The following is a 57671-nucleotide window of genomic DNA, read 5'->3' on the forward strand; positions in this document are numbered from 1 at the left end:
TACTCAACTCAACTGCACGTTCTTTAAAGGTGCGATCATATTTTTTACGGATTTTAGTCATCGTTTCAAAATTAAGATATTTATTGTTCTTAACTTACACTGCCGACTAAGTTAGCAACTCCAGATATTTATAAAAATAAACAGCATAACTCTATTTACATGCTTAAGGGAATGGTGTATTACAAAATATACTTTCGTCTTCATCCTTTATTTTTCGTTTTAGTCGGGTCAGGTATTTATTTTCGAAACAGAAGGTTGTATCTTTATAAATAGTACTATTTATTGTTGTACAAAATCAAAAAAATATTGTTAGCAAAATACAGTTCATGGCAGGTCTTATTAATCAGTATCGCTGCCGCAACATTTATTATATACCCGGATATCATCTGGTTACCTTTTGAATTAAGAGGATTAGAAGAAACAAGAAAAATGCAGCATATCATCTTTTTCTTATTTCGCTACCTGTTCTTTGTGTCATTGGTTTTTATTTTGATTAAAAGCAATCTGACTTATCTTCGATCTTCAACCTTAAAAAAACGGATCGCTTACAATCTTTTGATATCAGCTAGCGGCTACGTTGTATATGGCGGTATTTCATTTTTACTATTTACCAAAGTAAGGCATTTTGGAAGTCTTGTACTCTTTCAATTCTTTGTTGTTTCTATCCTGAGTTCGCTCGTGGGGTACATTATACAGCTCTATCGCGATAAGAGAAAAAAAGAACAGCAGATTGAGGAGCTAACCATGAAAAATCTACAGAGCCGCTATGATGCACTTACCAATCAGATCAACCCACATTTCTTTTTTAATTCCCTAAATGGTCTAACTTCTTTAATTCGAAAAAAGAATGATGAAGTCACTTTAACTTATGTTAACAAATTATCTGATGTATTCCGATACATTCTGCAGAGTGACAAAAAAGGTCTGGTTACTTTGAGAGAAGAGCTTGCTTTCGTAGATGCTTTTAAATATATGATGGAAGTTCGCTTTGCCAATAAATTGACCTATAACGTTGATATAAGTGATGAAGTATTGGACTATAAATTACCAGTGTTATCTATCCTCCCTTTATTGGATAACATTGTTGTACATAATATCATTGACAGCGATCATAAAATGATCATTGATATTTACTTCAATGACCGCAATGAACTTGTTGTTTCAAATCCTATTTACCCTAAATTGGTCGCACCCGTCAGTAACGGAACAGGTCTTAAAAATCTAGAAAGTAGATTTATATTATTACTGGAAAAACCGATACATATTGAAGATAATGGCAAAACATTTACAGTTTATTTACCCTTAAAGTAATTATTGATGCAGGTATTAATTGTTGAAGACGAAACTGCAGCTTATGAAAGCTTAGTTGAGATATTAAAAGAAATTGATCCCACTATTCAGGTATCAGGTAATACAGAAAGTGTCAGCCAGACCATTAACTGGTTAACTACAAATCCACCGCCGGATCTCATTTTAATGGATATTCATCTTTCTGATGGTGCGGCATTTCTAATCTTCAATCATGTTGAGGTGGAAGTTCCTATAATCTTTACTACTGCTTATGATGAATATGCTATTGAAGCCTTCAAGGTCAACAGTATTGATTATTTGCTAAAACCAATAAAGAAAAATGATCTTGACCGCGCGTTGCAAAAATTTAAACGTTTTACACAATCAGATCTAGTAGCCTATATCTCAAAGATTACGCAATTAGCTCCTGCCAAACAGTATAAAGATAAAATCTTAATTCCTGTTCAAGACAGATTAATTCCAATTGACCTACAGACTGTTTCTTTTTTTTACACAACAGATAAAAGTACCCATATCTATCTCAAAGATGGCAGTAAATATCCTTATTCAAGAACACTCGAGCAACTCTATATTACTTTAAATCCTAAGAACTTTTATCGTGCTAATAAACAGTTCATTATTGCAAGAAATTCAGTCCAGAGCATCACCATCTGGTTTGATAACCGCTTACTTATTACACTTGATACAGAAACCCCTGAACGCATTTATGTCAGTAAAAATAAAGCTTCAGATTTTAAAGAATGGATGGTAAATATGTAAAACCATCGTCGTTTATGTTTCAGATTTTTCGTATTCAGTAATCAATATTTCGCTTTGTTCCATCCCTACATATAGGCATTAATAAATTTCCACATTTTTGCGACTACCTATTACAAGATAGTTTATGGAACCAGTAGCAAAACAAGCAATTACAAACAATAGAATAACTGTCATAGATGCTATTAGGGGTATTACTCTAATCGGTATTTGTATGACACATGCCTTACAGCATTTCGGTGCATTCACTAGTACTGCCCCACCACCATTGCCCTGGATCGGTACAATGGACTCGATCTTAAGCTGGATATTACAGTATTTCATCATGGGGAAATTCTTTATTATCTTTTCTTTTTTATTCGGCTTGAGTTTCTTTATACAAATGGATAATGCTGCTAAGAAAGGTATTGATTTTCGTGGTCGATTTTTCTGGCGTCTTATTATCCTATTTATCATCGGTCTTATACATAGCGCTCTTTTTCGAAATGATATCTTGATCATCTATGCGCTATTGGGTGTACCGCTGATCTTTATGTATAAATTATCCAACAAATGGTTGATTGCGATCTCGATTTTCTTTTTATTGGGCGGTGCACAGCTATCTAACATTGTTTACAAATCAATTGCTCCAGAGATTCTATCAACTATTACTGAAACGATGACTGAAAGAAGAGGCCGTTGGCAAGAAATATTTTTCAATGGATCGATTTTAACAAACATACAGCACAACCTTAGTGAACAGTTACATTTTAAATTCAACTTCCAATTTGGGGAATATGGACGAGGCTATATGACAATGGGCTTTTTTATTCTTGGATTATTGGCAGGTCGTTTACGTTTATTTGAAAAACTTGAAAAATACAAAAATCAGATTTATCGCTTAGCTTGGATGGCCTTAGGTGCCGTTATATTACTTTATATTATAAAACCGATCTTACCGGCACAACATGGTAATCCAATTGCTGAATGGCTAGTAATTCCCTTAGATAATCTCATTAACCTATTAGCAGCATATTTATGGTTAGCTGTCATCATAGTTATTTACAGTAAAGAAACGATGCAAAAGAAACTTTCAAAACTTGAAAGCTATGGTCGAATGGGGCTGACCAATTATATGGTACAGTCGATCTTAGGTGTATTTATATTCTATGGATATGGCTTTGGTCTATATGATCTTGGTATATTTCTAAGCGTTATGATCTGTTTAGGCTATACTATGCTCCAGATTCAGTTAAGTCATATGTGGCTACAGAAATTTCGTTACGGTCCGATCGAATGGTTATGGAGATCAGGAACCTATCTTAAATGGCAAAAATTGATCAAATCATAAATGTAAGTAATATGAAAAAAATCACTCATCTAAATAGCGTTTATGCATTCAACATTTTCAATCATTTTGAAGTGCGCCATCCGTTAGTTAATATCGTTGACTGGTCTAAAGCAACCTTACGTCCAGATTGCAATGTCCATTTGGATTTATATTGTATTGCACTATCTATACTTGATAATCATGAAGGCAAGCTTTCTTTTATTGCTCCGGGCAACACGATCGGAATCGAAAATACGGCCGATCAGGTTTTTAGAAAAGGGCATGCCTTAGTATTTCATCCGGATCTGATTGCAGGAACAGCACTTACTGAACATTTAAATGTTTATCATTTTTTTCAAAATAACAGTCATCAAGTATTGCTATTAACTCCAAATGAATGTAAGATCGTATCTGACTGTTTCGCAAAAATCGAATATGAATTAAGTCAACCCATAGACAAGCACAGCAAAAAACTATTAATCTCGAATGTCGAGTTGTTTTTAAATTATTGTGAAAGATTCTATGATCGTCAATTCAGCGTTCCAGATCATATTAATCGGGGGATGGTAAAGAATTTTAAACAGCTATTAAATCATTATTTCAAGTGTGATAATTTAATTGAAAACGGTATTCCTTCCGTGGCGTATTTTGCAGATAAACTAAACATATCGCCCAATTATTTTGGAGACCTAATCAAAAAAGAAGCTGGCAAATCAGCACAGGAATATATAAAGGATAAGATCATTGATGAAGCTAAAAATAAAATTTACAACCGAAGTAAATCAATCAATGAAATTGCATATGAATTAGGATTTAAATATCCTCAACATTTTTCAAGGTTTTTCAAGAAGAATGTAGGCCTTAGTCCAAACGAATATCGGCTCTCGGCTTTAACATAAAAAAGCTGTCTTCCTTATAAAAGAAGACAGCTTTCTAATAAAATAATCTTGATCCTGATTAGTGAAGATGTTTACTAAAGAATCCCATCATCGCTTTATAAAACTCGATCTGATTTTCTTCTTTACCAAAACCATGTCCTTCATCATATTTAACCATATAGGGTACATCAACACCCTTATCCCGCAAAGCTTTTACAATCTGATCAGCTTCAGCAATTTTAACGCGTGGGTCATTTGCTCCTTGTACGACAAATAAAGGTGATTTGATTGCATCAATATGAAAAATTGGTGATACTTCTTTCGCGATTGCAGCTTCATCTTCTTTATCCAGATCATACCATATTTCATATAACATTTCTTTATAAGGTTTCCAATACTCAGGAATCGAACTCATAAGTGTAAAAATATTAGAAACACCAACATAATCAACTCCCGCTTTATACAGATCAGGTGTCTTTTCTAAACCTCTTAGTACAGCGTATCCACCATGACTAGCTCCATAGATCGCGACATTACTTTTATCAACCCAACCTTGCTCAATAGCATATTGTACACCATCTTCAACATCATCCATCGCTTTACGACCTATTTGCTTAAAACCGGCACGAAGGAATTCTTTTCCATATCCACCAGATATACGGAAATTCACTTGAAGGGTTGCATATCCTCGGCTTGCGAACAATTGTGTTTCGGGATTAAAGCCCCAGCTATCGCGTATTCCCTGAGGACCACCATGTGGGTTTACGATCAAAGGAACTTTTTTACCATCAAGAGCTACTTTAGGCAATGTGATATATCCATGAATAGTCATTCCATCACGGGATTTAAAAGTAATTGGACGCATCACTGCCATATCCTCTTCTTTCAATTGTGGCATCAAATCCACTAATAGAGTCGCTTTACCACTTTTGGTATCATAATGATAATAACGCCCATAAAGTTTGTCGCTTTGAACAACAACTAACAATTGATCTTCATTGTCTGTTTTACCAGCAATCGAGAACTCATAACCTTTAAATTGGCTTTCCAGATTTTTATAAATTTTCTTAAAAGTCTCGCTGACCGGTTTTATAATTACCTTTTCTCCTTCATATCCCACAAAGTCAATTTCCCAATTGCGCTTTCTTGAAAGAGAAATTAGATTCGCATCATATTCTTCATTGGCGTAGATTTCTCTTAATATCTTTTTATTTTTAAGATCGTACAAAACAATTCGAGATTTGTCGGAATCCAAATTAGTTAAGACATAAGCTTCATCGGAATTCTTAGAAGCATAGTTAAACGATACAACACTAAATGTTTCATCCCACTTAGTCGTATGGAAAAGTTCAAAATTTGTGGCACCTTGAGGCTTATAAAAAAATTGACTATTTATACCATTCTGCATCTTTGCATATCCACGAAGGTTACCATCCTTATCAAATTCATAACCAACTATTGCATTTGCAGGATCTTCATTCGTAAATAGTTTTTCCATTACCCCAGTTTGAATATTAACTTTATAAGGTTCGAATACCTGTTTATTATCTTTATTCATCTGGATAATAATAAAATCCTTTTGTTCCTTCAACATATTCAAAATCGATGCTTGAATATTTTCAAAAGGTGTCAAGTCAATATTATTAGTTCCATCAATATTTATTGCATAAAGATGGTAATTCTCGTTACCACCCTGATCCATGACGTACACTAAACGATCATCATTAATCCAACCCATACCGCGGATCAGCTCATTTTTTTCTTCAATAGCCCGAATAACTTTACCAGTAGCGACTTCTTTTACCATTACATGGCGTTTATTCTTATCATCCTTCTCGCGATATGAGATATATTTACCATTTGGAGATAACTGAAAACCGGATAGCTTTGGTTTCGCAAAATAATCTTCAACCTGATATTTAAAATTACCTTTGTCCAATGCAATAAGTGTTGCTAACTGTTCTTTGGTAGATACCAATGTAGTATCGCCAGGCTTAGTGATTACTTTATTTTCCAAAATTAAAGGTAGCTTGGCTTCACCTTGTGTATATGTACCTGTGATTTTTCCATTTTCCAATTTACCACTATACTTAATTCCTGCTTGCTCAATACTCAAAACAAGTTGCTTGTTTTCGAAAGTGACAACAGACAGGGGAATTCCAACAGCCCCCTGAAGTGGAACATCCATAGTACCCTGAACTTTACCGTCGGTCTCGGTTAAGTGAAAAATAATGGCAATTGCAGTACCTTGGTAATCCAATGTACCGGTCCAATCGCCTTTGATCTGTGCTTGCGTATTTGACATACCCAAAATTACAAATACAATTGCATAAAGAATCTGCTTCATAATTAATAAAGTTATTTTTGTATTAGTCGCATCTTTATCAATTTTGTTACACTTTTTTTATGTCAGAATCAATAATACTAAAACATCCTATCATCTAATGAAAAATACACAGCACGTATGAGCTCTGGCCAGTACCTCTCCAATCGCCCTTCTCGAATCTGCTGTTCCATCTTACATGCTCTTTCTGACACAACATTGCTTAAAATTGTTATGTTCTCTCCTAACTTTTCTGCGGCTATCTGCTGTAAAAGTTTCTCATATATATTTCTAGATTTAATTTGATTTTTTACCTGTTGCAATTGAAAACGACTACCTTTCAGTAGATTCCTCAATAATGAGGATCATACCCTTGCCTTTTTCGATCATAATTAGGTCATCAGCTTTATATCTTCCCTCAACTTGAAAAAGAGGTATTGCTGGAGCATATATGTTTGCTTTCTGTGGATTTACGCCCAATTTACTCCAATCAATCTCCAATTTAACTGCGGTATTTTCCGGAGCCCAGCTCGCTATTGCCAGCATAGTTTTATTTCTTTTTTGAAAAACAGTAGTCAAAACATTCTCTTTATTCGTTTTTATAGGGATATTTGGAGACCAGTAACCGATCATTTTACTTCCTTTGATACCAAAATCATCCCATGCTTTCCACAGTCCGGCAGGTGTTAATTTTTGATAAGGCATACGGTTAGTCATACCATAGATCATGCCTCGCCAAGGATTTCCACCGTCCTGTAACATTTCCCCCATCAATCCAAATGGAATACCGCTCACCTCTGTTAAAAAAAAGTCCGGTTGATTGTTTTCATAATCAAAATATTCACCAAACCACAGTCTATTGAGATAAGGAAAATGTTCCAAATAAAGATTTGCACTGTTATTAAAACCATCACTCTTATTAAACTGATTAGCGGAGTGTAGATCAATTAATCCAGCTTTACCATTTTTAGTTAGTACCCTTTTTATGCGTTTCATCGTGATCCGATCAAATGCAACGTCATCGAGATAAATACCATCAATACCAATACGATCGACCAACCAGTTCATACCTTCAACATAGTAGTTATGCCATCTATTCATTCCACTGTTGATGATTGCAGCATCCTTAAATTGAGGCACATACCAAGCAGCAATATAATCACTTCCCAAATGTTCCTGTAGCCATGAATATCCCTGTCCTTTACCAGACGAGAATACCTCATGCCCTAAGCTTCTTAACGGATACAGTTCATAGACTCTGTTGGAAACTTCCCTAACCGTATTATATATTTTCACTTTCAATCCTGCTTGATGGGCTTCATCTACATAATGCTTCATTTCCTTAGTAGCAATAAAAGGATAATTGATGTAGGGATTTATTTCATTAGCATGATGTATATTAATCACATTAGATCCACTCTGTACAACCGAATCCACAGGTTTATAAGCATGATAATAACGTTCGTTCCATTGGGCTTCGGTATTCAACGGATGAAAAGGGGTAATCAGTAAATTAAAATTATAATAGAGAATATCTCCTTTTTTCAATATTCGTTCACCACTATAATTATTTACTACAACTGAGTTTCCTTCTTCTATAATATTGATTCCACCTTTATTGTCGTTACCCCAAGATTTTGGTAATACCAATGGTTTTTGCAGGTAAAAATTAGTATTGAGCGGTCTTGAATAATGTTCGTCACGAAGTGAAAACTGTATTCCGGCATGAACAGCTCCTATCCAGCCACCATCCTGATTTTTATTGGCCACATCCCATTTCCAAGTCAGTTTATTAGGCCTTTTCCCTCCTTTTTCTCCCAAACCCATAAAATAGGTTGCATATTGGGACTGCATCGGAATATGCATCTGGATATCTTTTAATGAAACATCCTCCTGAGCAGTTAGCTTAACTTCGTAATGTAAGTAACCATCAAATTCCAGACGTCCATTTACTTCCATGTTAAGTTGTGGAGAACTATTCATTGCTGTCCAACAATATTGGCCTTCATTTCTTTCGACAAACTTAATTCCACTATTATTCATTTTTATAGCTCTTCCATCAATGGCTCCATAAAGATTAAACTGCATAGGTCCATCTAGAAGATTATTTGGTTTATCTGAAATTTCCGTTAATTCCGGTGTAAAAAACGTGCTGATCTGTCCGGGTAATCCCGATGCACTCAATTTAACCGCTCTCCCCAATATTTGTAAAGTAGAATCAGCTTTCATCTGCAGTGCTGTATATGGCGCGATAAGTGTATTCTTTTGTGCTAAAATAGAGTTCAACCACGGAAGGCGTGTCATATTCCAAGGTTCATCCACACCATGATCCTGAATCAGATCGGCTGTAACTTCTACAATAACGTTTATCACTTGTTCCTCAGCATTGGCTGGTTTTACTTTTACTGTTCCTTCATACACTCCAGCACCTATATTTTCAGGAACTTGAATACCACACCAAAGCGACTGGATATTATTTATCGGAACAGAAACTTTTAATTTCATCGGTTGTCCAGTATAATCAATACCTTGCGTATTTAGACAGTTCAAGTTCTCTGCAGTGATCAACGATCCATCCTTAGATTTAAAGTCTGAAAATGAAATCTTTACATCCCTTAAATCATGCTTAGAAGACCAAAGAGCAACTTGAAAAGCATAATATTCACCTCGTTTTGCGTGTCCATAAATACGATCACGAGGTCTGTCAATGCCTATCCAGCGCTGGGGTAATTGTTTTTCCATTTTTACAGGAAATTCCCTTAACTCCGGAAATACATAATAGGATTTCTTAGCATTATGGGAAACAAATGCTTCGATCTCTTTCTGAGTTGCAAGAATTTCCATAGGATCATTACTATTATAGTGATCCACCGATTCGAAACGATCAAATGAAACACCTTTCGAATTTTGAATTTCAGGTTTTGCATCCGAAGGTGCTGCAATAGGATTCTTGAGGTAGATGGCATCAGGGTAATTAGCACTGCGTCCCCCCATTTTATAGGGTAAATAATAAATGTAGTATGTTCCATGATTTGCTAAAGGATTAAAGCGAAAAGCCCCCGATTCAGCATTGATCCACAAATAAGTATTGGGAACTAACTTTTTGTTACTTGCACTATCTACCATGATAAGTTGCTGCTTAGGTTCCATCCAACGGTTACGCCAAGGCAAAACGACCTGTACCTCTTTTTCTTGACTATTTACCCTCACTATCGCCCGATGATTTCCCAATGCATCAGCATCCCATTTCTGTACCTCTGGCGGATACGCTAATTGGCCATAAGCAGAAAAGGAAAATAACGTCACTGTGACAATTCCAACTAAAGCATATCTTTTTACTGTATTCATTTAAATATAAATTTAATTAACAACATGGTATTTATTCCAGTTTTTTAGGATACATAAGCCTACACAACCAAGAATCTATTTAACAACATCTTTAAATATTCGCAATGAAAATTCGTAACACAATACCAATAACGGAAAACTCATGTTATGGGCTGGTTGTCTCTATACGATTTCGGTACTGCATAATATCATTTTAGATTATCAGGTTTATACTCATATATCTTCTCTCAAGCAATATTTTCTTTTGATCTTGAACTACTTCCTATATGATTTTTGTTGGTTGTATTATGAAACTAATTTGGTTATTATTTATCAATATTACAAGAAAAACATCTTGATACACACATCATTATAATCTTAAAAAATTATAACAATCCTTTTTAAGAAACACAAGCTTAGAAAGTCTATCCTTATGATCACAAAAAAATATCAAAGTTCATTACTTCCAAAACTTTAAGTTCGGGTATCCCAGTTAAATGATCGTTTATCTATCACTTTCTATAAAATTTTATCGATATTCGTGTAAGTCGGTGCAAACATTGCCTCTTAACACTTGTTTTAATAAAAATTCGACATGCAACAAGGAATCGTCACACTAAAAAACGTTAAAAAAATTTACAAGACAGGCGATTCTGTTATAACTGCATTAGATACTACCAATGTTAGTTTTGAGACAAATAAATTGACTTTAATAATGGGGCCTTCGGGTAGTGGAAAGACAACACTATTATCAATTTTAGGCTTTGTGATCTATCCTACCGCTGGTGATGTTTTTTATAAAGAAACACATGTTAACAACTTAAAGGAATCCGATTTAGCACAATTACGGTTACATGAAATCGGTTTTGTATTTCAACAGTTTAATCTTATAGAACCATTAAATGCTTTAGAAAATGTAATCCAACCACTCATTTTGCAAGGCATTACAAAAAAGGAAGCTATCGTCCGTGCAAGCAGAGCTTTGGATGAAGTAGGATTATCAACTAAAATGAAGACACTTCCGAAAAGATTAAGTGGGGGACAGAAACAACGGGTAGCAATTGCACGTGCTTTGGTGACTAATCCTGCAATGATCCTATGTGACGAACCAACCGCATCGCTTGATGCTAAAAGTGCCACAAGCATTATGCAAGAACTAAAAACACTAGCTTCCAAAAACAAGGCAGTCATTATTGTTACCCATGATTTACGTCTGCGCAAATATGCAGATAAAGTAATATATGTAGAAGAAGGAAAAGTTTCAGATGTGATTAATAATGAACAAGATTACAAATAGAATCGCGATAACTATAGCTATTGTAATGATGACAATGGCCTGCACTTCGGATAAGAAGCCGAAAACATCACATACTAATAAACAAATCTTACAAGATATAACCGAAATAAAAGCGATTGGTAAGATAATTCCTTCAGAAGATTGGGCCATTATTGCTAGCACAACCGCTGCAATTATTAAACAGGTACTGATTAAAGAGGGAGATACAGTTCAGGCAGGAGAGCTTCTTGTCCTACTTGATAAAGGCAATATTACATTAGATATCGAGCAAGAGCAAACAAAGTTAAATGCGGCAGTCACCGAAAACAGAACTACAGTTGAGGATATTGAAAAAGCAAACTTAAATCTAAAAGAATTGCAAGCTAAATACGAAACTTCTAAACGTCTGTTTGCCCAAAATGCAGAGTCAAAAGAGGTAATGGAAACGGATCTTACCAGTTGGCGACAACAAGAATTAACGTTAAAAGGTCTTCAAGAAAAGCGCAGAGCGCAGCAGATAAAAGAACATGAACAATATTTACAGATTCAAAAAATACAGAATCAGGAGAATGATTTCAACATAAAGGCACGTAAATCAGGAATTATTATGGATCTAACTGCCAAAGTTGGTCAAAGTGTCGGCAATGCAAATGAGCTTGGAAAAATAGTAAATGTTTCAAACCCAATTATTGAAGCCGAAGTCGATGAATTATTTGCTCAGGATGTTAAAATTGGTCAATCGGTAACTATCCTGCCAGTAGGCAGAAAAGATAATCCTACTACGGGACAGATCTTCTACATAAGCCCCATCTTATCGAACAAATCGATTCTATATGAAACCGCAAATGAAGGAGAAGACCGCCGTGTTCGAAAAATAAAAATACAGGTAAATAACAATAATCAACTACCTATCAATGCCAAGGTAGAATGTACAATAAAGATGAAATAGCATGTTAGCATTAGCTTTTAAATTCATCAAATATGATCGCGCAAAAAGTGTAGGAATCATTACGGCAATTGTCATCAGTATCTTTCTAATCGGACAACAGCTCGGGCTCCTTTTTTTTCTGATGGGGCTAATGGGAAATCTAGTGGGCAATGCTCCTGTTCAAGAAAATGATCTATGGATTATTGAAGCACAGAGTAACAATATAAATGCTGTAAATAGTATCGATAAGCGACTGGTTCAGCAAATAGGGAGCTTAAACGATATTGAGCATACCTATCCTGTAATATTAGCACCAGCACGAGCAACTTTTTTAGATGGAAAAACGGCTTCAGTAACGCTAATTGGTGCCGATGCTCCAGACTTTGTTATGGGCCCTAAGACCGAAAGGATAAAGGAAGGAAATTTATCTTCATTAACAACTCCAAGTACAGTGTCGGCCGAGTTTTTCAGTTCAAAAACATGGAATACAAATTTATTTGTCGATAAAGCCATAGAAATCAATGGTCAAAGTGCCAAAATTAGTGTAATAACAAAGCAAGCGCAAGCTTTCGGAGCAAGTTTAATGTATACCTCTATGGAAAATGCCATATTTCTGGGAAATGTATCTCCTTTTAAAGTCAACATCATTATTGCAAGATTAAAGCCCGGAACAGATAAGGAAAAGGTACGCAACGATATTCAGCAATTATTTCCACAGCTCCGTGCTTGGGATGCCAAGAAATTGCAACAGTCTACAATCAAAGAAATCTTGATTACCTCCAATATGGGAATGAGCTTTGGAACTCTTGTCCTTTTCGCTATGATTAGTGGCTTTTTCATTATCGGACTTACCTTATATTCATCTGCTTTAGATAGAATTAAAGATTATGGGACGCTAAAAGCGATCGGAGCAAAAAAAAGCTATGTAAATAAACTTATTATTGCTCAAGCATTTTTATATGCTGTCATTGGCTATCTTATTGCCATGTTTTTATTGGCAGGATTTAAATTCGGTGTTGCCGGTGCTGGATTAGTAATTGATATTTCCCCACTTTTTGCCTTGTTTCTACTATTCATTACATTGCTTATTTCAATTGGCGGTTCATTATTTGCAGTTAGAAAAATAACCAAATTAGAACCGGCATCTGTTTTTTAACATGAAGAAGATCCTATTTACTATACTAACAATTTTTCCAATCTTCGTTCAAGCACAAAAATTGAGCATTGCACAACTATGGAAAGAGGTTGATAAAAACCTCATATACCAACAAGATCTTTTAAAAAGAGGAATTAAAATACAGGAATTAAAAGAATTAAGAAATACTCGTATTCCGGTATTTTACATAGATGCTAACCTGCAACGGAATCTTATTATCCCGACCACGCCAGTCCCGGCAATTGCATTTGATCCGAATGCATTGGAAGGTGCTATACTTCCTTTAAAATTTGCCACAAAATGGTCTTCCAAAGCGGGAATACAGATGGAATGGAATTTATTTGATCCAAAACGACAGCTCGATGAGAAACAAAAATCATTTGAAATACAAAAAGAAGATATCAACAAAGAGCAACATATACAAGAGTGGAAAAAAAATGCTACACTAGCTTATGCTTCTGTTGTACTTGCAACACAACAGTATGAGCTCGCATTACAGGATTCTGCTTCTTATAATGAAATTTTGAAAATTAGCAAAGCTCGTTATGAAGCTGGACGTCTCCCATCTAGTCAGTATTTAAATGCGCAACAAGAATATGAACAGCATCTGATCGGACTATACGATGCTTGGTCGGTTCTAGAAGATGCTGACTTAGAGTTAAGAAAGTATACCGATCTCGCTCAAACACAATCCTTAAATTCAAATATCGAGGAAATCTGTTCTTTCGTCAAAAATTTGCAACAGGAAAATTATACCATTAAGTCATTAGAATTAGATCAACAGATCAACAAATTACAGATGCAAGGTGTCAAAAAACAGCTGTTGCCGACCCTATCAACAAACGCCTACCTAGGGAAACAGTATTTTAGTAATGAATTCCGCTTGGATAGAGGCCATTCGTGGTATGGAAATAGTTACATCAATCTAGTGCTTCGCATACCCTTATCCGCTTATTTTACTGCACAGCCAACCTTGAAAAAAGAAATATTAAATTCAGGTGTATTGGAATTACAATTACATCAGGAACAGCAAATCGACCAGATCAATGCGCAACAGCAAATTGTTAAAATTAAGACTGCACAACAAAAACTCTTCCGCTTTCATAATATTGAACAATTGGCAGCACAAGAAAAAAAAGAACAAGAATCACGATATCGAGAGGGACGCTCCATGTTATCAGATTACAATCAATCAATTCTCTCCTATCATAAAGCCAAACAGAATGTATGGCAAGCAGAATTTGATCTGATCAAATTACTCTTAGATAAAATAGGAGTTAATCAATCAAATTGATTGAAAAGCATATTGATTATAACCTTGAGAATTGTTTTTTACTAATGTTGAGATAGGAAAACGTTCATTAAATCACAGAAAACTCATATTAAAGAAAACTAAATTAAATCCTATTCAATTTTCTTTACACAGCTCCCTCTAGGCGCATCACTTTCAAAAAGTACCATTTCTGAATGCAGAAATTTCGCAGCATCTGCAGAATCCTTCACTTTGACAGCACTCCGTGTTATCATTTCTGACTCATACTCCATCAACACGGATTCCCTTATTCCAGTTTTTTTCCAATGAGATGATCCACATCCTTTTGAAATACCCCGCGCTAATGCCAATGCGTCCAGTAAGGCTTGATTTGCCCCTTGTCCTTTAAAGGGACTCATAGGATGGGCCGCATCTCCGAATAATGTTACCTGCTTCCCATTATCCATAAGCCCCGCTTCAAGTAACGCTCGATCATACACAGGATAACCTGAAATAAGATCAACCTCGGTAGCAGCTAGAATCTGAGGAATAGGATCGTGCCATGGCGCCTTGCGGCATGCCTCCTCTTTAAGGGCCTGCGGTCCCTGTAAACTTAAAGCTTTTGCTTCATTTTCAGAGACAGGAAAACTAAGTTGCCACATAACAGAATCTGAAGTATAGGGCATGATATAAATACGATCATTTCCATTAGCTGTTTGAAAAACCGTCGCACCGTCCAATAAAGTGCTTGTGATATTATTGAGCGCACTCAAAGAACAAATACCCAATATCACCATACAATCAAGATAACGTAAAGGATTCACATCATCACCAAGCAATAACTTGCGGACAGAACTTCGAATACCATCTGCACCAACTACTAAATCGGCTTTCGAAGTTATGATTTCACCGTTCACTTGGAAATCTAAGACAGCCCTCCCGTTCTCGTCTTGCTTAAAATTCACCAATTGATGTGCCCACTTAATTCTATCATTTCCACCAAGCTGCTGTAAAAGTGCCTGCCGTAGTGATTGACGGGCTATATGTACATTCGAACGTTTCGCAACCATCTCAACATCCGAAGACAACCATTTCCTCATCCCCCACTCACCTATCACTTCACCTGCAGTTGTATGAACCACATGCTTTGTGGAAACCACACCTTCGTCCAAAGTTAAAATACCTAATGAAGAAATAGCTTTACTAGCCTGTTGCAAAGTAAGTCCATAACCCTGAGACCTAGTGCTAAAGTCACGATCGCGTTCATAAAGCGTAAAAGGAATACCACGGTGCATACACGCCACCGCTAGCGCAATACCACCAATACCCGCACCAATAATAGCAACATGTGGATAATGCTCTTCGTCAGGTATAACTGGTTCGTTAGACAGAATCAAGCCCGAACCATTACAGTGCAAACAAGTATATTGATGACCTTTAGGGCGAACAGGTACATTGCCCTCACCTTTCATTGTTTCAAATTGATCGCATGCAAGCTGGTAATTTAACCGTACTTTCTTACTAAGCTTACGTCTTTTTTTTCCGCGTCCCAAGCATTCCCGGCACATCACCCAATAAGTTCCTTTATTTTCTACTTCCTTCACTTCAACTTTACTTTAACATATTCAGATAAATTAGCAATTTACGAGTACAGTAAAAGCTAAGTGACCTACGTCTATGATACTACTAAATAGTATAAAACATTACTTTATCAATAGATTGCAACAAAGTAATGATACAAATTTACGACAAATAATAGGTTTCGCCATTGCAAAAAATAACCCGAATAATATTTATTTATAAGACGACATTGATCCACTCAGACGCAAAAACATTGAATTCACATCAAGAATGAAGAGGAGCTCAATAAAGATATGTATATTAGATTTACTAAACCTTTTTCAACATGCAATACCAGCAATCACTCTTAAATATAAAATCGATTTTCATAATCTTGTTTTTAAGTTTAATAATCATACCTTCTTCGGCACAAAACATACATCGCTTTACAGAAGGGCTTAGCATAGAAGCATCCTTTACCTATGGAAGGGAAGCCATATATACAGACGAACTACTCTGGTATTTTTACCAGCATAAATTATCCACCCCTGTGGCAGGAACAACTTTAGATGGCAAAGATGATAAAGCTTTATGGACTATTGTAAAAGCCGATACTAGTGGCTTCTTTAGACGTCAACAAAATACAGCGACCAACCTACAGCAACCCAATAATCCACCAGGACCAGGTCGTATTGCAGAGCAAAGTCAGAACACAACATCTGCCGCATCAACATATAGAGGGCCGCGCCCGAGCTATCTTTATCTTACTTACCATTCAAATAAAGAACAGGCCGCTCTACTCAATATCAGAGGGAATAGCGCAGTTCTTATTAATGGTGAAATGCATACTGGCGACCCCTATCGTATGGGCTGGCTATATATTCCCGTCCAGTTGAAGAAAGGCTTAAACGAATTTTATGTAAGAGGTTCATTTATAGCTGCGACACTCAGTTTTCCAAAAAACAAAATACAGATAGCAACCGAAGACCTGACACTTCCAGATATCGTACAGGGTAAACAAAATCAGAATCTCCTTATCGGCCTAGTTCTGATTAATACAAGTAATAAAAATATTCATAATATAAAAATTCAGAGCAATACTGGAGGGAGAAAAGTAATTTCAACAGCACCTGTTCTTATGGCCAATAGTACACGGAAAATTATCGTTCCTATTGATGCATCTGCAATAAATAGTTTAGGTGAAGTACAAACTGATATCGCTATCTGGGATAAAGAAAAGTTGATCGAGACGAAAAAAATACCACTGAGAAGTGTATCGGGAAATACTCCCTATCGAATCACATTCATCAGCAAAATAGATAATAGTTTACAATATTATGCCGTAAATCCAGCCTTAGGAGGAGAAAAAGCAGGAGATGCACTTTTCTTTTCAGTACATGGTGCCGGTGTAGAAGCCTTAGGGCAAGCACAGGCTTATCAAGCAAAGGATTGGGGAACACTTGTCGCACCGACCAATCGTCGCCCCCGCGGGTTCAACTGGGAGGATTGGGGCAGAATGGACGCTTTAGAAGTACTCGACCTTGCCCAACAAACGTTAAAGCCAGACAGTCAAAAAATTTACTTAACTGGTCATTCCATGGGCGGACACGGCACCTGGTTCCTAGGCGCTACTTATCCAGAAAAGTGGGCAGCAATAGCACCTTGTGCAGGATATCCAACTTTAAAAGGCTACGGATCTGCTGATGGGCTGATACCAGAAAAAGGCCGAAATATGTATGAAGACATATTATTAAAGTCAGGAAATCAAAGTGATGTAATTGCATATGCAAGCAACTACAAACCTTTAGGAATATATGTGCTCCATGGTGATGCTGATCGAACAGTATCTGTTGAATATGCACGTCAAATGCGTAAATTACTCGGAACTTTTCATCCGGATTTTAGCTATTACGAATATCCAGGTGGATCACATTGGTACAGTAATGAAAGTGTCGACTGGAAACCTCTATTTGATTACTTTAAAATACATCAAAGAAAAACAACAAACGAAGTCGATCATATTGATTTCAAAACAGCCAATCCTGGTATCTCAGCGACATACTACTGGAGTACGATCTATCAACAGATTAAGCCACTTGATTATTCACAAATTGTACTTACTAGAAATCTGGAGAAAAGAACCCTAATCGGTAAAACAGATAATGTACAGATATTGAAATTAAATTTGGAAGGTTTTCAGAAAAATGAACCCATCACGATTGATATCGACAGCTCCAATACAATTACCTATCAATGGAATACAATTGAACAATCTGTAGTGTACCTCAAAAGAGAAACCCAAGGTTGGTTAGTTGTTGAAAGACCAAAGCTAGATCAAAAAGGCCCTCATCGGAACGGTTCTTTTAAAGAGGCCTTTAACCACAGTATGGTGTATGTTTATGGTACAACCGGAACTAAAGACGAAAATAAATGGGCTTTAGAAAAAGTACTCCATGATGCTGAAGCATGGTATTACAGAGGTAATGGAACATTTGATGTGATAGCTGACCGCGACTTTGATGCAGAAAAATACATTGATCGCAATATTATATTAATTGGTAATGCAAAAACAAATAGTGCTTGGAACAAACTGCTTAGTGACTGCCCAATTACGGTAACGTCTGATCAAATTAAAATAGATAAACAAACTTATAAAGGCAATGATTTAGGCGGTTACTTTTACTGGAAAAAACCAGGAACCGAAACCAGAGGTGTTGGCGTGATTACAGGAACTGGACTTAAAGGAATGCAGGCCACAGGAGCAAATCAATATTTTGCAGGAGCTAGTGGTTTTCCAGATTATATGTTCTTCAATTTAGATATGTTAAAAAATGGTCCAGAGAATATAATAGATGCAGGATTTTACTCGAATGAATGGAAGATAGAAGCAAAATAAAAAAAATAAGGCAAATAGAATCAGAAAATTAAATTGTAAAGTGATCTAGCTTTAAAAAATATTAAACAACAAAATAACTACCTCATTAGCAAAATGATGACTTTTTCAACATTTAAATTAGAGAGGATTGGCAAACTATTTGTTATAACAGCGAAAGTTTTCCTTTTGAAAACTTAAACTAATATTTTTTATAATTATCATGAAAAAAGTAATTCTACCTTTTCTTACTCTTTTTACTTTATTATTTGCCGCTCATCAGAAGGCAAATGCACAAACACCTTATCGTACGGCCATTGGTTTAGGGATAGATTTAGGTGATGGCGAAACTTTATTTGGTCCACAAATAAAACATAACTTTGGCGGAAATGACGCTGTAAATGCACAGGTATTATTTGGGGATAATATCACAGTGCTAGGCGTTGACTATTCCTATAACAAAAGAATTCCAGGAGCTCGTGGTCTTTCCTGGTATATTGGTGTTGGTCCGCAAGTATCGTTTATCGATTATGATAAAGGGTACAAAAAGTATCATTGGAAAGATGGTGATGATACGCATGTAGATTTTGCAATAAGACCAGCGCTCGGTTTAGAATTTAGAATTCCTTCCGCTCCATTGGCGATGCATTTTGATTGGAAACCTTGGTGGAATATTTCTCATGATGTTAACTTTGATCCATCAAGTTTCTCATTGGGATTCAAATTCGTTTTAAAATAAACGAAATTATAGCTAACAAAAAAAGGAACTCCTGCACAACATAAAGTTTGCAGGAGTTTTTTTATCATAAAACTTCAGTTACCCTAACCGATAAAAATTCATCTTCCAATCTGAAATAATAAACGGGAGCTACTGCTATTTTGATCTTCTCCTCTGCCATCTAACCTAAACAAAGGTTAATATATACAACCATGAAATAACCTTAAACATACATATAGTTAAGTTTCTGGATAAGAAGAATTGATTATTTTTAGTAAACGATAAATATTACTATCTTTATTAATAACTGAGTACCAATAGTTTTTAAATTTTTGTGTTTTATAAAAGGATAAAACTTTATAGAAATGCTGATCTATTCAAAACCATACTCAATTTAAACCACAATCAAAATTTTAATAATGACTATTCATAGAAACATAAAATTGACAGTAGCTATATTGACTATAATATTTTCATCACCTGTATTCGGACAAACTCCTTCAAAATTCTATGATCAAGCTAAAATAGAGGTATTTCACCCCGATTTTAAAAAAATAATTGACCCTCTTATAAAAATTGAGTTACTAGCAGAAGGTTTCCAGTGGACAGAGGGACCGGTATGGGTTCAAAAAGGTAACTATCTCTTGTTTAGCGACACAAGGCTGAACACCATATATAAGTGGTCCTCAAAAAATGGAGTAGAGAAATTTATACAACCTGCAGGATACCAAGGAACTGAGATCTACAGTGAAGAACCAGGTACTAATGGGCTCGTGATCAACAAAGAAGGATATCTCGTTGCATGTGATCATGGGAATAGACAAATTGTTCAGATCAATCTCAATAAACGAAAATTTACACCATTAAGTACACACTGGAAACAGCTCAGATTTAATTCCCCTAATGATATCTGTCAACATGATCATGGAGATTACTTTTTCACTGACCCTCCTTACGGACTCCCTAACCGGGAAGTGGATACTATAAATAGAGAGATCATTAGTAATGGTGTATATCGACTAGATTCCTTTGGAAACGCGATCCAAATAATCTCTAATTTAACAAGACCTAATGGTATAGCACTTTCAACAAAACAAGATAAACTGTATGTCTCCATTAGTGATCACAAGCACCCATTTATTATGGAATATTCTTTAAATAATAAATTGGAAGTGGGAAAACCAGAGGTTTTTGTTGATTTCAAATTAAAGTTTCCATCAGAACCAATGGCTGCCGATGGTATTAAAGTACATCCTGACGGATATGTTTTTGCCGCTGCTGGAAGCGGAATTATCATACTGAACGATAAAGGAGATGTAATAGGTAGAATTAAACTCGGAATTGCAACGGCAAACTGTAATTTCGGTGGAGATGGATATCTATATATAACTGCCTCTGATAAACTCTTACGCGTTCCCCTTCTGAAATTATAATATCCAAATTTCAGAACATTCGATTTACGTATCACATAAATCTTGATTTCCAGCACTTGCTATCCCCCTTTTAGCAATGATGTTTTTGTTTCAGCTGACAACCAAAAGAATACAAAAAAATGTTGTTATAGCAGAATCGCTCGTAAAAATTAAATTTTTACCTGCTTATAATAAAAATGCTACACCGCAAATTCCATAAAAATAGAATCACATCCTAATTATGTAAAGTTATTTTAATTTTCCTATTGCAGGGTTAATTAATTATGATTAAAATTGATAAATAATAAATAAGAAATAAAATAAAAAATGAATTTAATTCCCTAATAGAACAAAATTAGTTTTAAAAAATACCATTCAAATCTAAACTCATTAATTTTTATTAAATATATTTTTATCAAAAACCTAAACACCGTAAGATTCTTATGACTAGATTTACACAAAAAATGATGTTAATTCTGTTGATTTTCACAAGTCAACTTGTTATTAACTGTTCTTCAGACAATGATCCAATTAATGAAGAAATTGAAAACCCAACCGGATGGATGGATGATCTGGAAAGATCACTTGGTACAGGTACTAAGGCCAAATTAAATAATTGGGTAGAAAAAGGATTAGATAATACGAAGCTAAAAGAAGCTTTCTCTAAAACGAGTGATAAAGCTGGTTTAATGACTAAACTTGAAACTGCAATCAGCATTTATCACCAAAGAGTTCATATAGAAGATTGGAACAATATTCCAGGAATCGCAAAATCTGATTATAAATCAAATGGTTTATTGGCAGGTATTAACCATCCGGATTGGAATGATCCAGCTTTAGATCTACCAGCTATTGAGGCCGCCAACTTTGTTGATGCAACAGCAACGGTTCTACCTTCCGGAACAAAAATTTACCGGGTAACCGGAGGTAATCCTGCAGGAGGATACTGGACAAAGGAAAAACCAAAATCTGTTGGAGCTGTTATTGGTGGTACTGCCGTTCAGCCCGCTTGGAACGATTTTAGTAAATGCTACGAATATGAAGTTCCACAAAAGCAGACTTTAAAAGTTTGGCAGGGAATTACCGCAAAACAACCTATTACAGCAGGTGTAATTAATCCACACCTACCTGGAGGAGAACTGCAGTTATTCATCCCTCCAGCAGTTAGAGACGATGCTTTTAAAAAATTAGTAATACAAATTCCATTATCATGGTAAGTTCAGAGAAAATAAAAAATGATTATCTAAAGTTATTGCAACTAATAGAAAAAGAAGCCGCAAATGAAACCACTATTCAAGCATATCTAAACTATCTCAATAACTACAAAGACAGATTCATAAACGAAGATAACATTCAGCACGGTCAGGAATTGAGAGAATTTTTGAAAGGGGCAAATAGATTCTCAGATGAATTTTCATTTTCTAATCAAAATATTTCTCAAATACGGACATTAATCAATAGTATTTATGAGTCACTAAACAACTCATAATAGATCAGACCATTAAAGATTGCTATCTTTTTATGCAGATAGCAGTCTTTAATGTCGAAATAGACATTTTATTCACAATACCTTCTTGCTCAAAAGGGATAAAAATTACACTTCAATTCATTGGTTCTTATTCAAATTTTGCATAATTTTTTCTACAATTGCTTTTGCATCATCACTTACTCCAAAAACAAGTCCTGATTTTTTCTTCCGTAACCAGGGAAAGCCTATGCAATAAAAACCCTCCGTTAGCATTTCACCATCTACATGCTCAGGTCTTCCCTTATCATCAACTAAAGATGCATTTAGATAACTAAAGTCATAGCCAAACCCTGTAGCCCAAATTATTGTAGCTATATCAAAGTCTCTTAAACAAAGTATACGTAAATCGGAAGCTGAAACATAGTTATTATCAGGACAATCTGAAAGATCCTCCTCTTCTTCTGAAATAAATGCAGAATGCTTTTCAAGGTAAGCATCTACTTGACTCTTAATAAAAACCGAGGTTTCATCTGCATAATGGATATTACTTTTAGCATTATCGTCAAAATATAGATTTTCATCATCTACGCCTTTTAAACCACCAAGAATTGTGACCCCTATACTATACAATGATTGATAACTTACCGTATGTCCTAACAAACCTAGACCTGAAACTTGAGGTTGCACAGCAAGTAAATGAGATTTTTCTTTTAACAACTTACTGGACATATCCATCATCCCCATCCGATCCATCCATTCCATGATATCTTTCCCTTTATAGCGGCGTGGTGCTCTTGCGACTTTACTTCCAGCTAAATATACTTTTCTCTTTGCCAGAGCCAGTTCTTCAGCAATCTGACAACCTGATTGCCCACCTCCCACAACCAATATATTTCCAGTAGGCAGTTGTTTCACATTCTTATATTCGGAAGCGTGAAATTGTTTTACATGAGCAGGTACGTTTTTCCATAGCTTGGGCAATGAAATCTTATTCATAATACCCGAAGCGATTACAACTGCTTTTGATAAAAATGTATAAAATACACCCTCCTTCTCTATATTAACAGCAAAACCTATGTCAGTTTTTTCAATTCCGATTACTTTATGGTTTTCTAATATAGGTAGGTTAAATGTTCGAACATACTTTTTCAAATACATTACAAATTCTTCTTTAGTCATAAAGTATTCCCTTTTATTAATCGGAATATCCATACCAGGAAGAGTGGTCATCCAGTTCGGTGTATTCATTTTGAATGAATCCCAGCGATGCTCTTTCCACGAATAACCAATAAAATGCTGCTCCAATATGATATGTTTTATTCTGTGGTTTTTAAGATAATAGCTTATGGCCAGTCCAGCTTGCCCAGCTCCGACAACAATAACATCCTGTATTTTTTCAACTTTCATTTTAAACTGTCTTAAAAAAATTCAACTTATGAAGGAATAAAGCAAATTGTATATCGAGTTCATTCCAAAACAATACATAAAAACTTATTTGCTTACCTTTGTACAAATATTATCATTACATATCGAGAGAAGATAACGCAATAGAGATTAAAACCTACGCAATGATGCAAAATCAGGAATTAACTATTATCCAACGCAATAGTCTAAAAAGCGAAAAGTTTTCTGCTTATTCGGAAAAGAAACATAATATAAAAACAAAATCAGGTGGTGCGTTTTTTTTTCACGAAACGACCTTTGATTCGTTACAATTTATCCAGTGCAATTACACATTAATTAAAGAAGAGCAACTCCAGATTAATATTGAAAAAGAAGCTCTTGAAATGCACTTCAGATTAGATGGATCTAGTGGAGCTTATCGTTCCGGACAACCATTGAATCTTATAAAAGGAAGCAATACTATAACATATTTAGAAGATTATAGACAAGATATTGTGATGTCTCCAACTGAAACAGGAAGTTTTTTGGAAATTAGGATAGGCCAATCTCATTTTGAAAAATTATTAAGTGATTTTGTTTCTGACACATCAAATCTATTCTCAGGAACTGTGATGACCACTACTCCAGCAATGCGTAATACAATTGCTCAGATTCAAATTAACCCTTACAATCAAAAGATGCGCGGGCTATATATGGAAGCAAAAATGACAGAACTTTTCCTACTGCAATTACAAAAATCCAATAATCATCCCCACCAAAAATCTCTCTCTTTTGGAAAAATGGATAGAGATAAACTCTTTCATGCGAAGCAACTAATCGAGCAGCACATGGACCAATTCCTAACCATCACACAACTGGCTCAACTTATTGGCATGAACAAACGGAAACTTATGCTAAGCTTTAAAGAGCTTTTTGGAATGACAGTATACAGCTACATCAAAGATCTGAAAATGGAAGAAGCAAAAAGGCTGTTGTTAGAAGAGGATAAATATGTAAATGAAGTGGCAGACCACATCGGTTATCAGAATCCCCAACATTTTATAACAGCATTTAAAAAGAAATTTGGCATTTCTCCAGGTACACTAAAACAGTAAAACTTCTAGCACTTAAGAAAGTTATACCTTAGTAAAGTGAATAGAATAGAATAGTTCACTCATCTTACTCAAAAATAATAAGAAAGCATTCTGTAATAAAAAATGGAAATTACAACTTTAGAAAATATCAGAATTGATTACATTACAGAAATTTTGAACCAATCATTTTCTGATTATATCGTTCCATTTCAACTTACTTCTCAGCAGTTGGAATATAAAATTTTCACCGAAAACATCCGGCTTGATTTATCTTTAGGAGTTTTTTATTCAGGTAAATTAGTTGGTTTTATGCTTCATGCCTTAAATCATACTGGTGAAAAATTGGTCGCTTATAATGCTGCTACTGGAGTCATTCCTGATTTTCGAGGACAAGGTTTGGTAGGTAAAATGTATAATTACTTAATCCCAAAACTAAGAGATCTTGATGTAGATCATATGGTACTGGAAGTTATTGTCGGTAACCAACGTGCAATACGCGCCTATGAGAAAATGAATTATCGGGTTAATAGAACGCTAGATTGTTTTAAAGGATCTTTTGAATCAGATAAGAAATCCAGTTTTTTATCTATTAAACAAGTAGAAAATTTTAAATGGGATGATTTTATATCTTTTTGGTCAATTAAACCATCTTGGCAAAATTCCATAACAACTTTAGAAAAAAGCAAAGATAAGATTACTATCCTCTGCGCGTATTTAGAAGACGAATTGGCCGGATATATAATCTATAATGCTCAGACAAAAAGAATACAACAAATTGCAGTTCCTACAATCCATAGACGGAAAGGCATAGCAACACAATTGATAAATGCGATGACACAATCAACCGGATCAAAAGAACTATATGCCTTTAATATCGACAATAGTTCCTCAGAAAGCACTGGATTTTTTAAAAGTTTAAGTCTTGAAAATAATGTGTCTCAACTTGAAATGATAAAAAATATATAAAAAGCTAGGAAACTAATGATTGGCGGTGTCGCTGCACATATTGTTTTTTGATAATATATAGCTTATAGTAATCATAAGAGCCTATGATCAATAGGACAAAACATACTACGTAAAATGTCTTATTGGTCAAAAAAGCAAATGATAAACCACTTAACAGCCCGCCCGCAACATAAGCCATTACTATACTCAACAATAAATTAAACTTATCAACAAGTGCTTTATTATGTCTGTTAGATTCCTTTGTAAACATAGAAATCAGAATAGCCAGATCTGTTGTAAGCCCAGTCAAATGAGTCGTTTTTACTACTGAGTTTGAAATACTGGCAGTCAATCCATTTTGTAGCCCCATAGCGAATAACAACGCCCCCACCAAGATTTCTGTTTCCTGTAAAGAATCTTTATAAAAAAAATCCAGATAAATGCCGACAAATAATATGCTTAATATTTCAAGAACTAAAGGTATAGAATGAGTAAGAAAAGCACTAAAACGCCCCTTTCCATGAATAATAATCATATTCGAAAGCATACTGCCGATTAAAAATAATAATATCCAGAATAAAACTACAGCCCCCTGATACCAGTTACCCTTAGCAATCTCTTGAGCAAAAATGGCATAATACCCCGTTACATTTGAGGTAAATGAAAAAAAAACGATGACCGATGCGACATTGACCATACCTGCTGAAAAAGCAGTCAAGGATCCCAATTTAATATTGTCTTGTATCGTGCGATGATTACTATATTTTCTTAGCATAATTTATTTTTTCTCCTTTCTCCAACACAATTCGTGCAATTCCCTTAGCCTGTAGATCTAAATTAAGATGTAGTATTAATCTGGTATCACTAAGTTCATGTATCACAAAACTTTCCACAAGTTTATCGTCTTTCCGTAGCTCCAAAATATGACCTCTTCCCTTTAAAAACCAATTATATCTATTATCATGATGATGGGCAATATAACTGCGGCTTCCTTTTCTTTCAAAGTGCCACAAACCGTCTTGAAGAGGCGGTAAATGTGCAATCAGAGTATTTTTAATTTCTTCATGAATCGTCGATTGCTTTTGAAAAGATGGCATATTATCCACTTTTTCAAAATACCATCCTTGTTCGACCCATTCTCCTTCCAACATACGCTCTGGACTTTCATAAAACATCACCATAGTTGTTGCTAAAAAAAGAAGCAAAGCAAGTAAGATAAAGTTGAATTTAACCAGCAGATTTATTTTAATAATTGACATCCCATTTTTTTTTAAAGAATAAATCAGATAAAACATTACACTCAAATTTCTCAGTACCGGGTTTCTGTATAATTCCGACTTGCCCCAGTTTACGCGCGTTCAACCGCAGTAAAACCTTTCCTACATCAAAAAAATGCTTAGTTCTTTTTTCAAATGCATAATTTGATGGCACTCTGATTTCATCAATCTTTGCGCCTAATAAATAATTATGTAAGTAATTTGAATTGTCGGTACCGATGATATCCGTATATATGACCAACTTCCGATCTTCATAGCGATTACAGATCATCTGGCAAGCTTTAATAAAATCTTCCGAATGAAGATCTGACAGTTGATCCTCCAGTTTAATACCTAGCAATTCACTGATAGACGTACTACTGCGGTTGCCATATACCAATACGACCTCCACTTCTTTCGCCTTCGAATGTTCGAGACTTTGGATCACAAATAAAAGGGAATCTATTGTAAAATCACTAGGAATCAATATACGTTTCTTCATATCAAATTACTTTTGATACAAAGTTAACACCGAGAGATTGCAATGGAATGAAGCTGAAATTAGCTTTCTATTAGAATTTCAAAGCTGAAATTAAAATGAGATTAAAACAAATGAAAAGATTAGAATAGGATTAAAATTTAAGATAAGTAGGGAGCTCTATTTCAACTGTTGTTCCTTTTCCTACAGAAGATTTAACTTTTAACGTCCCCTCGTGTAATTTAATGATATTGCGAGCCAAAGGCAAGCCAATACCATAACCGTCAATACCATCGGTATTTGAAGCCCTAAAATAAGGATCATAAATATGTTCCAAATCTTCTGAAGGGATACCTATGCCCTCATCTTTGATCAAAATAAACACCTTATTATCCAAAGCACCTAAAGCAATATAGGCAGTCCTATTAGATGAGTACTTACAGGCATTACTAATAATATTGGACAAAGCCAATTGAAGTAAAATAGCATTTCCATTAATTTTAAGACGCATACTGTCATCTGGCAATAAGTCAAAATCAGTAACAATACGAAACTTATCATTAATAGCTTTGATTGTCAACTCTGCATCCATTATAATTTGATCAATACGAACAGGACTAAAAGAAGATGAATTACTGACAAAACCAGTACGTGCCAACAACAAAAGTGCCTTTGTTTTTTTTTCTAAATGCTCAGCAGATGAAATAATTTTCAAAAGAGTTTTTTGATAATCTTCTTTACTTCGCTCTTTTGATAGTGCCAGATCTGCCTGCCCTATTATGGAAGTCAAAGGAGTATTCAATTCATGTGAAGCATTACTGATAAAATTTTTCTGAGTTTCAAATGATGTCTCTAATCTTGTTAACATATTATTAAAAGTGCTGGCAAGATCCTTAAGTTCCCCTTTATATTTAACTTCATCCAATCTTTTATGTAAATTTTCAGAACCTATTTGTTGCACCTCCTTCATCATTGTTAAGATAGGCTTCAAAAAAGAACGTTTCATAAAAACGGAAACTACCAAAATAAAAAGTATACCCAAGATTAAACTAATTATCAGCAGATTTCGAAGATATGCAAGATGATGCGTATAAAAGTAGTTCTCAGCAGAAGCTCCAATTATATACCTCCGTCCATCCTTTTCAAAAAATTTGGTCGAATAAAACTGACTATCGGATTTAAAATTAGAAACACCTTTTTTATCGATCTTACTCCATAGCTTTCGATTAAAACCGCGACTCTTAACAATATTCCCAGCGGCATCAAACTCGACAAGAAATTCGTGCTGATTATCAAGATTCTCAATAAATTCTAAGCTCCATTGGTTATTTTGATCTGCGCTACCATTATTTAAAAACTTCTCAGCTGCTATATTCCGTCTCAGATCTAACCGTTTATAAAAATCGCGAAACGCAAAATTGGAAATAGAATAAAAAATAAAACCAACAAAACAACAGACATAGATAACCAGAATGGTAATGAGGTAAATAAGCTTTTTATTATAATTATGCATAAAATCTTAATCTTCGACTTTTAAAACATATCCCATACCGATCACTGTATGTATAGCTTTTTTGGATGATACTTTTTCTATTTTCTTGCGGAGATAGTTAACATAAACATCCACTACATTAGAACCAATATCAAAGTTTATTCCCCATACCCGATCAAGCAGTTCGCTACGCTCAAATACTTTTTTGGGATTTTGGATAAACAATAAAAGCAATCGATATTCTGTACTCGTAAGCGTTAATTCTTGTTTTTCACAATAAGCTATTTTTTTATAATCATCGATTTCAAAAAAACCGTATTTATATATCTCATGGACTGGTTCCTGATCCCGCTGTGTAGCCTGAAGTATGGAATGCTTGCGTCGAATCAAAGAACGAATTCTTGCTTTAAGTTCAATCAGTTTAAAAGGTTTAGAAAGATAGTCATCAGCCCCGTTGTCCAAACCCAGAACAACATTTTCGGGAGTTCCCAAGGCAGTTAGCATCATCACAGGTAAATCAGTATAACCCCAAAACCGGATTTGTCTACAAATCTCCAGCCCATTGGTACCTGGTAACAATATATCCAACAGTACGAGAGATATATCATGATTGCTAAGCAGCTCCTGCAATAAATTTGCTTTATTTAAATGAATTACCTGATAACCGTCCTCTTCCAAGCCCTGAACAATCAAATCAGCTACATCTTGTTCGTCTTCTACCAAGATAATTTTTTGTTGCTCTATATTCATGACATGATATCTGATTACCTTTTAATTCCTTCAAAAGATAAAAATAAGCTTTTGGTAACTCACACACAAATTTGAAGACATATCGGAGCAAAGAATATGAAACCAGAGACCATGCTAGAAAATAAAAAGTGAAATACCTTATTATACTTTGGTGTTTTCAGCACGAAATAAATAAAATAGAAGAAGGTCAGAAACGGATCAATTAAATTATAAGAATTGCAAACCAATTCCATCAACTCTCGTATCTAACCATATTTTTTCTCTTGATTTAAGTACTTGATTTGGACAAGAATGACGCAAGATGAAATCATCATTGTCCTCATTCAGATAAGGGTTAATATCATCTTGATCTGATAAATAAACAATATTAAACACAGCATCTTGATCATCTGCATTAATATCAGATTGTAAAATTTTAACATCTTGAGTCATTAGCCACTTTGATGCTTCGTCTTTATTAAAGTATTTTAAATGTAAGATATCTACACCAAACTGCTCCAATTCTTTAGTGGCCCTATCTGGAAAAAAGTTAAGCAGATAACCTTTATATACCTCTATGTGATTATTCCTAAGCGCATAATTTCTTACAATAAGTCTGTGAGGATTATATTCAAAATTGAACATCATAGGATTTTCCATAAAACCATAATGCAGATTATATTGTAAAATACGCGCATCCATATTGATCTTTTCGTTTTTCATAATTGGCATAGTTTAGTATAATCAATAACATTAAATTACCTAAATAGTTCGTACAATTGCTAATTCCCTAACACTTTAAGCAATATTCTCATTCATTTACTATAAACCACAAAAAATAATATGACGATGAATTCAATTCAAAATCTGAAAGAAGATTATAAACCGTAAAAATCAGAATAGATTAAAAATCAACAAGATCAAGGTATCTTAATCTATTCCTAAATTTTCATTATTAATTTCGGTCTAATTTCTCCATCCATCTTAATAACAACAAACAACCTGGGGCATACACAGCACCGTGATCAAAACCCTGTAATTGGAATAACTCCGTTTTAGAATGTTTTAAGTTTTCAAGCACTTTGGCCAGATGTGCATTCTCCTCATATCTGGCAGGTAATTCTAATCTAGCATCACCTGTAATCAACAAAGTCGGAGGAGCATCCTTTCTAGCAAAATGAATAGGTGCATACTGATCAATAATGGGTATTTCCATTGACTGTTTACGTTCCTTCTTGATAGTGTAATGGGTATTTGTTTGTCCGCTGATAGGTGCTATACCTTTGATCTGGTTAGCATCTATATGGTATTTCTTCAGATAGCTCACATCCAATCCGACCATCAATGCTAGATAACCTCCAGCCGAATGCCCAGATACATATATTTTAGTAGGATCACCACCATACTTTGTGATGTTATTGAACGCCCAGGCAACAGCGGCAGCAGCATCATCAATATAATCTGGCCCCTTTACTTTGGGACTCAATCTATAATTAACAGCAATTACAGCAATCCCCTTTTCCTTAAGCTCCAATGGTACATATTTTTCTCCTTCCTCTAATCCTCCGCCATGAAACCATACGACTGTAGCAAAACTCGATTTGTCCTCCGGAAAATACAAATCTAACTTACAGCGCTCTTGTTTATACATATCTTTTTCAGACTTTTCTACATAAGAAATATCTTGCAACAATTTATAACCCTGAGCTGAAGAAGTAAAATTAGTTAAGATTAAACAAAAGAATACAAAAATTTTATACAACATCATGATCTAATTTAAAAACGCATACATAAAACTGGCAAATAAAAATATAGTAGTCATATCTATTCCGACAGTGCAGTATCTTTATCAATCGCTAATTCTTGATTATAAGCGTTTACAAAAGTTCCTTTCACACGTTCTGAATTATAAAGATACATCCCCCATAGCACACTGTAGATGATATTCTTCACATTTGTAGAAATTACATCGAGAGCTAAAATATTACTCATATAAAAATAATTAAAAAAAGTAAAAACAACATTTGAAAGAAACATCACAGCGAGCACAACAATCATAGTTTGTGGGAAAAGATCTCTTTTTTTACTAAATAAATAGATGCAGTATATAAAACCCATTAAGAGAATGATATTTAATAAAATTTCACTCGCAACAAATATTTTATGAACATAGTCCGGAAAATAACTAGTATACCTATAACTCTCCCAGATCTCCTGAGTTAGATACCCAGACTCAAAAAAATTATACGCAACTCTTAGAGTAGTAATTACCATCGAAATAATTAATAAAATCAACCATCCCCCAACTGAATGGTATTCGGGCTCCTCGTATAATTGAATCATTGAAGATGATGCTGTTTTATTATAGCGAAGTATAAAAATAACACAGATTAAAATAATGCAAACACATCCAAAAATTGTAAGCATACTGATTTTACCTGAAATATTAGAGCCGACGATTATTCCATTATCCTCAATATAATATGCATTGTACAATAAAACATCTCTGTTTTTAAAATCATCAACATATTGTTTTTTATCACTCGATGCTACGAAAGGATTGTGGAATCCAAAATTGTAGCTGATAATAAGCGTGTCTTTTGACGTTTTAACAGTTTTACCAAAATAATAAGAATCACGATCAATGAAAGAGCTCTCTCTTTCTGGATTAAATTCAACCCCGCCATGATTTACGATGCGAATATCATATTCTAAGCAATACGGAAAATACAAACCAAGAGGCGCTAAACCTTCTGATGAATTAAGTTCAGGTAAATTATTATTAATTTGACTCGCATATATGCCAAAGATATTTTTATTTGACGCCTCATCTTTTTCACCAATTTTCTCAATATAATACCTCTCTGTTACATGAATAATATTTTTATCAAACTCATCTTCAAATTTTAGTGACTCTTTAATGGAAATTTTGGGATACATTTTTTTGTAGTAATCCAAATAACTCTTTTGTATCTGATTTTTTGCACTTTCTTTAAATGAAGTTCTTATAAAGTCTGCACTAGAGGCGCTATAGCTCGTTTTAACCTCTAAAATTGCTCCGCCCTTACTATCTAGCAAATAAGTTTCTGAAATTTTTGTTAATCCATTGACATTTTTATCAACAGATGTCAAATGCTTCGAATCATCGATTTTTAAAACTCTACCATAGTAAGGGAAATATAAATCTGTAATCCCGCCACCTTGATTAGTGATGGTAGGGTCAATATACTGTTGTCTGTCTCCAATCTCAATAGCAGCCACAACATGATTAAAAGCACCTGGCGATGGTAGATAATCTTCCATACCATATGTAAGGTACGAATTCGCTAAAACCAAAGATCCTTTTATTCCTTTCCGTTTTAACATGGAAATCATCAGCAACGATTTATCTTTACAATCACCGTATCGCTGATTAAAAATTTTTTCCGGTGTGTTAGCACGATGAGAAAATTCACCCAGCTCAACTCCCATATAACGAATATCATTCTGCACAAAGTGTGTTACCTTTTTCAGAAATTTCATCGAATCTCCCTGAGAATCATCCCAATATCTATCAACTAGAAGTGCTAGCGGAGAACCGTCTTTAAAATCTACAGTTGGATTAGTCTGCGCCATCCAGCCCCCTACTTCTGACCAAGAATTAAATTCTGTACACTCTATCCATTGTAGATTTGTATACCATGCAGGCGCATATTCATCAAATTCAACGGCAGGAAACGACTGCTCTTCCCAGCTATAAGAAACGTGATTACTACCTTCTTCTATAAGCGGTTTACTAGCATTGTTATGCGATTTAAAATTTAACTTCCTATTTTTCGGAACAATATAATTAACTACTGCCAAACCGATAGGTTCATAAGATTGCAGATAATATTTGTCAAAAAACTTATTTTCAAAAACAGGATTAAATCCCTTCAAACTATATGAAACGATAATCTTATCGTCTTTTCTTAAATCATCCAATATATAATAAGCAGAATAAGTTCCATTATAGATAAATCGAGATAAATCGGTCTCAGTAGCAACTAAGGTAAATTTACCGACATCAAGCTTATCAATAGTTTTCCCATCCCTAATTACTTTCAATTCATGAAGAGTAACCTGCTGATACTTTGGATCAAAGTTTATTGAAATTTGACCTGCATTTTCAGCACCGTTACTATCAAATAAAACTTTAACATCTCTAAAAAACTTAATTTGCTCCCCTATATTAACCTGATATTCAATCAAATCATAATAATACCCTTGTCCTATATCTTTAATATCAATTTTTGAAGGTGAAAGTTTATTCGCTCTAACCCAAGTTGGAACAGGAGCTTTATTAAGTTTGTTATTAGCCAGAACATGGCTATTAAACAAAACCGCTATAAAGAATAAAAAAAATAAATATGAATTAAATTTCATTGGTTAATAATCTTATGTTAAAGATATAAAAATTAAATTATTATCGATATGACAAGCAAAATTTTGCTTTGTTATAGACATAAAGATCAAGATGATAAGATATAATATAGACAACTAAGATATAATATATACACAGTTCTAATCTGAAGATAAACAAGGTGATCAATAGAAACAACATCACAAAAATCACCGAATAACCCATTTTCAACTATATATAATAAAAAGAATTGGCTCATTTTACTCATCCCTAAAAAGAATATCTGCAAACATTTTCGTCTCCTGGCTGTTGATTCTAATAAAGTACACATTAACATATGTGACACAGGTATACAATTTTTTAACAAACACCCGAATAAACCTATACGAATTCGTGGTGCATAAATCGCAAAAAAATGGCAATAACAACCAATAGATTATCACAGACTCTTAGTAAAGCTTTGAATGATCAAATTACATTAGAAGCATATTCTGCTCAAGTATATTTAATGTTAGCTTGTTGGGCTGATCAGAATATGTTAGATGGTGTCAATTCGTTTCTTATGAAGCATTCCCAAGAAGAGCGCGTACATATGGCCAAAATAATAGAATATATTCAAGAAAGAGGTGGATCTGTAAAAATTGATGCAATAAAGAAACCAGAACCAGAACCTAAAAACATTCTAGAATGCTTTGAAATGGTACTGCAACAAGAAATAGAAAATACAGAATCTATCTATAAAATAGTAAATTTAAGTATGCAAGAAGGTGATTGGGCAACATGGAATTTCCTTCAATGGCTTGTTAATGAACAACGTGAAGAAGAGAAACTTGCCTTAGACTTATTAGACAAAGCTAAATTGGCTGGAGGTGAAGATATGACAGATAATGCCCGATTTGAACTCAACAAACTAATCGGAAATACTGGGCAAGAGTTTCCAGTTGCAGATCAAGTAAACCCGCTGGCATAAAATACATATAAAAAAAGGTAGCTTAAATCAAAAGCTACCTTTTTATTTTTCTGAAATTACCTATAGCGACCGCTTAGCCAGTAAGGAAATATCTAAAGAATTATGAGACAATTTATCCACAAGACCATCCATTAATTCTAATTGCTCTGTAATTAATAGCTCGTCACTCTGATCACTTATATGCACTTTTGAAACAGCTGTTTTCAAGGCAAGAATTTCTAATGAATCAGTGGCAAACAAAGTATAGGTCTTTTTTAATTTCGAAAGAATCTTGTTCATCAGCCGTTCATGCTCCTCATGAAAGGCTAAACCGGAACTATGGTCCAGCATATTTGTAAAGGCCATAGCATAGGAAATCAATTGATGCGTAAAAATAGAAAAGTCATTTAATTCCTTTGTGAACGGGCGTTGAAATATAGGTTCATTCAATATACGTTCATTTAGTGCATTCAATTCCGCTAAACTGAGATAAATTTCTTTCCTAGCCAATTTATAATCCGCAATATCGACTTTATCACCCGATAACTTACGAAAACTAACAGATAAGAAATGTACATTCGCCTGTATCACATTTTTCAAATACGTCTTTACTGAATCACTTTCCCAAGTAGGAAATATGAAATGAAAAGATAAAAATGAAAGCACACAGCCAATTACAGTATCCAATAGACGTTCCTTCAATAAAAGAACGCCAAAATCATCTACTCCTGTAAAGAAATAATAAGCAATTAGAAAAAAGGCAGTTAGAAAAAATGAACCATAAACATATTTACTTCTTAAAAAAGTAAAAGTCAATAGCATATAAACTAACATGAGACCTAGGAGTACATAAATATTTGTAATCAAGAAAATACTTGATAATCCCAACATGCCCCCCAGAAATGATCCTTTCAATCGATCAATACTTCGTTGTTTGCTTAAACTGAAACCAGGACGCAGAATAACAATTATGGTAATATAAATCCAAAAACTATGTTTTGTCAAAGCAATGTATTCTGGAAAAAAAACAGGAAGTGTTTTAGTAATAACAAAAGCAACCAACATAACAATAGCGACACGAAGTGAGTGTCTAAAAATTGGTGACTTTAAATTTAAATGTGCCTGTAATGCTGGCCACGAAAAGGTTCTTTGTTTAAAGAAACGTTCTTTGTGTGCAAGTAACTCAGAGTGATCATGAACTTCCTCAGATTTAGATAAAATACGATGAACCTCTCTTATTTTCTGCATGACATAACGGATATTAACAAGGATTTTCTTCAATACGATTGTCGTTCCTTGCTCTCGGCTCTCTAAAGCGATAACCTCAGCATAGGCTTTATCCCACTGTCCTGTAAATTGAATAGCTGTCTTCGGTGGCTTCAATAAACTGATTGGAGTCGTCAGTCGCTCCAATTCTTGAGCACAGCTAATTAACAATTCAGGTATGACCTGATAAACCTTTGTATGTCCATATTTTTCACGAATCTGATAATAATCATGATGAGAAGCATTTATTCTTTCAAACAGTTCCATCAAGGTCGCGAAAATAAAAGTAAGCTGTTTATATTGGTAACTTGCAAATTGCTTCTCAGTAGCCGCAGAAAATAAAACTTCACGTACATTTTCCTGTCGTTGATTCAATATTACATTGATCTGAATAACACGTTTATGAGTCTTTGCAATCGCAGTATGAACATCAAAGAAGCAAGCTTTGATACGCAATAAAGTACCGATCTTATAGGCACACTCCGCCAGAACCTGTTGACTGACCCGATAAGGTCTCATGTAGCGTACTGCTAACACAAAAATCATATACCAGACTGCACCTCCAGTCATCAATAAAGCCTCTGTTATAGGATGACTGCTTTCATGTGTCAATGTCAAACTAAAAAATAGAGCCAATAAACAAGAAGCTCCGATTCCCATAGCTCTGATACCAAAAACACTGAGCATGCAAGCTGCAAAAGAGAAAAAAGCAATAAACAAACCAAGGAACACATCTGAAAAAGGAAGTATACGCGTAAGCATACTCATTGCGAAAATAACAGCAACATTGATAAACAAGGACTGACGGCGTTCCCGGTAAGGACCAACCAGATCTGGAGTACTTGCAATAATGCTACCTATTCCTAAGGTTACACCATTGTGCAAATGGCCGAAACAAGCAAATATTACAACCGGAATTAGCACTGCCACCGTAATTTTTAATCCTTCATGAAACGGTTGACTATTGATAAAGAACCGTGCCTTTTGCCATACTATTTCTAAATGATCACGCAATGTAGGTTATATTATTAATGTGGAAATATATCGATAAAAGACTATGCATATGCTAATCATTTAACTTTTGCAAAAGTACCAAATTAAATACTACAAAAAGAAATTTTCATCTCCTATAAAGTTCACATATAACCATAAAACATTCATAAAATATTGTTTTACATCAAAAATCAATATTTTATTTTAAAAAAAAGACCTTCTTTAGTAACACAAATGAGAAATAGTCAAAAGAAAACAATAATTTTAGGCACTAAAAATCTTTAAATGCATGAAAAAACTCACGCTACTTTTGTTATTAGCAAGTTCAATGGCTTATGGTCAGCGCAACTTGAATATAGAAGAAACAGTCTTTGGACCTCGTACATATGCCCCGACTGCCCTTATTAGCAGCAATTGGATACCCAACAGCAATAACATTAGTTATTTGGATAAGGGATATCAAAATTTAGTTCAGAAAAGTGCTACGAACACAGGGTCTGAGGAAATAATACTGAGCAAAAATGACTTACAAAATGCTTTAAAAACAAGAATTCCGAATGAGCAGATTAATTTGCAGATCTTTCCTAGTGATTATAAATGGGAGGATGCAAATACGATCAGCTTTATACTCTATACGAAACAAGCTCATTATCATATCGCTGTTAACGTAAAGAATAAAGAAATAGTTCATCTGTTGGAAACAAAGTTGGAGGCAACAAATCAAGAATATACAAAAGATTACAGTAAAGTAGCTTTTTTAATTGGTAATAATATACAAATTAAAGACAATACTGGGCAATTAACTGTTGTTACTGCAGATACAGTAGACGGTATTCTTAGTGGAAGTGACTATACGCATAGACAAGAATTTGGTATCAAAAAAGGTATGTGGTGGAACCCGCAAAATGACAAATTATTGTACTACCGCAAAGACGAGACGATGGTTACTAAGTACCCGCTTATCCAATGGGACACGCGTGTAGCTTCAGTCAAAGATATTCGCTACCCGATGGCGGGTATGAAAAGTGAAGAAGTTACCTTGGTCATTTATGATACGAAAACAAAACAAAAAATTACCCTTGCGACGGGAGAACCAAAAGAACAGTTTTTAACAGCGGTAACATGGGATCCTTCTGGACAATCAGTTTATGTTGGGGTATTAAATCGTGAACAAAATCATCTAAAACTTAACCAATATAATGCACAAGATGGTCGTCTAATCAAAACATTATTTGAAGAAACAGCTTCGACATGGGTAGAACCTCAAAATGATTTATTGTTTTTACCAAATAACCCAAAACAATTTCTATATCAATCAGACAGAGAAGGTTTCAATCAACTTTACCTGTATAATACTGATGGTAAATTGATCAAAAAATTAGGACATCAAAATCTTATTGTACAGCAGCTAGGCGACTTTTCGCCAAAAGGAGATTTAATTTATTATACAGGTGTCACTAATGATGGCTTAGATCGTCAGCTATTTTCAGTAGACCTTAAAACCGGTAAAACAATACAATTAACACAGGGTACAGGAACACACAATGCCAAATTAAACAGTGATGGCTCTTATATTTTAGACCAATTCAGTAATCTGACAACTCCAAATATTGTTCAGATAAAAGCTACAAAATCCGGTAAAACAGAAAAGATAGTGGAATCAACAAATCCGTTTTTAGGAAAGATCAATCCTCCTAAAATAGAATTTATCACGTTGACATCTGCAGATGGAGCAACACCTTTAACTGGCCGTATCATTTATCCAAGTGATTTTGACACAAATAAAAAATATCCCGTGATGTATTACCTTTATGGAGGATCTCATTCACAATTAGTAACCAATAAATGGTTAGGCGGTGCGGGTTATTTTGATATGTACATGGCGCAACAAGGTTACATTGTATTCACAATGGACAATAGAGGAACAGACGCTCGTGGAAGAGCATTTGCAACAGCAACACACCGTCAATTAGGACAAGCAGAGATGGCTGATCAAATGAAAGGTATCGAGTTTTTGAAATCCAAATCGTTTGTTGATCAAAACAAGATGGGTATATTCGGCTGGAGTTTCGGTGGATTTATGACAACATCATTTATGATACACCATAACGACATCTTTAAAGCAGCAGTAGCAGGTGGTCCAGTAATGGATTGGAAATACTATGAAGTCATGTACGGAGAACGTTATATGGATATGCCTCAAGAAAATCCAGAAGGCTATAAATTGACTACACTAATCGATAAAGCAGATCAGCTGAAGGGCGACTTATTAATCATTCACGGAGCTCAAGACCCTGTAGTGGTACAACAGCACAGTATGGAGTTTGTAGAAGCATGTATCAAAGCAGGAAAACAGGTTGATTATTTCCTATACCCTACTCATGAACATAATGTTTCTGGGAAAGATCGCATTCATATGTATGAAAAAATTGCCAGATACTTTGACCTGCATTTAAAGAAATAAATGATTTGAATAATTAAAAACAATAAAAAATCCCCTTGATCGCTCAAGGGGATTTTTTATTATATAATATCAATACTAGCGGGCAAGAAGTGCTTCAACTCCTAATCGATAGCTATCTAAACCAAAGCCACAAATGACTCCTACACAATTCTTTGACAAATACGAATGATGCCTAAATTCCTCCCGTGTATGAACATTTGAAATATGGACCTCTACAACCGGAGTATTAATAGCCGCAATAGCATCAGCAATTGCAACAGAAGTATGCGTATAAGCCCCTGCATTGAGTACAATACCGTCGTATTCAAAACCTACCTCATGCAATTTATCTATAATAAATCCTTCAGTATTACTTTGAAAATAACTCAACTCAACAGATTCATAGTTATTTTTTAAAGTTGAAAAATAACTATCAAAATCTTGTGCTCCATAAATTGATTTTTCTCTGACTCCTAATAAATTAAGATTAGGTCCATTGAGAATTAATATGTTTTTCATTAAAATAAATAGCTTCTTGAGCAACCAAGCTCGGTTTCTTTTAAACAATTTACAGACTAAAAATCACTATATAATGATCTAAAACTTGAACGAAGACCAATACTAAATACACCCGATTTATGCGTTAGCGGGGTCTCATATTGTATCTTTTGATAACGTTGCGAATAACCTAATTCGAATCTAAGATTATACTTAGGATTCAGAACATAAGCAGCTTTAGCATCTGCATAAACGACTTGACTTTTTATCCCTTGCCCAATATGATTACCATACATGTTAGCAAAAGTACGGTAAGACTGAAAAATATCACCTCCCATATTTGAACCATCCTCAAGATCTAACCCCTTTTCATTATAATTCAGCTGCGCAGAAAAATCAAATCTTTTCCATGCATAGTTAGCAATACCAACAACCTCTCTAAAATTAGCTCCCAAAGGATGCGCCAATGGCTCAGCATTATTACTGTAGTTTGAACCAGAATCAAAGTGGGCATAGGTATAAGGTCTGGCTGTGTTGTATTCAACTAAAAAGTTTAAGTTTTTTACATCAAATATGTCATATCCCCTTACACCAAACTGAGCTCCCCATTTATTATGCACATAACCTTTACCCGCAAAAAACTCCTTTGCCGTAAATTCACCTAATAGGAACTGGCCATAAGCTGTTATGTTCTTAAGAACTTTATACTTTGTATTCAAACCTAAAAACATCTTATCCGGAGATGTTGAATTATTAGATTCGACCGGACGTAAAAACATCACGGGGTTAATATAAGTAAAGTCAAAACCTCGAGTACCTGCGGCATCACGATTTGCCCAGGTGATGGCCTGGAAAAATCCAATCGAAAATCTATTCGTAGCATTGTAATCCACATACTGAAAAACACCCCACTTCTTACCGTCACCATATCGCTCAGTCTCACCTAAGGCATTAGAACGTTTATTGGTTGGATCATTCATATACGCCCAGACTGAAGTATACTGAACATTACCAATCGTACCTGTAAATTTTAAATGTGTATAATTAGAAGAAAAATCCGACAATAAAAGCGAACGGTATCCATCACCGATAAAATTCTTATCATAAGCTACAGTAGCCTGAAAATGCTTACTAAAATCATAAGTTAAACTAGCAGTTGCATTCATCCAGTCTTTCTTATTATTAGACTGATGTTTTGTATTCCCCTCTCCTGGTATAACTTTTCTATCATCGATATAATCCGACAAATATTCTGGAAAAACGGCCTGATTTTCCGTTGCACTGGTGTAAAATGTAAATTTATCTCCCACTGTGACTCCCGCTTGAAAACCTCTAGAGTTCATCCAAGTACGACGTTTATCTCCCATCATATCCTTCCCAATTATCATATCGGGCAATAAATCAGCATAAAAAGTATAATCATCTTTCTCTACCTCAATAAGATGTTCATTAAATATCTTACGCATAAACCAATTATCCGAAGCTACCGGCTGATTCGTTTTTATAGAATCAAACTTCGCCAATAATTCATCGGTAAATAGAAATGGTTTAGATGATGTATGTAAACGCGTATGTGGCGAATACAGTACATCGTTCATTTTTTGAGAAAGTTGATAGGAATAGGGTTGATTTTTAATTTGTGCGCTTAATTCGTTCTGATTTAGCATACCAAGTGCAAGCACTCCAGCAAATGCTAAAAATTTTAATGACACTTTTTCTTTCATGAGATTTTTTTATACAGTAAAATAGGACAGCAAAATCTATTCCTAAAAAACAAAATAACGCTTTTTTAAACTTATAAAGATTACTATTTACAAAAAAAACATGCTAAAACGTATTTGCTTTCCATTTTAACGATTTTTTATTACCTTGCAATACAGAGAAAACCAGTATGATAATAAATAACCTTTTTGAAATTTAACAATGAAACGCAGAACATTCATTCAAAATTCAGCCGTATTGGGTGCTGGATTATTTGCAAGCAAAGTATCTTTTGCTTCGAATCAGACTTCATTCCCAACAGTGCGTATTCCTGCAGATAAACGTCTATTTTCAAGTAAAGCTATTGAAAATGCAATTGTAACATTTGGTAAAGCAACAAGTAATAAAGAATTGGCTTGGTTATTTGGCAACTGTCTTCCAAATACCTTAGACACAACAGTATTCCCATATGTTGAAAATAATCGCAATTATACCTATGTAATTACGGGTGATATTGATGCGATGTGGTTAAGAGATAGTAGCGCTCAGGTATGGCCATACCTCGCATTTATGAAAGATGATAAAAGTTTGAAAAATCTGATTTCTGGATTAATACATAAACAGAGTAAATGCATCAACATAGATCCTTATGCTAATGCATTCTACAATGATCCTACAAAAAAAGGTGAATGGTTCAGTGACCATACAGACATGAAACCAGGGATTCACGAACGTAAATGGGAAATCGATTCGCTATGTTACCCCATCAGACTCGCCTATCACTACTGGAAAGAAACAAATGATGCAGGCCCTTTTAATGAAGAATGGGAAGCTGCACAGGAAAAAATCTATCAGACATTTATTGAGCAACAACGTAAAGAAAATCTAGGTCCATATAAATTTATGCGTACCACGCCAAGAGGATCAGACACCCTGCAGGTTGATGGTTATGGATATCCCGTTAAACCTGTTGGTTTGATTTGCTCCAGCTTTAGACCTTCAGATGATTCAACTGTTTTTTCTTTCTTGATTCCTTCTAATCTTTTTGCAGTAGTCAGCCTTAGACAATCTGCAGAAATCTTAAGAAAAGTCAAAAATAACAATACTTTAGCAACTAAAATGGAAGCACTAGCCAATGAAGTGGAAGCAGCTGTTCAAAAACATGGAATAATAGATCACCCACAATTTGGAAAAGTATATGCTTTTGAAGTTGATGGCTTCGGCTCATTCTTAATGATGGATGATGCAAACGTTCCAAGTTTACTTTCATTACCATATTTGGATGCTGTAAAAGTAGAAGACCCCGTATATCAACGTACACGTCAATATATCCTATCAGAAAACAATCCGTTTTTCTTTAAAGGTACTGCTGGAGAAGGTATCGGTGGACCACATATTGGTCGCGATTTCATTTGGCCAATGTCTATCATGATGCGTGCCTTTACATCAAATAATGATAAAGAGGTAATCGAATGTGTTAAAATGTTGATTGCTACACATGGAGATACAGGTTTTATGCACGAATCCTTTCATAAAGACGATCCAAAAAACTTTACCAGAAAATGGTTTGCATGGCAAAATACTTTATTTGGAGAATTAATATGGAAAATTTATAAAGAAAAACCATCTTTGCTTAAACAAATATAGTTTACCCTATAGTAATAAAAGTGCTATAAGGTAATACTTATAGCACTTTTTTATGGAGCAAGAAAAAAAACAAATTGGTCCAATAGGGATATTTGATTCTGGATATGGTGGTTTATCCGTATTTAAAGAGATCAAAAAACAATTGCCTCAATACGATTACATCTACCTGGGCGATAATGCTCGCATTCCTTATGGAACCCGTTCATTCGAAACCGTCTATGAATTTACAAAACAATGTGTATTTAAGTTATTTGATTTAGGATGTAATCTTGTTATTCTAGCTTGTAACACAGCCTCTGCCAAAGCATTACGTTCAATCCAACAAAATGACCTTCCACCTGGAAAAAAAGTACTGGGTGTCATTCGTCCAACAACTGAAATTGTAAAAGAATTCACAAAAACAAATCAGGTGGGCATACTAGCAACAACAGGGACAGTGAAATCGGAATCCTACAAAATTGAAATCAACAAATTTTATCCCGAAATAAAAGTATTTCAACACGATTGTCCTTTTTGGGTACCTTTAGTTGAAAATAATGAAATCAATACAGAAGGAGCAAAATATTTCGTTGAAAAAGATATTGAGAAACTTTTAAAACAATCGCCTGATATTGATACCATCATATTGGCCTGTACACATTATCCCTTATTACTACCCGTGATTAAGCAATTTGTACCCAGCCATATCAATATCATTTCACAGGGACCACTCGTCGCTAAAAGCTTAGAAAAATATTTGGACCTGCACCATGATATTGAATACAAAAGTTCTAAAAATGGAAGCATGCAATTTTATACAACCGATGATCCACTTGATTTTGAATCAAAAGCAGAAATATTTTTCGGTCAAAAAATTAAAGCTACACACATTAAAGTCACATAAAAAAGGCCTCATCTACTAAAAGATGAGGCCTTTCCATTTTATCGATGTAATTTAGATCTTAATCAGCCAATACCTCTTTTTTAACATAACTATCATTATGAACCGCAGCAACAGCTCTGCCCGAAGGATCATTTAAGTTTTGAAATGATGCATCCCATAATAAAGCTTCAGGAGTACTGCAAGCAACAGACTTAACAGAGGGCACTGTTTTAGCAGCCGCTTCTGAAGGGAAATGTGATTCAAAGATCGTACGGTATAAAAACTCTTCCTTATTTTTAGGAGGATTGATAGGAAATCTTTCCGCCGCACCTGCAAATACGGCATCACTTACTTTACTTTCAGCCTGTTCTTTTAAAGTATCGATCCAACTATAACCTACACCATCAGAAAATTGCTCTTTTTGTCTCCAGGCAATACTTTCTGGTAAATAATCTTCAAATGCTTTACGTAACACCCACTTTTCCATTTTACCATCCTTAATCATTTTATCCTTTGGGTTGATCGTCATGGCAACATCCATGAATTCCTTATCTAAAAATGGAACACGTCCCTCCACACCCCATGCCGCTAAAGATTTATTAGCACGCAAACAGTCATATAAATACAATTTCTTCAATTTACGAACTGTCTCTTCGTGAAATTCTTTAGCATTCGGTGCTTTATGAAAGTACAAATATCCTCCAAATAACTCATCAGAACCTTCTCCTGAAAGAACCATTTTTATCCCCATAGATTTGATCACACGTGATAATAAATACATCGGTGTAGAAGCTCTTATCGTAGTAACATCATAAGTTTCTAAATGGTAAATAACATCGCGGATAGCATCGAGCCCTTCCTGAATAGTAAAGTTAATCTCGTGATGGATAGTGCCAATATGGTCTGCAGCTTTTTGTGCAGCAATTAAATCTGGAGCACCTTTTAATCCAACAGCAAAAGAATGCAATTGTGGATACCACGCCTCTTCTTCATCACCAGATTCTATACGTTTGGAAGCAAATTTTTTTGTTACAGCAGCAATTACTGATGAATCTAAACCTCCGGATAATAAGACACCATAAGGGACATCAGACATCAATTGACGGTGAACAGCAGCTTCTAAAGCTTCACGCAATTTAGCTATATCTGTTTCAGCATCCTTAACTGCTTCATATGATTCCCATTGTCTTGAATACCAACGCTTAGGCTCTTTACTTTCAATGCTATAAATATAATGTCCCGGAGGAAATTGATCCATAGTAGTGCAAAATCCTTCTAAGGACTTCAATTCCGAAGCAACAAAAAATTGTCCCTTATCATCCGTACCATAGTATAAAGGTATAATACCCATATGGTCACGAGCGACAAAAAATGAATCATTGCGAGCGTCATAAAGAGCAAAACCAAAAATTCCGTTTAAATCTTCTATAAATTGAGGTCCTTTCTCTAAATATAAAGCGAGTACAACCTCAGAGTCAGATTGTGTAGCAAAATCATAATTTGGCAGACTATCGCGCAATTCCTGATGATTGTAAATTTCGCCATTAACAGCTAAGACAACTTGCCCGTCTGGACTATATAAAGGTTGACTACCCGATTTTGGATCTACAATAGCTAGTCGCTCATGCGCAAGTATAGCCAGATCTGAACTATAAATACCTGACCAATCTGGTCCACGATGACGTATACGCTTAGACATTTCTAAAACTTGAGGTCTGATTAATGTGACAGATTCCTTTAAATCAAATGCTCCGATGATACCACACATATTATTGTTTTTTTATTGTTTCTTTCTTTTGATTGAATTATTGACACAAATTAAAGAAATAAATAATTAAATTCATAATGTTTTTTAAATTTTATTAAAAATTTAACATTAAACAACTAAGTTCTTTACCATTTATACATTAAAATGACTCAATCAGTACCAAATAAAAAATAAAGAACCCTCTAATAATCAACAATAAAACATGCATTACTAAATATACTTGTTTCATTTTCTAACCAGATTTGGCATTTTTTGCATAAATTCATACTAGAAAAAAAATATAAATCACCCATTATGAAAGCTTTACTTCATCATTATGAAAATCTAGCAATTAAACAAAGTGACCTAAATAAAATAATGACCGGACATGAGCTTCTTCATTTTTCTAAAAATGATTTTTTACTCCGCAAAGACGAAAAGGCACATGAATACTATATTTTGGAAAGTGGCCTCATAAGGTCATTTATTCATGATTATAATGGAAATGAAATTACAACTGATTTCTTTGGTGATCATGATGTAGTTATCGAAGTCACTTCACTTTTTCTTCAATTTCCTTCTCCCGAAAATCTTCAATGTTTAACTGACTGTAGCGTTTGGAAAATTGATTTTAATACCTTTCAATCTTTGTATCATACCATTCCAGCTTTTAATGAATGGGGACGATCATGGATGACCTATGCTTTACACATTAACAAAAAACGTTTTATAGATATGGTTTCACTTTCTGCTACCGAACGCTATCATAATTTAATCAGTACCAAACCCCAAATAATTAAGCAAGCAGCTTTAAAATATATAGCTTCATACCTAGGCATAACAGACACATCGTTAAGTCGAATCCGAAAAGAAATATAATTTATCCGAGCAGTAAAATTACTTGTCCTATGCGAAGTCGATTGATTAGGGTTTACTTTACTTTTGAGTAAGATAAATAAAGCAACAGATCGTCAAGACTTTAAAACAGTTCTTTTATATTCTGGTTTATGAATAGAAACAAAACTTAAATAATAAAAATATTTTTTACCAATTTATTTACTGACATACAGTTGTCAAATCAACAACTAACTTTGATATAACTTAAATATAAAAAAGAAAATTATGGCTATTTTACATGCTTACTTAAACTTTAACGGTAATTGCGAAGAAGCTTTCAAATTTTACCAATCTGTTTTTAATACAGAATCACTAGGTATATACCGCTTCAAGGATATGCCAGCCGATCCAAATTATCCACTACCTGCTGATGCAGGAGATAAAATAATGCATACAGCAATTAAAATCAATGATTCTGTCATGCTAATGGGATCCGATTGTATCGAAGGTTTCGGACATAAAGCAACTTCTGGAACAAATGCTTATTTAATGTTGGATACAAAAACAGCTGATGAAGCAAAAGACTTATATGCAAAACTCACTGCAGAAGCACAAAATATCGAAATGCCATTAGGAGAACAATTCTGGGCTGAGCTATATTCATCATTCCAAGATAAATATGGTATTTCGTGGATGATTCATTTTGAAGGGAATAAAAAAATGCAATAATGAAAAATGCAGTTGTATACTTTGAGATTCAAGCAACTGATCCTAAAAACCTTGCTTCATTCTATCAACAACTTTTTGGTTGGACATTTATTAAAGAAGAAAACCTTCCAATTGAATACTATCGAATAGAAACAGCAGGTATAATGGGTGGATTATTAAAACGTCCAGCAGAAGTTCCTCCGTCAAATTGTGGTACTAATGCATTTACATGTTCAATGGAAGTTGACGATTTTGATCAGACATCAGCAAACATTTTACATAATGGCGGAAAGATTGCCTTACCTAAGTTTGCAGTAATAGGAAAATGTTATCAAGGATATTTTACTGATCCGGACAACAATATCTTTGGGATATTTGAAGTGGACATCAACGCTCATTAAACGTATACTAAAGGGATTAATAACTTATTTATTAATCCCTTTAGTATATTTTATAAAAATATCTTCCCCCTATTTGCTATCCGTTTCATAAGATCAAGTTTATAAAGGCTCCGAATTTCTTTACCATCACTTTGTATAGGAATATTGAAAATTGTAATTTTTCAATATTGTTTTACAAAGATTTATACGTTCTTTGCAAATTCAAAAAAAGAATTTGTGTTAAAAAAATATCTACCCTACTTTTTACTCACTGGTAAAATAATCTTTACAGCTTGTATTTTATTTATTGCACTCATTTTTACTATTCCTTTATTATTTCAGGAACAAGTAAATACAAAAATTAAAGAGGTTATTAATGATCAGATTGATGGCGAGTTAAATTACAGTAAAATTCATTTATCTTTCTTCGACCACTTCCCTGCATTAACAGCTTCCCTTCATGACCTTTCCCTAAAAGGATCTGCTCCATTTAAAGATGTTGAACTATTAAAAGCAAAACAAGTAAGTCTTGGAGTCGATATTCTAAGCCTTTTAAAGTCAAAAATTGTCGTTCAACAATTCTATATCGATCATGGCAAAATCCATGTTAAAGTAAATAAAGATGGTGAGTCTAATTATAATATCGTTAAAAAAAAGAATGATAAAATAACAAATACTGATGAAACAAGTACCGCAATTGACTTAGCCTTTAAAAGCATTTTACTTCAAAAAGTAGATGTGTATTACGAGGATTTATCAGTTCCAATCATCCTAGAAGCTAAAAAAATGGATTATGAAGGTCATGGTGATCTCATGTCTTCACTTTTTGATTTAGATAGCAAAGCAGACATACAATCATTAAGCCTAACTTTCGACGGAGAAAAATATGTAGATGATAAAATGATACATGCCAGTCTCATGACTAAAGTAAACACCAATACATTGGCTTTTATATTTGAAAGGAATGACATTCGGATCAATAAACTTCCTGTTAAATTTAAAGGTGAATTTGGTTTCTTAACAAATGGCTATCATCTGGATTTTAAATTAAAATCCAGTAAAAGTACTTTATCTGAATTACTATCTTTAGTTCCGACCTCCTACTCGAAATGGCTGGCCGAAACAAAAATAAAAGGTAACTCAGAACTATTCATAGATCTCGTAGGGGAATACATTGTAGAAGAACATAAAATGCCAGATCTTACCGTGGGTTTAAATATTACAGATGGATACTTTTCCATTAAGACGGCTAAAATCCCAATAGAAGATCTACAGACAAAACTTAAGATTAACCTTCCTCAATTAAACCCAGATTCTCTTTTAATTGAATTAAAACAATTTGAATTTAAGGTTGCTTCCGGATATTTCAACAGCAAAGGAATAGTTAAAGGACTAAATCCTTTATATGTAAATACTGAATTTAAAAGTAATCTAGACTTAAGTGCTGTCAGTAATGCACTAGCTTTGCCCACCTTAAGCTTTAGAGGAAATTGGATGTTAGCTGGTTTTATTAATGGAACCTACGCAACGGCTATTAAAACCTCAGGATTAAGAAATAAAATAGATACTACCATTGCATCTATACCTAATTTTGATATTCACAATACGTTACGCAAAGGGTATTTCAAACTCGCAAATTTACCTGCAGCTATCGAAAAAATTGAGTATGATTTAAAAGCAACATGTAATGATGCAAAAATCACCAATGCTCAAATTGCATTAGATCATATTGACATTAAAGCACTGAACAATTACATAAAAGGATTTATACATATCAACGATTTGCTAAAATTAGATGTCAAATCAAATATGCAGGCTGATATTCAATTGGCCGATATTAAAAAAGTATATCCAGTCGATAGCCTTGAAATATCGGGAAAAATCTTTGTCAATATGGTAGCTGATGGTAAAATGGATCTAAAAAAAGGTACTTTTCCACAAACAAATACAACAGTTACTTTAAAAAACGGATTTCTAAAAACACTAAATTATCCCCTTCCAATTGAGGAGATAAATATTGAAACCTATATATCCAGTGAAAAAGGTTCTTTAAAAGATTTAAAAGTTAAAGTTTTACCGATATCTTTCAATTTAGCTGGCGAACCTTTCTTTTTGCATGCAGATTTGCAAAACTTTAAAAATATACGCTATGCAATTAAGTCTCAAGGGAAGCTTAATTTAGAACCCCTATATAAAATATTTGCCATAGATGGGATAAACGTCAATGGTTATATTAGAACCGATCTGGATCTCGCCGGATTACAAAGCGATGCTACAAGTGGGCAATACCATAAATTAAAGAACCATGGAACATTAGACATCGGGCAAATACAAGTACAATCTGAATTATTTCCTAAACCCTTTAATATTAAAAAAGGACATTTCACTTTTGCCAAAGAGAAGTTAGTTTTTAGCGATATCGCATCTTCATATGGACATAACAAATTAAATATTACAGGATACTTAGATAATCTTATCCAATACTTCACAAACACAACACAGACATTAAAAGGTAATTTTCAATTAAGCAGCCCCATTATTAATGTAAATGATTTTACATTTTTTGCTGAAACTGAAAACAGTAGCCCAACAAGTACTAATTCAGGCGTAATTTTAATACCAAAAAATCTAGATATCTCAGTTAATGGCATCGTAAATAAAATGAAATATGATCAGCTTACATTAAATCAACTAACGAGCAAAGTATCAATTCAAAATGGAAACCTTTCATTCTCAAATACAGGATTTGAACTTTCAGGATTAAAAGTGGCTATGAATGGTCAATATAAAGCATTGAACAGCAATAAAGCTCGATTTGATTACCTCGTAAAAGCTGATAGTTTTGACATCCAGCGTGCTTATCATGAAATCCCTATGTTTAAAGAAATGGTTTCTTCTGCGAAAAATGCCCATGGACTGGTATCGCTTGAGTATCAATTATCAGGACTTCTAGATAACAACATGAATCCAATAATGCCTTCAATAAAAGGAAGTGGTTCCTTGACCCTTGAACAGATCCAATTCATGGGGTTTAAACTATTGAACAACATTTCAAAAGAAACTTCAAAAGAAAGTCTAGCTGATGGATCGGTCAAAAAAGTAAAGATCAATACATCCATAGCCAATAATGTAATGACTATTGCACGTACTAAAATGAAAATGGGATTTTTCAGACCTCGTTTTGAAGGACAGGTCACACTGGATGGTAAGATGAATCTTGGATTCCGATTAGGGCTCCCTCCTTTTGGTATTTTTGGAGTTCCAATGCGAATAACTGGTAATGCACAAAACCCAATAATAAAATTAGGGAAATATAAAGAAGATGATCTGGATACAGATATGGACAATGATGATAAAAAATTATATCAAGAATCATTGATGCAAGATTCAATCACAATATCCAACAAATAGACGATAAAGTAAAAAAAGGTATCCAAAATCACAATAGATACTTAAAGAAAATTAAAAAGTCGAAGGATTGTTTTTATCAAATAATCCTTCGACTTTTTAATCCATTCAAATTTTAAAAGTCATGAATAATAGATTATCTTTCGATGGATTTAGTTACTTTTTCCAATATTTCAAAAGCCACTTCAGCCATTTTATTCCCTTGGTGATCCAATAACGGATTTACTTCTACCACCTCAAAGCAAACAACCTTCTTAGAGCTTAATATACCTTCAAGCAATTCTGTAACTTCAGAAGCATAAAAACCTTTAGGGACAGGCGTACCAGTTCCATCAGATATTAACTCGCTATCCATGCTATCAACATCAAAAGAAACATAAATCAGATCACAACCGGCGAGTTTCTTCATCACCTCACGTATACAGCCCTTTACAGATAACTGACGAACCTCATCGACAATATAATTCTTAATTTCTAAATCATTGATTAATATATCCTCAGGAGGTTCAGTATCACGTACACCAAAATAAATCAAATCCTGAGCCTGAAATTTCCCTAAATGTCCACCAATACCCTTTAACTTCTGCCAATATTTTTTCGTCTCCTCATCAGGCCGATTAACTGTGCACAATAAATTATCTACGCCCAATGTAGCTGCCAAAGGCATACCATGTAAATTACCAGAAGGAGTGGTGTAAGGAGAATGGATATCGGCATGAGCATCAATCCAAATTACCCCTAATGATTGATCGGGGTAAACAGATTTTATTCCAGAAATAGTTCCAATAGCAGAAGAATGATCCCCTGAAAAAACTAAAGGAAAGAAACCTTCTCTTAATGTCCTTTCAACGACAAGTGCAACCTCACGGCATTGCTCGTAGACTTCTTTAATTCTTTTAGCATAGGGATGGAAGGACGGATCGTAAACCGCATCATTGCGAGTTTCCACATCAATATGAGGATAATTATGAAAGTATTGGCTTCCCTTATTAATCGCAGCAATCTCAATAGCATCAATTCCTAAATCGGAACCTCTTGTTCCAGCCCCTATATCAGATCTATTTTTGATAATTTTTATGGATCTTTTCATACATCAAATCTAAAACTAGGCATACAATTAAAAATAAAAACCACGAAACATAATATGAATACTTAATATTCACTCATTGGGTTATAATTGTTTATATAAAGATAATTATTTCAAGTTAATAATACCGTCTAATACTAGGATAAGAATCAAAAACAAAACGGGCTTAGAAATATTTCTCTAAGCCCGTTTTTATAAAAAATAAAAAGAATTTAAAATCTTAATGTATTCAGATTTTTATCAACTAAAAACCCTTGAACAGCTTTCAATGTATATTTTAAATCTTTTTTTGCTCTAAGTTTCAAAACAAATAGATCTTCATTTCCATTTAAAGCTTTTTGATCGCCAATATTTACAAAAGTAGGGTATAATACTTTTTCACCACTAGTATGAAGTCGGTCATTGGTCAGGTTATCCATCCCTTTAACAGCTAACGCCTGAACTGAAATAAATTCGTAATCTTGCGACTGATATGGTAATCCAAAACTGATGGCATTAACAGATTTAAGATCCTTACCTTTAACCATAATTTCAATGATCTCATCCTTCTTATAACTTGCTTTCGGAATCGATAGGCTGATTTCACCTGCAACTTTTTCGACTTTAGGATCTTTGATACCACCATCTAATTGAGTAGCTACAACTGAAATATCATAAGCATCAATTAAATCATTTTTATTAATATCACCGTTACTAACATAGCCTTCAAAATCAGCATCACCCCTTTTCAAACCAGTATAATTTGTATAAGAAGTCAAATCATTTCGATCTATCAAACGATCGTTGTTGATATCACCAGGAATGTAACTCTCTGTACCAGGAACTTTAAAAACATACATTTCACGACCTGAACCAAATCCGCCGACTCCTTCAGTAATTGCTAACTTAACATAACGAGCTGTAGGCTGATTAGCAAAATTGAAGATCTTCAGTTCATCATTATTAGCCCAGTTAAATGCACCTGCTTCTGTCCAGCTATCTTTATCTGCGCTATAATAAACTTTACCTTTCAGCACAATACCGTTACCACGACCTGTACGAGGTAAATAGTGAATCTTATCCAATTGATTAACAGACTTTAGATCTAAAATCATATCAAATGGTAATGCATTTTTACCCCATGCAGTATGCCACATATTACCTTCGTCAAAGTCAAACAATTTATCAACTCCTGATCCATCTTGATTCTCAGCTGTTGTTTCGCCTTTAATATCATGAATAGCAAACTCCAGTGGATTTGACTTCGTCACGGACTTAACTTCAACCCAATCAGAAAAACCACTCTTATTGACAGCTCTTAACTTAAAAGTATACGCCGTTTCTGGACTTAACCCATCAAAGAGCAATTCATTCTCCATGATCGTCGAATAAAGCATATCTTTAAATTCGATCTCATAATAATCAGCATGGTCTACCTTGCTCCATGTCGGCTTCAATGTATATGCAGCTTTATTATCTTCACTAACAATAGCATTTTGAGGCGCAATCAATGCACCCGAAGAAATGCGGAAACGATCCTGTGGATTAAATTCAAATCCCTCCAACAGTAAGCTTACATTATTTGCTGTAATATCTGTAGAGGCCAATTTAATATGTACAACAGGATTTTTAGTAATAATCTGCTTCTCAAATTCACTACCTTTAGTTGCAAACTTATTCATGTTAGGCGCAGCATCATAAAAATAAACATTTTCTTGATTAGCCAATTCTCCTAAAGAATTTACTTCAACCAATTTAACCTTGCGTTTTCCAATCAGTCCAGTCAGTTTTTTAGGTTTTGAAGTAACGTTTATTCTAAATTCTGTTTGCTTATTTTTCACGAAACCATCAAAATCACCAATTGTAGAATTCACCGTAACAGCTAACCGATTTTTTCCGTCTAAAGATGATTCAATTAAGGTAGAAGATCCTTTACCTAATTTATAAGCTTCAGAAACCCCATCATCATCATACTCCGTAAAAGACGTTTTTCCTTCTGGATAGATTTCATAAATACGAAGTCCTTTATTTATTTCATGAACGTTATTGTTTGGATTTGCCATGGGAATAATGGAACCATTTTTTACAAATACGGGCAATTTCCAGATCGGCGAATCAAAATTATTGAGAATAACATTTCCAGTAAATTTATCACCTGTAAAATAATCTACCCAAGTACCCTCTGGTAAATAAATGCCATTACGCACATCATTACCTTTATCATCAGATTTCGTAGCCTGATAAATAGGAGCTACTAAAAAGGAAGGACCGTATAAATATTGATACTGTGTAGATGTTCCTTGTGTATAAGCATTTGGGTACTCTAAGAACAGTGCTCTGATCATCGGTAAACCATCTACTGCTTCTTTAGCAATACTATAAGCATAAGGAATAAGCTGTGATTTTAATTTCAGATAATTACGATTAATTGAGGTAACAGGCTCACCCAGTGCATGTGGATATTTTTCATTCGAACCCCACCCGTCCATATTCAACTCCATTGGAGTAAAAGTTTTCCATTGAAAATCACGAATATTGACCGCATTATTTTTACCTCCAAAAATACCATCCATATCGGATGTAATATTAGGCTGGCCAGATAAACCTGAACCTAAATATGTCGGAATATGGAATCTGATATATTCCCAGACACCACCAGTTTGATCGCCAGACCAAATGCCGGCATAACGTTGCGTACCTGCCCATCCGTCTAATGAAATAGTGAACGGTCGAGCTTCATTTCCATAATAAGGAATAATATGACCAACATCCGCCACACCATTCAATCCAAAAGAATAACCAGCACCTACCCAGGCAACATCCGTTTTCAGAACACGAACTCCAGCATCTCTCACTTCTTTTACGATATCACGTTGTAATAATGCACTGATCTCAGGTTTTGGATGTAAATCAGACTGTGTCCACAATCCAATTTCAACCCCATTCTTACGTGCGTAATCACCAAGACTTTTTAAATTAGCAATATTACCATCTAAAGTTTCTGTCTGTCCGTAACCCGCTCCATAACCATCATTAGGCAACAACCAGCCAAAAGGCATATCATGCTTCCTATAACGATCAATAACAGCACGCGCCGAGAATTGGTAATTATTCAATTCTCCATTTAAAGACTCCTTTATACCGCCATTATCTTTTTGACCTTCTTTATAGCGCTTCCCATCTTCAAACAAGATGCCCTTTTCATCCTCTTTCCAAAAATCTCGGTTGTAAGCATTCAGATGACCTTGATAAAAACCAAACTTCGGAAGTAAAATAGGATTTCCTGTTAATTGATAGAAATCATTCAACAAAGGAACAGCGCCATCATTTACCATGAAGAAGACATCAAGATAGTCGCTGTCATGTGTCAATTGAACTTGTCCTTTTTCTTTTGAACCAAAATCATACTTACCGGGCTTGAAAGTATACCACATAAAACCATATCCTCCGGATGACCAGTAATAAGGAGTAGGCGAAGCAACACCACCGTCGGTCCAGCTATTTTGATTTTCAATAGAGATAACTTTTCCTTTATGAGAAAAACGACCATTCTGAACACCTCCCCCATAAAAATACTCCTCCGGTTTTTCCTGAAGACTTAAAGTTACCTTTCCCTTTTCAAATTGAATAGGTTTTGTAAAAACAATAGACTTGTCTTTATTTTTTTGATTAACAACAGTCAATAAATTAGTTGACTTATCAATAACAACAGAAATTTCATCTGTAGCAATAGTTATCTGATTATTTGAATCGTTAAGATTTAAAAGATGAACAGGCTTTCTGGGATTTGAAACTAATATCGAAGCTGCAGGTTTGGCTTCTGGATCACGAATGATACCTCCGGTATTATCCTGAAACAAACGAAAAATATGTCCTCCGTAAAAATCAAATGTTAATCGTTGATTATCGGAAAATAAAACCTCTATTGTCGTCGCATTTATTTTTTTTGCGCTCACAATAGTTAACGTTGGATTAATTTGCTTCTGCAAAGCCTCTCCCTTGAAATTGGCCTGCGTAGGAGCAATACTAACCATTAAAGGAAATGCCAAAGCAAACATCACCTTTCTGTGTTGTTTATACATTATGTTACAATTTTGTGTTTTCTTATTTTATTTATAGCTGTTTAGACGTTAAATAATAATTTGTTTTAAAACTGTATTTATAGGTCCGTAAATGTAGGAAAGAGATTTGAAAATAAAAGATTGTATCTATTAAAATACATTATTCTTCAATTTAAATTAAAGTGCATATCAATCTGTAACTCCTTCAATCAAATTCTACTTATCAGAAACAGCTATATAGCATTAGCATTTAGATGAAATAACAAAAGGTCAGAACTAAGTTATAATTCTGACCTTTTGCTATTATTATATAAGTTCAACTATTTATTTGAAGGGGCAATACTGTAAAACTTCAGTTCCTCTTTTTTGAACCGATTATTCAATTCAATCAAGACATCATTTTTAAAACCACCACTATTACCCGAATTATCAATCCAGCAACTAATACTAAGGTAAATCATTTCTTCACTTATATCTTGAACGCTAATGCCAATACCCAATTCAGGTTTACTAAAAGTACTATGCTCAACAGCCTCTGTAATCCATGATTTTAAAGTATCAAGTTCAGCTGTACGATCCACCTGAATAACAAAACTTGTTTTTGCATCATCATTAGATAAAGTCCAATTGACCACACGTCCAGATAATAAATCACCATTTGGGATAATAACCTCGGCCCCATCTCCAGTATTTAAGATGCTCGCGCGAATACCAATCTCTTTTACCCTACCCTTTTTATCAGCCAACTCAATGCGATCTCCAACGCGAAAAGGTTTATCAAAAGCTAAAATAATACCCGAA

The 57671-nt window shown here is 34.4% G+C and carries 42 protein-coding genes (1 of these 42 running past the window's edge); 23 read left to right on the plus strand and 19 right to left on the minus strand.

Translation table 11 applies throughout. From position 1 onward, the window contains the following. Positions 1–306 precede the first annotated feature (306 nt). The 4 genes from JAZ75_RS22435 (at position 307) to JAZ75_RS22450 (ending at position 4275) form a co-directional block, all read left to right on the plus strand. On the plus strand, positions 307–1311 hold the full coding sequence (locus JAZ75_RS22435; RefSeq protein WP_208698660.1) for a sensor histidine kinase: 1005 nt from the start codon (positions 307–309) through the stop codon (positions 1309–1311). A 6-nt stretch (positions 1312–1317) separates the two neighbouring features. Further along, a complete protein-coding gene (locus tag JAZ75_RS22440) occupies positions 1318–2070 on the plus strand; it encodes a LytR/AlgR family response regulator transcription factor (RefSeq protein ID WP_208698661.1) in 753 nt (250 codons plus the stop codon). Positions 2071–2194: 124 nt separating this feature from the next. Then, positions 2195–3397, plus strand: a complete 1203-nt coding sequence (locus JAZ75_RS22445; RefSeq protein ID WP_168128057.1) for a DUF418 domain-containing protein — start codon at positions 2195–2197, stop codon at positions 3395–3397. Positions 3398–3408: 11 nt separating this feature from the next. After that, positions 3409–4275 carry a helix-turn-helix domain-containing protein gene (locus tag JAZ75_RS22450; protein ID WP_132844003.1) on the plus strand — a complete coding sequence of 289 codons (867 nt, stop codon included), beginning with the start codon at positions 3409–3411 and terminating at the stop codon, positions 4273–4275. Positions 4276–4333: 58 nt separating this feature from the next. On the opposite strand, the gene JAZ75_RS22455 is transcribed toward JAZ75_RS22450, so the two are convergent. Both JAZ75_RS22455 and JAZ75_RS22460 read right to left on the minus strand, forming a co-directional pair. Further along, positions 4334–6601: an alpha/beta hydrolase family protein gene (locus JAZ75_RS22455; RefSeq protein ID WP_208698663.1), complete on the minus strand. Its 2268-nt coding sequence runs from the start codon at positions 6599–6601 to the stop codon at positions 4334–4336. Between the two features lie 309 nt (positions 6602–6910). Then, entirely contained in the window at positions 6911–9925 is a 3015-nt protein-coding gene (locus JAZ75_RS22460) for a glycoside hydrolase domain-containing protein (protein WP_232789301.1), read from the minus strand. A gap of 574 nt (positions 9926–10499) precedes the next feature. On the opposite strand from JAZ75_RS22460, the gene JAZ75_RS22465 reads away from it, so the two are divergent. Genes JAZ75_RS22465 through JAZ75_RS22480 form a run of 4 tightly spaced genes read left to right on the plus strand, consistent with a single transcriptional unit; the run spans position 10500 to position 14558 of the window. Continuing rightward, positions 10500–11201, plus strand: coding sequence for an ABC transporter ATP-binding protein (locus tag JAZ75_RS22465; protein WP_132771965.1), 702 nt, complete (start codon positions 10500–10502; stop codon positions 11199–11201). Next, positions 11182–12129 carry an efflux RND transporter periplasmic adaptor subunit gene (locus JAZ75_RS22470; protein ID WP_208698665.1) on the plus strand — a complete coding sequence of 316 codons (948 nt, stop codon included), beginning with the start codon at positions 11182–11184 and terminating at the stop codon, positions 12127–12129. The genes JAZ75_RS22465 and JAZ75_RS22470 overlap by 20 nt, the downstream gene beginning before the upstream one ends. A 1-nt stretch (position 12130) precedes the next feature. Beyond that, positions 12131–13264: an ABC transporter permease gene (locus JAZ75_RS22475; protein ID WP_021189792.1), complete on the plus strand. Its 1134-nt coding sequence runs from the start codon at positions 12131–12133 to the stop codon at positions 13262–13264. A gap of 1 nt (position 13265) precedes the next feature. Further along, positions 13266–14558 (plus strand): TolC family protein, encoded by a 1293-nt coding sequence (locus JAZ75_RS22480; protein ID WP_208698667.1) that lies wholly within the window; start codon positions 13266–13268, stop codon positions 14556–14558. 110 nt (positions 14559–14668) lie between these two features. Here the strand turns inward: JAZ75_RS22480 and JAZ75_RS22485 are convergent, their stop codons facing one another. Beyond that, entirely contained in the window at positions 14669–16120 is a 1452-nt protein-coding gene (locus JAZ75_RS22485; RefSeq protein ID WP_208698669.1) for an FAD-dependent oxidoreductase, read from the minus strand. A 302-nt stretch (positions 16121–16422) separates the two neighbouring features. Between JAZ75_RS22485 and JAZ75_RS22490 the strand changes: the two genes are divergently transcribed. From JAZ75_RS22490 to JAZ75_RS22510, 5 genes are all read left to right on the plus strand, one after another. Next, positions 16423–18972, plus strand: a complete 2550-nt coding sequence (locus JAZ75_RS22490; protein ID WP_208698671.1) for a prolyl oligopeptidase family serine peptidase — start codon at positions 16423–16425, stop codon at positions 18970–18972. A gap of 199 nt (positions 18973–19171) precedes the next feature. Beyond that, positions 19172–19687: a hypothetical protein gene (locus tag JAZ75_RS22495; RefSeq protein WP_021189788.1), complete on the plus strand. Its 516-nt coding sequence runs from the start codon at positions 19172–19174 to the stop codon at positions 19685–19687. A gap of 398 nt (positions 19688–20085) precedes the next feature. Continuing rightward, positions 20086–21099, plus strand: a complete 1014-nt coding sequence (locus JAZ75_RS22500) for an SMP-30/gluconolactonase/LRE family protein (protein ID WP_208698673.1) — start codon at positions 20086–20088, stop codon at positions 21097–21099. Positions 21100–21521: 422 nt separating this feature from the next. Continuing rightward, complete coding sequence (locus JAZ75_RS22505) at positions 21522–22295, plus strand: hypothetical protein (protein ID WP_208698675.1); 774 nt, start codon at positions 21522–21524, stop codon at positions 22293–22295. Further along, positions 22289–22567 (plus strand): hypothetical protein, encoded by a 279-nt coding sequence (locus JAZ75_RS22510; RefSeq protein ID WP_021189784.1) that lies wholly within the window; start codon positions 22289–22291, stop codon positions 22565–22567. Before JAZ75_RS22505 ends, JAZ75_RS22510 begins: the two co-directional genes overlap by 7 nt. Positions 22568–22684: 117 nt before the next feature. On the opposite strand, the gene JAZ75_RS22515 is transcribed toward JAZ75_RS22510, so the two are convergent. Continuing rightward, on the minus strand, positions 22685–23953 hold the full coding sequence (locus JAZ75_RS22515; RefSeq protein ID WP_208698677.1) for an NAD(P)-binding domain-containing protein: 1269 nt from the start codon (positions 23951–23953) through the stop codon (positions 22685–22687). Between the two features lie 161 nt (positions 23954–24114). On the opposite strand from JAZ75_RS22515, the gene JAZ75_RS22520 reads away from it, so the two are divergent. Both JAZ75_RS22520 and JAZ75_RS22525 read left to right on the plus strand, forming a co-directional pair. Next, complete coding sequence (locus JAZ75_RS22520) at positions 24115–25044, plus strand: helix-turn-helix transcriptional regulator (protein ID WP_168128050.1); 930 nt, start codon at positions 24115–24117, stop codon at positions 25042–25044. A 102-nt stretch (positions 25045–25146) separates the two neighbouring features. After that, positions 25147–25989, plus strand: coding sequence for a GNAT family N-acetyltransferase (locus tag JAZ75_RS22525; RefSeq protein WP_208698679.1), 843 nt, complete (start codon positions 25147–25149; stop codon positions 25987–25989). 4 nt (positions 25990–25993) lie between these two features. Here the strand turns inward: JAZ75_RS22525 and JAZ75_RS22530 are convergent, their stop codons facing one another. The 8 genes from JAZ75_RS22530 to JAZ75_RS22565 all read right to left on the minus strand — a co-directional run bounded on the left by JAZ75_RS22530 (position 25994) and on the right by JAZ75_RS22565 (position 34327). Next, complete coding sequence (locus tag JAZ75_RS22530) at positions 25994–26743, minus strand: YoaK family protein (protein ID WP_132771972.1); 750 nt, start codon at positions 26741–26743, stop codon at positions 25994–25996. Next, entirely contained in the window at positions 26727–27227 is a 501-nt protein-coding gene (locus tag JAZ75_RS22535) for a hypothetical protein (RefSeq protein WP_031288155.1), read from the minus strand. Before JAZ75_RS22535 ends, JAZ75_RS22530 begins: the two co-directional genes overlap by 17 nt. Beyond that, the gene (locus JAZ75_RS22540) at positions 27214–27726 is read right to left on the minus strand and encodes a hypothetical protein (protein ID WP_021189777.1); all 513 of its coding nucleotides are present in this window, start codon (positions 27724–27726) and stop codon (positions 27214–27216) included. Before JAZ75_RS22540 ends, JAZ75_RS22535 begins: the two co-directional genes overlap by 14 nt. 130 nt (positions 27727–27856) lie before the next feature. After that, positions 27857–29215: a sensor histidine kinase gene (locus JAZ75_RS22545; RefSeq protein WP_168128048.1), complete on the minus strand. Its 1359-nt coding sequence runs from the start codon at positions 29213–29215 to the stop codon at positions 27857–27859. A 6-nt stretch (positions 29216–29221) separates the two neighbouring features. Next, complete coding sequence (locus JAZ75_RS22550) at positions 29222–29944, minus strand: response regulator transcription factor (protein WP_132771974.1); 723 nt, start codon at positions 29942–29944, stop codon at positions 29222–29224. A gap of 207 nt (positions 29945–30151) precedes the next feature. Then, entirely contained in the window at positions 30152–30646 is a 495-nt protein-coding gene (locus JAZ75_RS22555) for a hypothetical protein (RefSeq protein ID WP_168128047.1), read from the minus strand. Positions 30647–30878: 232 nt separating this feature from the next. Next, positions 30879–31691 (minus strand): alpha/beta hydrolase, encoded by an 813-nt coding sequence (locus JAZ75_RS22560; RefSeq protein ID WP_232789302.1) that lies wholly within the window; start codon positions 31689–31691, stop codon positions 30879–30881. Positions 31692–31747: 56 nt separating this feature from the next. After that, entirely contained in the window at positions 31748–34327 is a 2580-nt protein-coding gene (locus JAZ75_RS22565; protein ID WP_208698681.1) for a DUF3857 domain-containing protein, read from the minus strand. Between the two features lie 392 nt (positions 34328–34719). On the opposite strand from JAZ75_RS22565, the gene JAZ75_RS22570 reads away from it, so the two are divergent. Beyond that, on the plus strand, positions 34720–35274 hold the full coding sequence (locus JAZ75_RS22570; protein WP_021189770.1) for a ferritin: 555 nt from the start codon (positions 34720–34722) through the stop codon (positions 35272–35274). A 60-nt stretch (positions 35275–35334) separates the two neighbouring features. On the opposite strand, the gene JAZ75_RS22575 is transcribed toward JAZ75_RS22570, so the two are convergent. Next, the gene (locus tag JAZ75_RS22575; protein ID WP_208698684.1) at positions 35335–37533 is read right to left on the minus strand and encodes an FUSC family membrane protein; all 2199 of its coding nucleotides are present in this window, start codon (positions 37531–37533) and stop codon (positions 35335–35337) included. Positions 37534–37801: 268 nt separating this feature from the next. Between JAZ75_RS22575 and JAZ75_RS22580 the strand changes: the two genes are divergently transcribed. After that, entirely contained in the window at positions 37802–39976 is a 2175-nt protein-coding gene (locus tag JAZ75_RS22580; protein ID WP_208698686.1) for a S9 family peptidase, read from the plus strand. Positions 39977–40051: 75 nt separating this feature from the next. Here JAZ75_RS22580 and aroQ read toward each other — a convergent pair whose 3' ends face one another. Next, positions 40052–40474, minus strand: a complete 423-nt coding sequence (gene aroQ, locus JAZ75_RS22585; protein WP_021189767.1) for a type II 3-dehydroquinate dehydratase — start codon at positions 40472–40474, stop codon at positions 40052–40054. A 56-nt stretch (positions 40475–40530) separates the two neighbouring features. Beyond that, on the minus strand, positions 40531–42177 hold the full coding sequence (locus tag JAZ75_RS22590) for a gliding motility protein RemB (RefSeq protein WP_132771979.1): 1647 nt from the start codon (positions 42175–42177) through the stop codon (positions 40531–40533). A gap of 199 nt (positions 42178–42376) precedes the next feature. Between JAZ75_RS22590 and JAZ75_RS22595 the strand changes: the two genes are divergently transcribed. Both JAZ75_RS22595 and murI read left to right on the plus strand, forming a co-directional pair. Further along, positions 42377–43801 carry a glycoside hydrolase family 125 protein gene (locus JAZ75_RS22595; protein WP_132771980.1) on the plus strand — a complete coding sequence of 475 codons (1425 nt, stop codon included), beginning with the start codon at positions 42377–42379 and terminating at the stop codon, positions 43799–43801. Between the two features lie 52 nt (positions 43802–43853). Continuing rightward, positions 43854–44684 (plus strand): glutamate racemase, encoded by an 831-nt coding sequence (murI, locus tag JAZ75_RS22600; RefSeq protein WP_132771981.1) that lies wholly within the window; start codon positions 43854–43856, stop codon positions 44682–44684. A 58-nt stretch (positions 44685–44742) separates the two neighbouring features. On the opposite strand, the gene asnB is transcribed toward murI, so the two are convergent. Then, the gene (asnB, locus tag JAZ75_RS22605; RefSeq protein ID WP_208698687.1) at positions 44743–46431 is read right to left on the minus strand and encodes an asparagine synthase B; all 1689 of its coding nucleotides are present in this window, start codon (positions 46429–46431) and stop codon (positions 44743–44745) included. Between the two features lie 294 nt (positions 46432–46725). Between asnB and JAZ75_RS22610 the strand changes: the two genes are divergently transcribed. The 4 genes from JAZ75_RS22610 (at position 46726) to JAZ75_RS22625 (ending at position 51746) form a co-directional block, all read left to right on the plus strand. Next, entirely contained in the window at positions 46726–47289 is a 564-nt protein-coding gene (locus JAZ75_RS22610) for a Crp/Fnr family transcriptional regulator (RefSeq protein ID WP_132771982.1), read from the plus strand. 243 nt (positions 47290–47532) lie between these two features. Continuing rightward, a complete protein-coding gene (locus tag JAZ75_RS22615; RefSeq protein ID WP_021189762.1) occupies positions 47533–47976 on the plus strand; it encodes a VOC family protein in 444 nt (147 codons plus the stop codon). Then, positions 47976–48356 (plus strand): VOC family protein, encoded by a 381-nt coding sequence (locus JAZ75_RS22620; RefSeq protein WP_021189761.1) that lies wholly within the window; start codon positions 47976–47978, stop codon positions 48354–48356. Before JAZ75_RS22615 ends, JAZ75_RS22620 begins: the two co-directional genes overlap by 1 nt. 216 nt (positions 48357–48572) lie before the next feature. Further along, the gene (locus JAZ75_RS22625) at positions 48573–51746 is read left to right on the plus strand and encodes an AsmA-like C-terminal region-containing protein (protein ID WP_208698689.1); all 3174 of its coding nucleotides are present in this window, start codon (positions 48573–48575) and stop codon (positions 51744–51746) included. A 133-nt stretch (positions 51747–51879) separates the two neighbouring features. Here the strand turns inward: JAZ75_RS22625 and JAZ75_RS22630 are convergent, their stop codons facing one another. The 3 genes from JAZ75_RS22630 to JAZ75_RS22640 form a co-directional block, all read right to left on the minus strand. Next, complete coding sequence (locus JAZ75_RS22630; RefSeq protein ID WP_208698691.1) at positions 51880–52833, minus strand: arginase; 954 nt, start codon at positions 52831–52833, stop codon at positions 51880–51882. A gap of 209 nt (positions 52834–53042) precedes the next feature. Then, the gene (locus JAZ75_RS22635; RefSeq protein WP_208698693.1) at positions 53043–56891 is read right to left on the minus strand and encodes a TIM-barrel domain-containing protein; all 3849 of its coding nucleotides are present in this window, start codon (positions 56889–56891) and stop codon (positions 53043–53045) included. Positions 56892–57190: 299 nt separating this feature from the next. After that, a protein-coding gene (locus JAZ75_RS22640; RefSeq protein WP_208698695.1) for a mechanosensitive ion channel family protein crosses the window boundary here: on the minus strand, positions 57191–57671 show its 3' portion. Its footprint extends 1913 nt past the window's final position; 481 of the gene's 2394 nt are visible here — the last part of the coding sequence; its start codon lies off the right edge, out of view — the gene reads right to left on this strand; it ends in the stop codon at positions 57191–57193.

The organism is Sphingobacterium sp. UDSM-2020 (assembly GCF_016132525.1).
In the GTDB taxonomy this organism is placed as follows: Bacteria; Bacteroidota; Bacteroidia; order Sphingobacteriales; family Sphingobacteriaceae; genus Sphingobacterium; species Sphingobacterium anhuiense.

Bases quoted from the DNA above. Each gene is read 5' to 3' on its own strand.
- JAZ75_RS22505 (WP_208698675.1), top strand. From the start codon at position 21,522: ATGACTAGATTTACACAAAAAATGATGTTAATTCTGTTGATTTTCACA.
- JAZ75_RS22480 (WP_208698667.1), top strand. From the start codon at position 13,266: ATGAAGAAGATCCTATTTACTATACTAACAATTTTTCCAATCTTCGTT.
- JAZ75_RS22510 (WP_021189784.1), top strand. From the start codon at position 22,289: ATGGTAAGTTCAGAGAAAATAAAAAATGATTATCTAAAGTTATTGCAA.
- JAZ75_RS22530 (WP_132771972.1), bottom strand. From the start codon at position 26,743: ATGCTAAGAAAATATAGTAATCATCGCACGATACAAGACAATATTAAA.
- JAZ75_RS22495 (WP_021189788.1), top strand. From the start codon at position 19,172: ATGAAAAAAGTAATTCTACCTTTTCTTACTCTTTTTACTTTATTATTT.
- JAZ75_RS22545 (WP_168128048.1), bottom strand. From the start codon at position 29,215: ATGCATAATTATAATAAAAAGCTTATTTACCTCATTACCATTCTGGTT.
- JAZ75_RS22630 (WP_208698691.1), bottom strand. From the start codon at position 52,833: ATGAAAAGATCCATAAAAATTATCAAAAATAGATCTGATATAGGGGCT.
- JAZ75_RS22570 (WP_021189770.1), top strand. From the start codon at position 34,720: ATGGCAATAACAACCAATAGATTATCACAGACTCTTAGTAAAGCTTTG.
- JAZ75_RS22525 (WP_208698679.1), top strand. From the start codon at position 25,147: ATGGAAATTACAACTTTAGAAAATATCAGAATTGATTACATTACAGAA.
- JAZ75_RS22540 (WP_021189777.1), bottom strand. From the start codon at position 27,726: ATGAAGAAACGTATATTGATTCCTAGTGATTTTACAATAGATTCCCTT.
- JAZ75_RS22610 (WP_132771982.1), top strand. From the start codon at position 46,726: ATGAAAGCTTTACTTCATCATTATGAAAATCTAGCAATTAAACAAAGT.
- JAZ75_RS22460 (WP_232789301.1), bottom strand. From the start codon at position 9,925: ATGAATACAGTAAAAAGATATGCTTTAGTTGGAATTGTCACAGTGACG.
- JAZ75_RS22515 (WP_208698677.1), bottom strand. From the start codon at position 23,953: ATGAAAGTTGAAAAAATACAGGATGTTATTGTTGTCGGAGCTGGGCAA.
- JAZ75_RS22520 (WP_168128050.1), top strand. From the start codon at position 24,115: ATGATGCAAAATCAGGAATTAACTATTATCCAACGCAATAGTCTAAAA.
- JAZ75_RS22440 (WP_208698661.1), top strand. From the start codon at position 1,318: ATGCAGGTATTAATTGTTGAAGACGAAACTGCAGCTTATGAAAGCTTA.
- JAZ75_RS22555 (WP_168128047.1), bottom strand. From the start codon at position 30,646: ATGAAAAACGAAAAGATCAATATGGATGCGCGTATTTTACAATATAAT.
- JAZ75_RS22490 (WP_208698671.1), top strand. From the start codon at position 16,423: ATGCAATACCAGCAATCACTCTTAAATATAAAATCGATTTTCATAATC.
- JAZ75_RS22590 (WP_132771979.1), bottom strand. From the start codon at position 42,177: ATGAAAGAAAAAGTGTCATTAAAATTTTTAGCATTTGCTGGAGTGCTT.
- JAZ75_RS22450 (WP_132844003.1), top strand. From the start codon at position 3,409: ATGAAAAAAATCACTCATCTAAATAGCGTTTATGCATTCAACATTTTC.
- JAZ75_RS22635 (WP_208698693.1), bottom strand. From the start codon at position 56,891: ATGTATAAACAACACAGAAAGGTGATGTTTGCTTTGGCATTTCCTTTA.
- murI (WP_132771981.1), top strand. From the start codon at position 43,854: ATGGAGCAAGAAAAAAAACAAATTGGTCCAATAGGGATATTTGATTCT.
- JAZ75_RS22565 (WP_208698681.1), bottom strand. From the start codon at position 34,327: ATGAAATTTAATTCATATTTATTTTTTTTATTCTTTATAGCGGTTTTG.
- JAZ75_RS22615 (WP_021189762.1), top strand. From the start codon at position 47,533: ATGGCTATTTTACATGCTTACTTAAACTTTAACGGTAATTGCGAAGAA.
- JAZ75_RS22470 (WP_208698665.1), top strand. From the start codon at position 11,182: ATGAACAAGATTACAAATAGAATCGCGATAACTATAGCTATTGTAATG.
- JAZ75_RS22445 (WP_168128057.1), top strand. From the start codon at position 2,195: ATGGAACCAGTAGCAAAACAAGCAATTACAAACAATAGAATAACTGTC.
- JAZ75_RS22475 (WP_021189792.1), top strand. From the start codon at position 12,131: ATGTTAGCATTAGCTTTTAAATTCATCAAATATGATCGCGCAAAAAGT.
- JAZ75_RS22595 (WP_132771980.1), top strand. From the start codon at position 42,377: ATGAAACGCAGAACATTCATTCAAAATTCAGCCGTATTGGGTGCTGGA.
- JAZ75_RS22500 (WP_208698673.1), top strand. From the start codon at position 20,086: ATGACTATTCATAGAAACATAAAATTGACAGTAGCTATATTGACTATA.
- JAZ75_RS22620 (WP_021189761.1), top strand. From the start codon at position 47,976: ATGAAAAATGCAGTTGTATACTTTGAGATTCAAGCAACTGATCCTAAA.
- aroQ (WP_021189767.1), bottom strand. From the start codon at position 40,474: ATGAAAAACATATTAATTCTCAATGGACCTAATCTTAATTTATTAGGA.
- JAZ75_RS22550 (WP_132771974.1), bottom strand. From the start codon at position 29,944: ATGAATATAGAGCAACAAAAAATTATCTTGGTAGAAGACGAACAAGAT.
- JAZ75_RS22455 (WP_208698663.1), bottom strand. From the start codon at position 6,601: ATGAAGCAGATTCTTTATGCAATTGTATTTGTAATTTTGGGTATGTCA.
- JAZ75_RS22535 (WP_031288155.1), bottom strand. From the start codon at position 27,227: ATGTCAATTATTAAAATAAATCTGCTGGTTAAATTCAACTTTATCTTA.
- asnB (WP_208698687.1), bottom strand. From the start codon at position 46,431: ATGTGTGGTATCATCGGAGCATTTGATTTAAAGGAATCTGTCACATTA.
- JAZ75_RS22580 (WP_208698686.1), top strand. From the start codon at position 37,802: ATGAAAAAACTCACGCTACTTTTGTTATTAGCAAGTTCAATGGCTTAT.
- JAZ75_RS22465 (WP_132771965.1), top strand. From the start codon at position 10,500: ATGCAACAAGGAATCGTCACACTAAAAAACGTTAAAAAAATTTACAAG.
- JAZ75_RS22560 (WP_232789302.1), bottom strand. From the start codon at position 31,691: ATGATGTTGTATAAAATTTTTGTATTCTTTTGTTTAATCTTAACTAAT.